This window comes from Neobacillus niacini, from assembly GCF_019749295.1.
Lineage (GTDB): Bacteria > Bacillota > Bacilli > Bacillales > Cytobacillaceae > Neobacillus > Neobacillus niacini_D.
The window spans coordinates 1-57,671 of record NZ_JACWFG010000007.1; the positions used below are offsets into that span (position 1 = coordinate 1).

Annotated in this window: 50 protein-coding genes and 2 pseudogenes (1 of these 52 running past the window's edge); 42 read left to right on the forward strand and 10 right to left on the reverse strand. The window is 39.4% G+C overall.

Going from position 1 to position 57,671, the window contains the following annotated elements:
- Positions 1-245: 245 nt before the first annotated feature.
- Complete coding sequence (locus H0184_RS11090) at positions 246-1,208, reverse strand: LacI family DNA-binding transcriptional regulator (RefSeq protein WP_221824578.1); 963 nt, start codon at positions 1,206-1,208, stop codon at positions 246-248.
- Between the two features lie 115 nt (positions 1,209-1,323).
- On the opposite strand from H0184_RS11090, the gene H0184_RS11095 reads away from it, so the two are divergent.
- Positions 1,324-2,082 carry an NRDE family protein gene (locus H0184_RS11095; protein WP_221824446.1) on the forward strand — a complete coding sequence of 253 codons (759 nt, stop codon included), beginning with the start codon at positions 1,324-1,326 and terminating at the stop codon, positions 2,080-2,082.
- A gap of 84 nt (positions 2,083-2,166) precedes the next feature.
- On the opposite strand, the gene H0184_RS11100 is transcribed toward H0184_RS11095, so the two are convergent.
- Together H0184_RS11100 and H0184_RS11105 are read right to left on the reverse strand one after the other, a co-directional pair.
- The gene (locus tag H0184_RS11100) at positions 2,167-2,346 is read right to left on the reverse strand and encodes a DUF3934 domain-containing protein (protein ID WP_221824448.1); all 180 of its coding nucleotides are present in this window, start codon (positions 2,344-2,346) and stop codon (positions 2,167-2,169) included.
- 46 nt (positions 2,347-2,392) lie between these two features.
- Positions 2,393-2,635 (reverse strand): hypothetical protein, encoded by a 243-nt coding sequence (locus H0184_RS11105; RefSeq protein WP_221824450.1) that lies wholly within the window; start codon positions 2,633-2,635, stop codon positions 2,393-2,395.
- A 227-nt stretch (positions 2,636-2,862) separates the two neighbouring features.
- Between H0184_RS11105 and H0184_RS11110 the strand changes: the two genes are divergently transcribed.
- Positions 2,863-4,092, forward strand: coding sequence for a Zn-dependent hydrolase (locus H0184_RS11110; protein WP_221824452.1), 1,230 nt, complete (start codon positions 2,863-2,865; stop codon positions 4,090-4,092).
- Between the two features lie 131 nt (positions 4,093-4,223).
- On the opposite strand, the gene H0184_RS11115 is transcribed toward H0184_RS11110, so the two are convergent.
- Entirely contained in the window at positions 4,224-4,508 is a 285-nt protein-coding gene (locus H0184_RS11115; RefSeq protein WP_221824454.1) for a hypothetical protein, read from the reverse strand.
- A gap of 84 nt (positions 4,509-4,592) precedes the next feature.
- The gene (locus tag H0184_RS11120; RefSeq protein WP_221824456.1) at positions 4,593-6,053 is read right to left on the reverse strand and encodes a M20 family peptidase; all 1,461 of its coding nucleotides are present in this window, start codon (positions 6,051-6,053) and stop codon (positions 4,593-4,595) included.
- A gap of 370 nt (positions 6,054-6,423) precedes the next feature.
- Between H0184_RS11120 and brnQ the strand changes: the two genes are divergently transcribed.
- The 10 genes from brnQ (at position 6,424) to H0184_RS11170 (ending at position 16,653) form a co-directional block, all read left to right on the forward strand.
- Positions 6,424-7,734: a branched-chain amino acid transport system II carrier protein gene (gene brnQ / locus H0184_RS11125; protein ID WP_221824457.1), complete on the forward strand. Its 1,311-nt coding sequence runs from the start codon at positions 6,424-6,426 to the stop codon at positions 7,732-7,734.
- Between the two features lie 526 nt (positions 7,735-8,260).
- On the forward strand, positions 8,261-9,640 hold the full coding sequence (locus tag H0184_RS11130; RefSeq protein ID WP_221824459.1) for an amino acid permease: 1,380 nt from the start codon (positions 8,261-8,263) through the stop codon (positions 9,638-9,640).
- 502 nt (positions 9,641-10,142) lie between these two features.
- Complete coding sequence (locus H0184_RS11135) at positions 10,143-11,138, forward strand: SIS domain-containing protein (RefSeq protein ID WP_313771751.1); 996 nt, start codon at positions 10,143-10,145, stop codon at positions 11,136-11,138.
- A gap of 160 nt (positions 11,139-11,298) precedes the next feature.
- Positions 11,299-12,108: a fructoselysine 6-kinase gene (gene frlD, locus H0184_RS11140; protein ID WP_221824464.1), complete on the forward strand. Its 810-nt coding sequence runs from the start codon at positions 11,299-11,301 to the stop codon at positions 12,106-12,108.
- 13 nt (positions 12,109-12,121) lie between these two features.
- Positions 12,122-12,940 (forward strand): fructoselysine 3-epimerase, encoded by an 819-nt coding sequence (gene frlC, locus H0184_RS11145; RefSeq protein ID WP_221824466.1) that lies wholly within the window; start codon positions 12,122-12,124, stop codon positions 12,938-12,940.
- Positions 12,941-12,971: 31 nt separating this feature from the next.
- Positions 12,972-13,823: an amidohydrolase family protein gene (locus tag H0184_RS11150; RefSeq protein WP_221824468.1), complete on the forward strand. Its 852-nt coding sequence runs from the start codon at positions 12,972-12,974 to the stop codon at positions 13,821-13,823.
- Positions 13,824-13,838: 15 nt separating this feature from the next.
- The gene (locus H0184_RS11155; protein ID WP_221824470.1) at positions 13,839-14,264 is read left to right on the forward strand and encodes a secondary thiamine-phosphate synthase enzyme YjbQ; all 426 of its coding nucleotides are present in this window, start codon (positions 13,839-13,841) and stop codon (positions 14,262-14,264) included.
- A 101-nt stretch (positions 14,265-14,365) separates the two neighbouring features.
- On the forward strand, positions 14,366-15,091 hold the full coding sequence (locus H0184_RS11160) for a GntR family transcriptional regulator (RefSeq protein WP_221824472.1): 726 nt from the start codon (positions 14,366-14,368) through the stop codon (positions 15,089-15,091).
- An 18-nt stretch (positions 15,092-15,109) separates the two neighbouring features.
- Positions 15,110-15,895: a fructoselysine 6-kinase gene (gene frlD, locus H0184_RS11165; RefSeq protein ID WP_221824474.1), complete on the forward strand. Its 786-nt coding sequence runs from the start codon at positions 15,110-15,112 to the stop codon at positions 15,893-15,895.
- 20 nt (positions 15,896-15,915) lie between these two features.
- Positions 15,916-16,653: a GntR family transcriptional regulator gene (locus H0184_RS11170; protein WP_313771752.1), complete on the forward strand. Its 738-nt coding sequence runs from the start codon at positions 15,916-15,918 to the stop codon at positions 16,651-16,653.
- 58 nt (positions 16,654-16,711) lie between these two features.
- On the opposite strand, the pseudogene H0184_RS11175 reads toward H0184_RS11170, so the two are convergent.
- Positions 16,712-17,597 (reverse strand): annotated as a pseudogene (locus tag H0184_RS11175) (SDR family oxidoreductase).
- 646 nt (positions 17,598-18,243) lie between these two features.
- On the opposite strand from H0184_RS11175, the pseudogene H0184_RS11180 reads away from it, so the two are divergent.
- The 12 genes and pseudogenes from H0184_RS11180 to H0184_RS11235 form a co-directional block, all read left to right on the forward strand.
- Positions 18,244-18,690 (forward strand): annotated as a pseudogene (locus H0184_RS11180) (DUF4230 domain-containing protein); the annotation flags it as partial.
- A 408-nt stretch (positions 18,691-19,098) separates the two neighbouring features.
- Positions 19,099-20,556 (forward strand): PstS family phosphate ABC transporter substrate-binding protein, encoded by a 1,458-nt coding sequence (locus H0184_RS11185; RefSeq protein WP_221824476.1) that lies wholly within the window; start codon positions 19,099-19,101, stop codon positions 20,554-20,556.
- Between the two features lie 3 nt (positions 20,557-20,559).
- Positions 20,560-21,552 (forward strand): Gfo/Idh/MocA family protein, encoded by a 993-nt coding sequence (locus H0184_RS11190; RefSeq protein ID WP_221824479.1) that lies wholly within the window; start codon positions 20,560-20,562, stop codon positions 21,550-21,552.
- Positions 21,553-21,738: 186 nt separating this feature from the next.
- Positions 21,739-23,241, forward strand: coding sequence for a sugar ABC transporter ATP-binding protein (locus H0184_RS11195; protein ID WP_221824480.1), 1,503 nt, complete (start codon positions 21,739-21,741; stop codon positions 23,239-23,241).
- Between the two features lies 1 nt (position 23,242).
- Positions 23,243-24,247 (forward strand): ABC transporter permease, encoded by a 1,005-nt coding sequence (locus H0184_RS11200; protein WP_221824482.1) that lies wholly within the window; start codon positions 23,243-23,245, stop codon positions 24,245-24,247.
- A gap of 15 nt (positions 24,248-24,262) precedes the next feature.
- Positions 24,263-25,495: an S-methyl-5-thioribose kinase gene (gene mtnK / locus H0184_RS11205; protein ID WP_221824484.1), complete on the forward strand. Its 1,233-nt coding sequence runs from the start codon at positions 24,263-24,265 to the stop codon at positions 25,493-25,495.
- Between the two features lie 5 nt (positions 25,496-25,500).
- A complete protein-coding gene (mtnA, locus tag H0184_RS11210; protein ID WP_221824486.1) occupies positions 25,501-26,565 on the forward strand; it encodes an S-methyl-5-thioribose-1-phosphate isomerase in 1,065 nt (354 codons plus the stop codon).
- Between the two features lie 300 nt (positions 26,566-26,865).
- Positions 26,866-27,594, forward strand: coding sequence for an amino acid ABC transporter ATP-binding protein (locus tag H0184_RS11215; RefSeq protein WP_221824488.1), 729 nt, complete (start codon positions 26,866-26,868; stop codon positions 27,592-27,594).
- 17 nt (positions 27,595-27,611) lie between these two features.
- Entirely contained in the window at positions 27,612-28,418 is an 807-nt protein-coding gene (locus tag H0184_RS11220) for a transporter substrate-binding domain-containing protein (RefSeq protein ID WP_221824490.1), read from the forward strand.
- A 91-nt stretch (positions 28,419-28,509) separates the two neighbouring features.
- Positions 28,510-29,148, forward strand: coding sequence for an amino acid ABC transporter permease (locus tag H0184_RS11225; RefSeq protein ID WP_221824492.1), 639 nt, complete (start codon positions 28,510-28,512; stop codon positions 29,146-29,148).
- 12 nt (positions 29,149-29,160) lie between these two features.
- Positions 29,161-29,823 carry an amino acid ABC transporter permease gene (locus H0184_RS11230; protein ID WP_221824494.1) on the forward strand — a complete coding sequence of 221 codons (663 nt, stop codon included), beginning with the start codon at positions 29,161-29,163 and terminating at the stop codon, positions 29,821-29,823.
- A gap of 206 nt (positions 29,824-30,029) precedes the next feature.
- The gene (locus H0184_RS11235; RefSeq protein ID WP_221824496.1) at positions 30,030-30,743 is read left to right on the forward strand and encodes a class II aldolase/adducin family protein; all 714 of its coding nucleotides are present in this window, start codon (positions 30,030-30,032) and stop codon (positions 30,741-30,743) included.
- Between the two features lie 64 nt (positions 30,744-30,807).
- Here H0184_RS11235 and H0184_RS11240 read toward each other — a convergent pair whose 3' ends face one another.
- Positions 30,808-31,521, reverse strand: a complete 714-nt coding sequence (locus H0184_RS11240; protein ID WP_221824497.1) for an MBL fold metallo-hydrolase — start codon at positions 31,519-31,521, stop codon at positions 30,808-30,810.
- A gap of 146 nt (positions 31,522-31,667) precedes the next feature.
- Between H0184_RS11240 and H0184_RS11245 the strand changes: the two genes are divergently transcribed.
- Positions 31,668-32,900: an MFS transporter gene (locus tag H0184_RS11245; protein ID WP_221824499.1), complete on the forward strand. Its 1,233-nt coding sequence runs from the start codon at positions 31,668-31,670 to the stop codon at positions 32,898-32,900.
- 4 nt (positions 32,901-32,904) lie between these two features.
- Here the strand turns inward: H0184_RS11245 and H0184_RS11250 are convergent, their stop codons facing one another.
- Positions 32,905-33,816, reverse strand: coding sequence for an AraC family transcriptional regulator (locus H0184_RS11250; RefSeq protein ID WP_313771753.1), 912 nt, complete (start codon positions 33,814-33,816; stop codon positions 32,905-32,907).
- Positions 33,817-33,959: 143 nt separating this feature from the next.
- Here H0184_RS11250 and H0184_RS11255 point away from each other — a divergent pair, with 143 nt between their 5' ends.
- The 5 genes from H0184_RS11255 (at position 33,960) to H0184_RS11275 (ending at position 39,793) form a co-directional block, all read left to right on the forward strand.
- Positions 33,960-35,126 carry a TraB/GumN family protein gene (locus H0184_RS11255; protein ID WP_221824501.1) on the forward strand — a complete coding sequence of 389 codons (1,167 nt, stop codon included), beginning with the start codon at positions 33,960-33,962 and terminating at the stop codon, positions 35,124-35,126.
- Positions 35,127-35,258: 132 nt separating this feature from the next.
- Entirely contained in the window at positions 35,259-35,882 is a 624-nt protein-coding gene (locus H0184_RS11260) for a histidine phosphatase family protein (RefSeq protein ID WP_221824503.1), read from the forward strand.
- Between the two features lie 260 nt (positions 35,883-36,142).
- A complete protein-coding gene (locus H0184_RS11265; RefSeq protein ID WP_221824505.1) occupies positions 36,143-37,345 on the forward strand; it encodes a hypothetical protein in 1,203 nt (400 codons plus the stop codon).
- Positions 37,346-37,361: 16 nt separating this feature from the next.
- Positions 37,362-38,615, forward strand: a complete 1,254-nt coding sequence (locus H0184_RS11270; RefSeq protein ID WP_221824507.1) for a Zn-dependent hydrolase — start codon at positions 37,362-37,364, stop codon at positions 38,613-38,615.
- A 2-nt stretch (positions 38,616-38,617) separates the two neighbouring features.
- Positions 38,618-39,793: an amidohydrolase gene (locus tag H0184_RS11275; RefSeq protein ID WP_221824509.1), complete on the forward strand. Its 1,176-nt coding sequence runs from the start codon at positions 38,618-38,620 to the stop codon at positions 39,791-39,793.
- Positions 39,794-39,936: 143 nt separating this feature from the next.
- Here the strand turns inward: H0184_RS11275 and H0184_RS11280 are convergent, their stop codons facing one another.
- A complete protein-coding gene (locus tag H0184_RS11280) occupies positions 39,937-40,530 on the reverse strand; it encodes a DUF624 domain-containing protein (RefSeq protein WP_221824511.1) in 594 nt (197 codons plus the stop codon).
- Positions 40,531-40,638: 108 nt separating this feature from the next.
- On the opposite strand from H0184_RS11280, the gene H0184_RS11285 reads away from it, so the two are divergent.
- Together H0184_RS11285 and H0184_RS11290 are read left to right on the forward strand one after the other, a co-directional pair.
- Complete coding sequence (locus H0184_RS11285) at positions 40,639-41,346, forward strand: HAD family hydrolase (protein WP_221824513.1); 708 nt, start codon at positions 40,639-40,641, stop codon at positions 41,344-41,346.
- Positions 41,347-41,465: 119 nt separating this feature from the next.
- A complete protein-coding gene (locus H0184_RS11290) occupies positions 41,466-42,746 on the forward strand; it encodes a glycoside hydrolase family 27 protein (protein WP_221824515.1) in 1,281 nt (426 codons plus the stop codon).
- Positions 42,747-42,849: 103 nt separating this feature from the next.
- On the opposite strand, the gene H0184_RS11295 is transcribed toward H0184_RS11290, so the two are convergent.
- Entirely contained in the window at positions 42,850-43,980 is a 1,131-nt protein-coding gene (locus H0184_RS11295) for a GntR family transcriptional regulator (RefSeq protein WP_221824517.1), read from the reverse strand.
- A gap of 476 nt (positions 43,981-44,456) precedes the next feature.
- Here H0184_RS11295 and H0184_RS11300 point away from each other — a divergent pair, with 476 nt between their 5' ends.
- The 10 genes from H0184_RS11300 to H0184_RS11345 all read left to right on the forward strand — a co-directional run.
- Positions 44,457-45,773: an ABC transporter substrate-binding protein gene (locus H0184_RS11300; RefSeq protein WP_221824586.1), complete on the forward strand. Its 1,317-nt coding sequence runs from the start codon at positions 44,457-44,459 to the stop codon at positions 45,771-45,773.
- A 154-nt stretch (positions 45,774-45,927) separates the two neighbouring features.
- Complete coding sequence (locus tag H0184_RS11305) at positions 45,928-46,818, forward strand: carbohydrate ABC transporter permease (RefSeq protein ID WP_221824519.1); 891 nt, start codon at positions 45,928-45,930, stop codon at positions 46,816-46,818.
- Between the two features lie 85 nt (positions 46,819-46,903).
- Positions 46,904-47,746, forward strand: coding sequence for a carbohydrate ABC transporter permease (locus tag H0184_RS11310; protein ID WP_221824588.1), 843 nt, complete (start codon positions 46,904-46,906; stop codon positions 47,744-47,746).
- A 139-nt stretch (positions 47,747-47,885) separates the two neighbouring features.
- Positions 47,886-49,349 (forward strand): arabinan endo-1,5-alpha-L-arabinosidase, encoded by a 1,464-nt coding sequence (locus H0184_RS11315; RefSeq protein WP_221824521.1) that lies wholly within the window; start codon positions 47,886-47,888, stop codon positions 49,347-49,349.
- Between the two features lie 49 nt (positions 49,350-49,398).
- Positions 49,399-51,648, forward strand: a complete 2,250-nt coding sequence (locus H0184_RS11320) for a glycoside hydrolase family 127 protein (RefSeq protein ID WP_221824590.1) — start codon at positions 49,399-49,401, stop codon at positions 51,646-51,648.
- A gap of 358 nt (positions 51,649-52,006) precedes the next feature.
- Positions 52,007-53,701: a ribulokinase gene (gene araB, locus H0184_RS11325; protein WP_221824523.1), complete on the forward strand. Its 1,695-nt coding sequence runs from the start codon at positions 52,007-52,009 to the stop codon at positions 53,699-53,701.
- A complete protein-coding gene (gene araD, locus H0184_RS11330) occupies positions 53,695-54,414 on the forward strand; it encodes an L-ribulose-5-phosphate 4-epimerase (RefSeq protein ID WP_221824525.1) in 720 nt (239 codons plus the stop codon). The genes araB and araD overlap by 7 nt, the downstream gene beginning before the upstream one ends.
- A gap of 78 nt (positions 54,415-54,492) precedes the next feature.
- On the forward strand, positions 54,493-55,977 hold the full coding sequence (araA, locus tag H0184_RS11335) for an L-arabinose isomerase (protein WP_221824527.1): 1,485 nt from the start codon (positions 54,493-54,495) through the stop codon (positions 55,975-55,977).
- Between the two features lie 85 nt (positions 55,978-56,062).
- Positions 56,063-57,550 (forward strand): alpha-N-arabinofuranosidase, encoded by a 1,488-nt coding sequence (locus H0184_RS11340; protein WP_221824529.1) that lies wholly within the window; start codon positions 56,063-56,065, stop codon positions 57,548-57,550.
- A 21-nt stretch (positions 57,551-57,571) separates the two neighbouring features.
- Positions 57,572-57,671 carry the 5' end (the start) of a DUF6171 family protein gene (locus H0184_RS11345; protein ID WP_313771754.1) on the forward strand. 173 nt of this gene lie beyond the right edge of the window, so 100 of the gene's 273 nt are visible here — the first part of the coding sequence; the start codon lies at positions 57,572-57,574; its stop codon lies beyond the right edge, outside the window.

Here is a 57,671-nt window from a genome sequence, read left to right on the forward strand (position 1 = left end):
GTCAAAAAAAATTGTAAGGGTATGGATAGAGAGTAAGCAAAGGTGAAGCTGAAAACAGGTACTTTTGAATTTACACAATTATCAGGACTTGACTGAGTTTGGCCTTTTTAGAGCAGTTAACCGGAATTTCTCCGCTTATATCTGCTCCTTTAGCCTCCCCTATAGACAATAGGCGGAGATTCTCCGCCTATTAATTCGCATACCATCACGAAACTCAACAAATGAATCATAACAGAGCCAAAAATCTAAACGGTCTGCCGTTCGATTAATCTAACCGTTACTTCATCCTGGGTATTTTTTGAGTTATCAAGGGCTTGAAGAAACAGCCGTTTTCCCACTTCAATTAATGGGATTTCAAGTGTGGTAATGTTCATTATTTTTGCTATTGGTTGATTATCGAAACCAATTATCGCAAGCTCCTCAGGTACGGCAATGTTTTGTTCCTTACAGCAGATTAATATTCCAGCCGCAACCTGGTCACTAGTTACCAATAGAGCGGAAGGTGGATTCTCCATTTTTATTAAACGTTGTACTACCCGTTCACCGTCTTCGAAATGATAACAGTCATAGAATATATAATTCGGGTCATATGGTTTATTGTTTTTTATAAGAAAATCTTTGTAAGCCAACTCTCTTTGCTGACTATTAGAACCTGAATTTCTTCCAATACAATAACCAATTTTTTGATAACCTTTAGCTTGTAAATACTCCAAAGCTTTTAAGAAGACTTTGTAATGGTCGATATAGGTAGATGAAATTTGTTTACCACGTGTGTCTTCGCATAAAATAATTGGACCAAAGGAGCTAAACTCATCTAGCTGGTCTAAACCGCAAATTCTTGAACATATTATTAATCCATCAATCTGCTTATGTTTTAACATCATTAATGCTTCGAGCTCTCTTTGTAACTCGTAATTCGTTTGGATTAGAACTAAATTGTAATTATTTTTTACAGCTTCATTAGCAATTCCTTCAACTAATAAGGCAAAATAGGGATGATTTGTAAAAGGGACTACAACACCGATAAGGAATGTTTTACCTTTACTTAAGTGAACAGCATTAATATTTTGCTGATAATTACTTTTTTCGATGGCGCTTTTAACTGCATTCTTTTTTTCCTCACTAACATAGGGATGATTATTTAATACACGAGAGACTGTTGCTACCGAAACTCCAGCCATCTTTGCTATATCCTTAATATTGGCCATCATCTCACCTCATCCAAAATAGTAGCATATTGTTCTTAACAATTGCTAAAGCTTCATTCTATAACGGGAATAAGATAAACTAGAAGAAACTGTCGTTTAAAGGGTTGTGATATAAATGTGTTTAATCTTGTTTGCTTATAAAGTACATCCAAAGTACAAGCTGATGGTTGCAGCAAATCGAGATGAGTTTTACCAAAGGCCGACTGCTCCTGCTCATTTTTGGGAAGATGATTCTGAAATCCTTGCTGGACGGGATTTAGAAAAAATGGGTACATGGATGGGTATCACGAAATCGGGGCGGTTTGCTGCTTTGACCAATTATCGTGATCCACAAGAAGCAACGGAAGGGAAACGCTCAAGAGGAGAACTTGTTGCGAATGCCTTACAATACAAAGGCGAAATAAAGGAGTATATGCAAAGTCTAGTTAATAACAAAGACTTGTATCCTGGATATAACCTGCTTGCCGGGGATGGTGATGAACTATACTATTATTCCAATGTCGGACAAGAATTAAAAAAGATAACACCTGGAATCTATGGGGTCAGCAATCATTTACTCAATACCGAATGGCCGAAAGTACAAGCTGGCAAGGAAGGGTTGGCTGTCATTTTAAAGTCTGAGCATGAAGATTATATAGAGCCCCTTTTAACACTGCTTCAAAAAGCAGACCAGGCTCCAGATGAAAAACTGCCTCAAACGGGGGTTTCTTTAGAATGGGAAAGAATGCTTTCACCGATGTTTATCAAGAGTGGAGATTATGGGACGAGGAGTTCAACGGTTTTATTAATGGAAGAAAAAGAAATTCACTATGTGGAACGTGTTTTTACTTCTAACGAAATAAATACACAAAAATATACAATTAAACTGACATAAAAAACTAATCAAACGTTTGATTAAATCGGTTGCTAAACTAATCAAACGTTTGATTAATAGTATTTCAAGAGCTATTTCAAAGGACTAGGAGGTACCTGAAGTATCACTTGTACCTTTATCATTGGCTTTTCCGGCCTCAGCATTTTTAACACCTTTGCTGACATACGGTTTCGCTTTTGCTTTTTTAGCACCGGCCTGCCAACGATTCCAGCCCTTCTTACCTGTTCCTCTGCCTATTCCACTTTTCGCTTTTGCCTTGGGCATCTAACCACTCCATCATGTTTGAAGAAAGGACATTCTTATAGAAAGGTTATTGAGTCTCGTTCCCAAAAAAACCTAACGCATATTTAATACCCTCTTCAATTTCATTTGTATCATAACCTTGTAAATCTTCGTGCGTAATCTCTAGGGTTGTTCTAGACAAGGAATAGCCGCTGTCTAAGTTAATATCAAGCAGGACCTCAAACCCATTTGCGGTGTTCTTAATATCAATAATATCATAATCAAGTATAGGTGCACCCGTTTGGTACTCTAATGGTTCTAATTCTGACATAAACACACCTCCATCATTACCTCAAGTTTATATTCGAACATAGGTTTTACAAAAAGGGTAACATTTATTTACACATCGTCACAAACTATAACACAAAGAAGTGGATTAAATTGATACTTTGTCTAATGACAGTCCTTTTTGAGAGAGTATAATTAATATTAACTGAAAATTTACATAATTATAATACAAGACTTCATGACTACACCATAAAAAAAGGAGAGATGTATATGCAGCGGCAAAAGCTTTTAATTAATGGAGAACGGTTAAAAAATGAGCATGAACGATTTGCTAACTTCGGGAGAACGGAAAATAATGGTGTAACCCGGCTATCGTTATCTGAAGAAGATCGGTTAGCCAGGGATTTTTTTCAATCATGCTGTGAGGAACTAGGCTTACGTGTAAAAGTGGATGATATGGGCTGCATGTATGCAACACTAGAAGGCGTGGAAAATAAACCGCCAATATTAATTGGTTCCCACCTCGATTCGGTTAAAAAAGGCGGCAGGTTCGATGGTGTGCTGGGGGTATTAGCTGGTTTAGAAGTCGTAAGAACACTGGTAGAAAATAATATTAAACCACGTGTTCCAGTCACAATTGTTAATTTTACAAATGAAGAAGGGGCAAGATTTGAACCTTCTATGATGGCTTCAGGTGTGCTGTCAAATAAATTTGATAAGAATGTGATGGTGAAAAAGAAAGACGCTGATGGAATCACTTTTGAGGAAGCACTCCAATCGATTGGTTATGAAGGGGAAGCATCAAACCGTTTAAAAGAGGGTACTGCTTTCTTAGAATTGCATATTGAACAAGGACCGATACTTGAAAAGGAAGCTCTTTCGATTGGTATTGTAGAATGTGTAGTCGGAATGGCATGCTATGATATTGAAATAACAGGGGAATCTGACCATGCTGGAACAACTCCGATGAATATGAGGAAGGATGCTCTATTCGCAGCCAATAACTTAATTAACGAAATTCGCAGGGTATTAGGAGCTTTAGATGAAGAGCTCGTCTATACGATTGGCAGGGTAAATGTATACCCAAGTATTCATACGGTAATTCCAAACAAGGTAGTCTTTTCTTTAGAAGCAAGACACAAAAATCCTGAGATTGTAAAAACCTTTAAAGATTTCGTTGAAAGTCTTCCAAACCTAGGTTTAAACGAGGGCTGTGAAGTAAAAACAACAAAGCTTTGGGAGCGGGATACTGTTTGGTTTGATGCAGAGATCGTAAACCAATTAGAAAAATCGGCACAGACACTGGGGTATAGCAATAAAAGGATGGTCTCTGGTGCAGGCCATGACGCTCAATTTATTGCCAGCCTTGTTCCTTCTGCGATGTTATTTGTCCCGAGCTTTAATGGAAAGAGCCATTGTGAGGAAGAATTGACCACGTGGGAAGAATGCGAAAAAGGCGTAAACGTCCTGCTAGACACTGTTTTAGCACTGTTATCTTAATAAAAGGTAGAGACACTAGTTAATAGTCTAGGCAAATAAAAAAATGGCATAACGGATATTGTTATGCCATTTTATGTTTTTACTGTTTTCAAACATCATATATTCGTAACGTTCAATACCAAGAAATATAATTATTGATGAGAATTCTTTTTTAAAATAAATACTTGTGCTGGTGCTCCGTATGGTGGATTAGTTACTGTTAGCTCATATTGTATTCCATCAATCAGTAAGGTCGAAATTTTATTGCTAGTAACGTTATCTGTAATGGATATAGTTTTGACTTCTATGCCCTCTTTTTGCAGCTTAGCTACAACTGCATCATTGCACACTTTAGGTTCTTTGTACCATTTATACCAATCATCTAATTCAATTCGAATATTTTCATTTTTAAACAAACCTTTTATTTTATCTAACATATAGTACCGCCCCATTAAACTGGATTTGTATATAACTTAATTACATTCTACTTCAAAATAAAGAAAAAATAAGAGAAAAATAACTTATTGGTTCGACTCTTTAATAATTTCAGCATAGAATTTAATTGCCTGTATAAAATTGTCTTTACTGATATGTTCATTTGTTCCGTGCATTCTGTTTAGGTCCTCCGAAGCAATTTGTACAGGTAAGAATCGATAGGTATTTTTTGAGATACTGTCATAATGCTTCGCGTCGGAACCAGCAAACATTAGGTATGGTGCGATAACAGCATCATGATATACATTTCTGGCAGCCTGCTGAATTGATTTAAATTCCCAACCGTTAATAGAAGAAACCTTTGAGGCTTCACTGCCGGTAATCGTAACTTTAATATTATCATCTTCAATTGTATCCTCAATAAAGGATTTGACTTCTTCTAAAGAATCTCCAGGCATAAGGCGATGATTAATATAAGCTGTTGCTTTCTCAGGCAAAGCATTATATTGCTCGCCAGCATTAAAAATGGTTGGGGCGATAGTGGTTCTAATTAGAGCGGCTGTTGCCGGCTGCTGTAATAGAATTTGTTCTATAATTGGCTCGAAAATCATTTTGTTTGCAAATACATATTTCATGGCAAAGCTCATTTCTGGTGCAACATATTCAAATAAGTCTTCACCAGGTCCACGTAAGTCTCCTTTAAATTGTGTATCCTCCAGTTTAGCAATGGCGCTGGCAATTCTTCCGATATTGGTTTGGTCTTTTGGCTGGGAGGAGTGACCTCCGCTGCCTTCAATGGTTAATTCAGACGTGGCAGATCCTTTTTCGGATATACCGACAACACCTACTGGCTGATTAACACCTGGAACCATGTTTTCAACAATCGCCCCACCTTCGTCTAATACAAAGTCAAACGTGACTCCTCTATCTTTAAGGGTATTTACGATTGCGAGGGCTCCTTCATCTCCGCCAATTTCTTCATCAAACCCAAACATGAGATAGACATCTCTAGCAGGTTTGAAACCGTCATTGATTAAAAACTCTACGGCTTCTAAAATTCCGATTACCCCAATTTTGTCATCCAATGTCCCGCGGCCCCATATTTTGCCGTTTTCCACGGTCCCGCTGAAAGGAGGTTGCTCCCAATTTCCTTCTGTTCCTTCTAAAACAGGAACAACATCGTAATGACTAGTTAACCCAATTGGGTTTTTACTGGAATCTGAACCTTTCCATTTATAAATGAGAGCATATTCATTTATTTTTTCTAACTCTAGCTGGTTGTGGACAACTGGGTAGCTCTCCTCTAGGAAAGAAATAAACTTCTCGAACTCTGTAAAGTCAAATTTACTTCGGTCCTGATAGGATACGGTTTTATACGTAATCGCTTTAGATAAATGCTCCACCGCTTTTCCCTCGTTAATAACCACATCAGATGGATTAGGGGAAGGTTGTTTAGATTTAACGATCAACGAGTTGAAAACGGTTACAATAATAAAAATTAAAACCAATCCGCCAATGATTCCAAACAATAGACTACTTTTTTTCATAATAAGCTGCCCTCCATTCATATTTCTATATTTCAATATTATGTAGAGCAATCCCTTTATTAGAATAGTAGATTTTCTATCATATTTGGCTAAAAAATTAATATCTGCATAAAATGAAATAGGTCAGAGCTAATTCGAATATATCTGTGAAAATTGAGATATATCGGCGTTATCTGCGTTCCTGCTCCAAATAGAAAAACTATTTTAAAAATTCTTTGCAGTTTGGCATGAAATTTTGTATATTAATATAGTTAATAATTTAGGAATTTACTTAAATAACACTTTTTTTTGCAATAAATTATTATTTATTTGATATTATTTGTAAAATTTGGATAAACATTTCCTTTTATACAATTAGTGGAGGGTTTTCATGGAACGGAAGTTACCATTTAAAGAAATTATTGCACTCGGCTTTTTTATGTTTGCCTTATTTTTAGGTGCTGGAAATATAATTTTTCCGCCTTTACTCGGGCAGCAGGCAGGGGAGTCCCTTTTGCCAGCTATTATTGGATTTTTAGTAACCGGAGTTGGATTACCGGTATTGGCTGTTTTTACAATTGCGAGGTCAGGCGGGGATTTAAATGACCTATCTAATAGAGTACATCCCGCATTTGCTAAGATTTTTCCCGTTATTATTTATCTAACAATTGGTCCATTTTTCGGGATACCCAGAACCGGTACTGTAACCTATGAGATTGGTGTTGCACCATTCTTAGAAAGTGAAAGCAGTATCGGGTTATTTATCTCAACTCTTGTATTTTTTCTAATTACGTATTGGCTGGCACTCAATCCAGCAAAGCTTGTAGATCGTGTAGGGAAAGTCCTTACTCCCTTACTTTTATTGTTAATCATCGTTATTTCAATTAGGGGATTTATTTCACCGATCGGTTCTATAAGCGAGGCGGCAGGTAAATACAGAGATGGAGCATTTTTCGGTGGTTTTGTTGAAGGATATTTAACAATGGATGCAATCGCGGCTCTAGTATTTGGAATCGTAGTAATTAATCGCGTTCATGAAATGGGAATAAAAAAGGCGTCAAACGTTCGCTCATATACGATTAAAGCAGGAATCATTGCAGGCTTAGGGTTATCCTTTGTCTATATATCACTATCTTATCTTGGTGCTGCGAGTGTTGAGGGGATTGGTCTGCAGGATAATGGCGGGGCGATTCTCTCGGCTGTTACATCACATTTATTTGGTCCATTCGGTTCCATCCTTCTTGCCTTGGTCATTACCGGAGCATGTTTAACCACTTCAGTTGGTTTGGTTGCCGCATGCAGTGAATATCTAAGCCAGCGATTTACTAGACTTTCCTACCCTGTGGTTGTTACCATTCTCTGCCTATTTAGTTTTACAATGGCAAATCTAGGATTAAGTCAATTGATTTCAGTTTCTATCCCACTCTTAATCACTATTTACCCGGTTGCGATTGTCCTAGTGATATTATCCTTATTGCATTCCTATATTTTGGTCTCAAGACCAGTTTATATAGGTGCAATAATCGGTGCCGGAATGGTAAGTATCTATGATGGGTTAACCACAGCAGGCTTTAAAATAGAACTTGTTTCGGCAGGATTCAAATTTATTCCACTCTATACGAATGGATTAGGCTGGCTGCTCCCAAGTATTATCGGCGGACTAATTGGCTTACTTTTTTACTATGCAAAACGCTTAAATTGAGTTCCTTCAGCTTTCCGCTAACAATTTCGATTGAAAAGGTCTTCGTTCTATCGCAAACATTAAATCGGGTTTAGCGAAAAGTTCCTACCCATAAAAAATATTAAAGGCCCGACTAGCTTCTTCCGCTAGTCGGGCCTTTTCACTTATAAAACTTTTGATTGGCCACTAAAGATAGTAATAAAATGTATGAAATTGGATTTACTTTCATGAGTTGTTATCTGCTTAATTGAAATTTCTAAGACTATTACTATTATTAAAAGAATTAAATCGTACATTTAGGCGGGTTTTTGCAAAACAGGAGTTAAAGCGCATACATTTTTGCTAGATTGCTATTGATTTAATTATTGGCATGTGCTATTTTGTTGTAAAGTGGTATTAAAAAACAAATAACTTGGTTAATGGTTATTAAATGAATGGGCAGCCGCACCCAGCATTTTTTGTTTTTCATTATTGGTATCGCTTACTTATTATATAATACCTTTTTGTTTCCCATGTCGAGTAGAACTAGAAAAGGAGAATGGGACCTATGGCGAGTGAGGTTGCAAAAGTCATACAGGATGATGGAGATCAAAGTTCAAGTGCTGGGGGTCTTCAGCGTAAATTAGGTTTAAGTGCTGCTATTGCTATTAGTGTTGGTACGACTATTGGTTCGGGTATCTTCTCTTCATTGGGAGAGGTTGCTGCAGCGAGTGGAACTGCTTTGTTTGTTATTCTGGCCTTTTTAATTGGCGGATTAGTTAATATACCTGCCAACCTATGCTATGCAGAATTGGCGACAGCCTATCCGGAGAATGGCGGTCAATACATTTATTTTCGTGAAGCGGGTTCCCGTCCCATGGCCTTTTTAACCGGATGGATTAGCTTCTGGGCCACTGACCCGCCATCGATTTCGATTATGGCTATAGCAATTACGAATTATTTAGCTTATTTTGTTGGTTTTTCACCCTTGACTATGAAATTTATCGCGGTTGCACTTATTCTTGTATTTATGTTCATGCACCTTCGCAGTGTTGAGGGCGGGGGCAAATTCCAAACGTATATTACCGCATTTAAGATTATCATGTTTGCTGTATTAATTGGTGTTGGCTTCTTCTACTTCAGTCCGGGTTTAATGAGCGCCACCCCGGCAGGGCCAGAAGTACCAGTTGGAATATTGGCTTTAGTAGCAGGGATTTCAGCCACGACTTGGTCATTTGATGGAATGGCTTCCGTTTGTTATATGACAGGGGAAATTAAAAACCCTAAGAAAACAATGCCAAGAGCTCTTATTATCAGCGGTGTGCTTATCACCGTGTTGTATGTCCTGTTAAGTGTTGTTGTAACCGGTTTACTGCCAATGGATGTATTAGCAACAAGTAGTGCACCTGTTTCTGATGCAATGGCACAAATTCCTGGAATTGGGGCTACTGCCGGTTCCTTAACGGCAATCATGGCAATTATCGTTATCATTGGCTCTCTATCAAGCTGTATTATGTTCCAACCACGTATGCCATATGCGATGGCAAAGGACGGTTTATTCTTTAAATCTTTTGGAAAGGTGCATCCAAGCTGGGGAACTCCATATATTTCAATCATCGTTCAATGTGCGATTGCCATTGTGCTTGTATTCGCTTCTTCACTAAGTGATTTATTAGGTTATTTCACGATTGTTGCCTTACTGAAAAACTTTCTTACATTTGGGACTGTTTTTGTTCTCCGCCGTAAAAAGTCCGGCTACAATCCAATGTGGAGAATGCCGATGGGATATGTGATGGCGGCAATCGCCATGGTGGTAACCGGTACTTTAATTGCCTCTACCTTTATGTGGGCACCTATCCCTGGTATCATTTCTGCCGTAATTGCAGTGGGAACAGGTCTTCCTGCCTACTATTACTGGGAAAGAAAAAATAGAAAATCAACTGTATAAAGTGTAAGCTAATAGACATGGGGCAGCACCCCGTGTCTATTTTTCTATAAAAATGCCCAAAAAAAAAGACCTGCTCAATTCCCGCTTTTCTCAGGGATGTAGAGCAGGTCTTATATTATTTTGTATAGGCGATTTTTCCGTTTGGCTATGTCGTGACTATAGAATGGTTTCTGTATACTTCATTTATTGTTCTTCCTTATATTTCTTATAAATGACTATTAAGAATTTTAATACCAATTATCAAACTCGTTTTCTACACATCTTATTAGAACGTAAAAACCGTTAACAATCCCAGTAAAACAATAAGTCATTAACTATTCAAATAATAAGATTGACGTTCATTTTGACCAGATGCTATAATCCAACTATCGACATAAACAAATTGGTATTAAATAATCTTAATAACATCTAGCAGCTGGAGAGGTGGATGCGGCACATCTTAATAAACCTCAAGGCTGTTTAGGGTGACTGAAGAGAACATTAGGGAAGGCGGATGAATAGGGTGTTAAAATTTAACGAAACCAAACAAATCGATAGTGTGAATGGGGCACTTCAATTACGTGGTGAAATTGAGAAGATAATAGACGAGATTTATTTTGAGGGTTTTGACAATATATTTTATATGGGAATTGGCGGTACGTATGCTTCAAGTATGCAGGCTGTGACTTATATTACTGGAAAGAGCGCATTGCCAGTATACGTAGAGAATGCGGCTGAATACTTGACTACCGGAAACCTTAAGTTAACCAGTAAATCGGTTGTCATTATTTCATCAGTAACAGGAAGTACGGAGGAGATGGTGAGAGCTGTTTCACGAGTAAAAGAAATTGGAGCCCGCATTGTCGGTTTCATTGATGTAAAAGAAGCTCCGCTTGCTCAAAGTGTTGATTACTTAGTCTCTTATCCGGCAAATGAACAGATCAAGTTCTTTATGGCTGCGGACCGTTTCATGTTTAACAATGGTGATTTCCCGCAATATGAGCAATTCTATACAGAGCTGGATGAACATTTAGCTAAAGCCTTGGTTGAAGTGGAGAAGGCCGCTGATGCCTTTGGGGAAAAATTTGCACATGAACATAAAGATGATTCGATGCACTATTTTGTCGGTGCTGGAAATCATTGGGGTGCAGTCTACTCCTATGCGATGTGCTATTGGGAAGAACAGCACTGGCTTCGTTCAAAATCGATTCATTCTTCCGAGTTTCTCCATGGAACATTGGAAGTGATTGACAGGGATACAGCCGTTACTGTTTTTGTGGGTGAAGATGAACAACGCCCGTTATCCGAAAGAGTAGCGAAGTTTTTACCGAGAATTTGTTCAAGATATACGATCATTGATACGAAGGATTACGAGTTAGAAGGAATCAGCCCTGAATATAGAGGACGAATCTCGCATCTGTTATTGCGTGCAATCACTCAGCGGATTGATGCACATCTTGAAAAGATAAATTGTCATCCAATGGAAATTAGACGCTACTACCGTCAGCTAGATTACTAATAACGAATAAAGGAACCTAGTATGTAATCAAAGATGACTGCTATTCATCTTTGATTACATGTATTTACGGGAATGGGTTTCTATTTTTTGAGTAGTAATGAAAACGCTTTAACAGACGGAGTCTACTCTTACCATAAAAAGAATATTAGGAGGATTCTATATGAGGTTTGCTGCCTTGGGGGATAATTGCATCGATGTTTATGAGCGACTTGGTAAAAGGTATCCAACCGGAAATGTCGTGGATACAGGTGTGAATATGCAATTACTCGGAATCCCGACTTCGATTATTACCACAACGGGTAATGATCAAAATGGAGAATGGATGATTCAGACGTTAACAGAAGAAGGGATTGATATTAGTCATTTAAAAGTGGGGAATGGACCTACAGCTGTGACCTATATGGATATAGAGGGACTTGAGCGTGTTCATGGTGACTATGAAGAGGGTGTCCTTGAGCATATGGTTTTTGATGAGGAGAATCTATGTTTTGCGGCACGGCATGATTTAGTCCATACCGCCTTATGGGGCAAGGCAGAGGATGCACTTCCCAAGTTGAAGGAAAAAGGAGCCGTCATTAGTTTTGACTACGCAGACCGGTTAGACCATCCCTTTGTCGAAAAAACACTGCCTTATGTGGATTATGGATTTTTCTCTTATAAGAAAAGTCGGGACAGCTATATTGATCAGTATCTTAAAGATAAAACAGACCGCGGAATGAAACTGGCGGTTGCCACTTTTGGGGAGAAAGGAAGTCTGGCCTTTGATGGTCAGCATTTTTTTGAGGGAAGGGTTTATCCTGCCAAGGTAGTTAATACAGTGGGTGCAGGAGATAGTTTTATAGCTGGCTTCCTATACGGAATCTTAACAGGCAAGTCCATCCCGGAGGCATTGGATAAAGGGGCGAAAGTGGCGGCAGAGGTCGTTTCTGTTTTTGAACCTTGGGTGAAACGAAAATCAATTCATATTTAATGGGGGGTTAATCATGAAGATTGGATTATTTACATCGGGCTACCAGAGAAATCCTTTGGAACATGCTTTTGAGGATGCAAAAAGATTTGGTTATGACTACATAGAACTATGGGGAGGCAGGCCGCATGCGTTTGCACCTGATTTGAAAAATGGCGACATTGATATGGTCAAGAGCTTGATTGACCAGTATGAGGTTCCAGTAAGGATCTATACTCCCGAGCATAATGCTTATCCATATAATTTTATGATAGGCACGGAACAAATGAGAAAGGATGCCATCAACTATTTGAAGCTATCGATGGAAATGGGGAAGGAAATGGGTGCTGAATTTACCTTAATGTCCCCAGCACATGCTGGATATCTAACTTCCGAAAAGGAAATTTGGCATAGATTGATAGAGTCCATGAAGGAATTGACTAACTACGCGGAAAAAATTAATCATAAAATTATACTGGAAGCACTGACGCCAATGGAATCAAATGTTTGTACCACAGCCAATGATTTAGCGAGGGTATTTGGACAGATTGAATCCGATCATCTAGTGGGAATGTGCGATATCGTTCCACCGTTCGTTCAACATGAAAGTATCATGGCTTATTTTGATAAATTGCAAGATAAGATGCAGCATCTCCATATTATTGACAGTGATGGAACAACTGATACGCATGTGACTCCGGGGGAAGGTGTGCTGCCGCTGAAGGAATACTTGATGGAATTAAAGCATATTGGCTACGAAGGCACTGCAACGATAGAATTAGTCACCGCCTATATAAACGAACCGCGATTCTATGCGCGTCGGGCAATCAACAACTTAAAAGCATTGATGGAATAGATGTATTCAATAGAAGAAAAGAGTGATTATTATGTTTATAGATATGCACGTTCATCCAGACTTTTATCTTTCAATCAATGAGGACGAGGAAAGGTTGAATTTCAGGCATCGAGTGATGAATATTCACAAGAACGGAACCCCGCCTCTAAAGCATATTTTTAATCAAATGAATTGTGCTGGACTCGACAAGCTCTGTTTATTACCGCAGGACTATACAACGGTGGAAGGCGGGGCAACGGTAACAAATGAAGAAATTAAAAAAATTGTGGATCAGGCTCCTGATCGGTTTATTGGTTTTGCGAGTGTGGACCCATTCGATCCTGAGGCGGTGGAAAGACTGGAGATGGCCTTCACGGATTTGGGGCTGCTAGGTTTAAAATTAAACCCGGGCAAACAAAAATACTATCCGACAGATGGGGTGTTAAATCCAATCTATGACCTGTGTGAGAAGTATGATAAGCCGATTATTTTTCATAGTGGTTTATCATGGGAACCTGGAACATTATCGAAATATTGCAGGCCGGTTGAATTTGAAGAACTGGCGGACGGAAGACCGAAGCTTCGAATTTGCCTGGCACACTTTGGCTGGCCATGGGTGCAGGAAACAGCGATGTTGATGGTGAAATATCCAAACGTGTATGCAGATACGGCAATTTTATATTTTGATAATGCTAAAGAATTTTATACACAGGTTTTTACGAAAGATATTCCTTCCACGTGGATTGACCGCAGTTTACGGCATCAAGTCATGTTTGGCAGTGATAATCCGCGTTTTGAGCAAATTAGAATGGCCGAGGCATTAACCCAGTTAGGATTCCGTGAATCGACTTTAGAATTAATCCGCGGGAAGAATGCGTTAGAGTTTCTAGGCTGCTCATTATGAGAGGAGGACAAAATCATGTATATAAGAAGTTTGTCTATCTTTACAGATCAGTATAATCAATATCAGGTGATTACAGGTGAGATAGAGCGAATTGTCACCGATAGCGGAATCAAGAATGGGGTGGTAACGGTCCAAACCAAGCACACAACAACAGGTGTTACGGTTAATGAGTCGCTAGAGTGTCTCGAAAGTGATATCGATGACTTTTTAAAAAGATTGGTACCGGAAGACCATCCCTATGCTCACGCCCGGATGTTAAAGGATTATGGTTCCACAGCCGGTAATCCCACAGGGCACATCAAGGCATTAATAACAGGGAATCACTGCCACTTTCCTATCATCGATGGGGAGGTCGTTCGAGGAGGGGCTCAGGAAGTGTATTTCTGCGAATTTGATGGCCCGTCTGAAAGAATGGTTTTGGTTTATATACAAGAGGGCTAAGTTTTCCACCATAATTCTGCATTGTATTTCCTTCCACTCTTTGTGATATATTTTAAGTAATTCATACAATGTAAGATTTATGGTGGAGGCGTACTATTTTTATGGACAACAATCAGCTTAAACCACGCGAAGAAGTGGTTGAAAAAATAGAATATTATATTGATAAGAATCAATTGCGCCCACATGATAAACTTCCCTCGGAACGTCAGCTTTGTGAAGTATTAGGGACAAGCAGAACGACCTTGCGCAGTGCAATCAAGCGACTCATAATGGAAGGCGTCGTCTATAGCAAGCGGGGTGCCGGAACTTTTGTTGCTCCGCAAAAATTGGTGCGCAACTTGCAGGATATGGAATCCTTATCAAAAAGTGCAGAGGAAGCCAATAAAGTATTATCAACTAAGGTTTTATTTGCAGATATTATCGAATGTAATAAAGAGTTATCCAAGAGAATGAAATTAACGCTCGGAAGCAAAATATACTGTTTGCAGCGACTAAGATTAATAGATGGGATTCCGTCGATGATGGAACTGGCCTATATTGACTATTCATTATGTAATGGCATTGAACAGTATGACTTTTCAAATGAGTCCCTATATCGCATTTTGGGAGACGTCTATAACGTAAAAATTGACCACGGCTCGGAATCACTAAGCGTTACTTACGTAAGTGAACAGGAAAGTGAATTATTGGATGTTGAGAGTGGGACACCTGTTTTCTATATTAGGGGTAATGTATATACCGAAGACGAAAAGATGGTTGAGTTTTATAAATCTATCGTAAGAGCAGATCAAATCCGTTTTTCTTCCGTTCTCAAACACTACCATTAAGCCTAGGAGGAAAAGGAAATGAAAATCGGGGCAGTCGGCGATAATTGTATCGATGTATATAAGCAGTCAGGGGAAGCGTACCCTGGAGGCAACCCTGTCAATGTTGCGGTGTATTGTGTAAGACTGGGGGAAACCGCATCCTATACCGGTGTGGTTGGAAATGATGATTATGGAAAGTTATTAAAAGATGCCCTGAAGGCAAAAAATGTCAATGTATCACATGTAAGCGAACTGCCTGGACAAACCGCGATTACAGAGGTCGAAATCGTTGATAATGACCGGGTTTTTGGCAATTACTATGAAGGTGTTTTAGAAGAATTTGCATTGACAGATGAAGATATTGATTTTCTCGCCTCGCATGATATAGTGGTGTCAGGAATTTGGGGGAAAATAGAAAAAAGTCTGGGTACCCTAAAAAATAAGGGGGTCCCAATTGCATTTGACTTTGCCACAAAGCTCGATGATCCCCTTGTGGAAGAAATTATTGCTCATGTTGATTATGCTTTCTTTTCCTACGATGATGGGGAAGATGAGTTTATTAAAGATTACATCAAGACTATGCATGCAAAAGGTCCCCAATTGATTGTTGTGACAATGGGTGAAAAAGGGAGCATTGTGTATGATGGCGCTTCTTTTTACCGATTTGGTATTGTTCCGTGTGAGGTAGTAGATACGATGGGTGCGGGAGATAGTTATATTGCGGCCTTTATTTGTGGGATTCTACAGAAAAAGTCGATTGAAGAATGCATGGAGATGGGAGCGAAAAACAGCAGTATCACGATTCAATATAAGGGTGCATGGTAATGAATTTAAGTGGAAAGTGAGTGAGCAAGCCTTTGTCCAATATAGACTATCAATCTCCGATGTATTTACAATTGCGGGAGATTATCAGAACCAAGATTGAGGATGGTGAATTTCCACCCGGAACGGCTATCCCTACTGAGAATGAATTGGCAAAAACCTATGGAATTAATAGATTGACAGTTCGCAACGGAATTACCGCTCTTGTGAATGAGGGTTTGCTCAAAAGAATACAAGGGAAAGGCGTTTACGTTCTTGGGGAGAAGAGAGAGCAGGATTTGGAAACCCTGGAAGGTTTCTCGGAAATGGTTAGGAAGAAAAATGCTGATCCCTCTTCTCATATACTGACTAAGTCTTTACGAACCGCCGGGCATAAGTATGGCAGGATTTTCAACATTAATCCAGCTGATCAGATTTTTTATATTAAGCGGGTCAATTATATTGATAAAGAGCCATACTCACTTGAAGAAATCTATATACCGCAATATGTTGTCCCCGAATTGGAGGATATTGATTTAACAGTGTTTTCTATCTATGAAATTTATGACTTTTATAATATTGGGATTTCCTATTCCCAGCAAACTCTCGACCTGACGCAGTTGGACCAATCGGATGCCCGCTTCTTGGATGTAGATTCCTCTACTCCATTGCTTTTATTTACGAACATAAGCTATAGCAAAACGGAAGAGGTTATTGAATACTCAAGAAGTTGTACCAGGCCGGATAAGGCAAACTATAAGGTGAATTTCAGGAATCCATGAATGTGAGTGCAACAAAAATAAAAGACTAGGGATGCTCCCTAGTCTTTTTCATAAGGATTTAAGAAGAAGTGATTTGTCCGCCGTTAACATGTATCGTTTGGCCAGTCATAAACCGGGAATCATCGGAAGCAAGGTATACATAAGCAGGAGCCAATTCAAAAGGCTGGCCTTGACGCTGCATCGGATTTCCCGCAAGAGGTATTTGGTCGGCAGAGAAGCTTGATGGAATGAGCGGGGTCCATACACGTCCAGGTGCGACCGCATTTACCCGAATCCCTTTGTCGACTAAATTATTTGCCAATGCTCGTGTAAATCCTACATTAGCAGCTTTTGTCGCGGAATAATCGATCAATTGTTCATTTCCGTAATAAGCTACAACCGAAGCTGTATTAATAATAGAACTGCCTGCTTTTAAGTGGCGAAGTGCTGCTCGGGTGGTGTAGAAATGAGAGTAAACATTGACCTTGAAGGTATCATCAAACTGCTCATCGGTTATGTCCAACAAGCTTAATTGCTGAAACTGAATTCCCACATGATTGCAAAGAATATCAAGTTTCCCAATGCTAAGAACAGTTTTTTCCACGATATCAATACATTGCTGTTTACTTCGGAAGTCCCCTGGTAATAGTAAACACCTCTGCCCCAGCTCTTCAATACGAGTCTTCGTCCTGTGTGCATCTTCATGTTCATCTAAATAGGAAATCGCTACGTCCGCACCTTCTTTTTGCAAAAGCAATCGCTGCGGCGGCGCCTATCCCGCTGTCACCACCTGTGATGAGTGCGGCCTTTCCTAACAGTTTTCCGCTTCCTTTATAATTCGGATTTTCAATAATGGGTCTTGGCACCATCAATTTTTCCACGCCAGGCTGTCGAAGCTGACGCTGTTCAGGAACAGTGAGCGGAATATCTTCGTAGCGTGTAATCTTTCCATAATGGGGATACATAGGGTAATCCTGATTGGACGGCTTATTCTGGTTATCTTGTGACACGCAGAAACCTCCTAAAAAAACCATTTTGGGTTTAATGTATGTCACATAGGCAAATGCCGTGCATGGTCTATCACATTCCTTTGGAGGAATGAATAGAGTGGAGGAAAACCTTAAGGGGGAAAAGAGTTTGTACTATTATAGGGTAAATCGGGAAGTAAAACTATTAGTATTGAATCATTCGAATGAAAAGGAAGAGATCCAGTATAACTCCAATTCTAAACCTTTTAAAATGCCAAAAATAGGCCCTAGACCGCCGTATTATACAAATCCAAGATATGAACCCTATTATCCTAAAATCTAAAAAGACTAGGCTCAGCCTAGTCTTTCACTAATCTCTTATAGCGCCACTCGATAGGGGAACAGTGATGTTTCTATGCTTAATCCTACAATTTTTTACCGATACGATAGTGACCTTTACCTGGCTGGCAGCCTAAACCTTTATTTAGTTTTTGCCTAGGAGTATTGCCCGCCTCGGTATAAGTGATCATTGTATGAGCCCCTTCGTTAATAGCTGTTTGCATAGAGGAGTTTTAAGGCTTTTGCAATTCCGCGTCCACGATAGTTTGATTTCACCCCGGTATAATCTGTCCTAGCTACAGCAGAAGCTCATGTGAAGGTCATCATGGAACAAGAGGATAATAAATTATTTGGCAAGGATATTTCAATCGATGTTCCTGGTACAAAACGCGAGTTATTACTGGTTGTTCCAGCTTCCGTTATTGCGGGAGTTGATCTCAAAGCAGTTAACTCGGATGATGTGAAGATAGATGAAAAAGAGAGACGAATGGAAATCATCCTTCCTCATGCCGAATTTATTCAAAATCCGGCTATTCAGATGAATCAGGTAAAAACCTTCTCAGATGAAGGATTATTCCGCAGTGAAACCAAGTGGGATGAAGGATTTAACCTTGCAGCCGAGGCGCAAGACGAAATCCTGGCAGAATCTAAATCCATTGGTCTCCTTCAAACAGCGGAAAAAAATGCAGAAAAGGTTCTTAAAGAATTTTTCGGCAACCTCGGATATACGGTGGAAATTACATTTAAATAACACTTTTGAGAGTTCAATTCGGGGAAAAATGAATTGGACTCTTTTTTTGGCTTTTCATTCTGGAGGTAGTTTTCTTTGGTTCCCGCTATCATGATTTTTCAGGTGTATCGGTCACCAAGGACCCTCTTTGGTTCCCGCTATCATAATTTTTCAGGCGTATTGGTCACCAAGGGTGCTCTTTGCTTCCCGCTATCATGATTTTTCAAGCGTAACGGTCACCAAAAGCACTATTTGGTTCCCGCCATCTTGATTTTCCAAGCATTACGGTCATCAAGGACACTCCTTACTCTGGATCATTCACGCATTGAGGATTTCACCCTGCTATTAAACTTCCATTTAACGGAGATATTGTAAAATGTTGTACCAAGGTGTAAAATTACACTATAAAGGTTTTTAGGAGTGTTATTTATGGGGAAAAATATACTTACAATGTTTATGTATTTTGGTGTAGTTCCACTAGGTATTTCATTCATCACACTGTTTATTACAACAGAAAACTTTCTGATTTCAACCATTCTTCCTCTTATCATTGGCGGTTTGATTGCTGGGGGAATTGCCAGTAGAACGCTGATTAAAGGCGATGATAGAAAAGGGCTTCCGTTCATGTTCTTCATCCCGCTTGGTTATACTGCAGTCGCCTGGGTAGTTTTTATGCTGATTAGCGGCGGGTTTTTCGGGGCAGATTCATGGTTGGGTTATGGCATTTTACATATAGCGATGGTGCCAATCTTCTTTATGACGATGTTAATGGGTGAGGGAAGGCTGTTTCTTTGGGCACCATTGGCTTATGAACTAGCATTTGTGTTTGGTATTTTCTTATTACTCCTCATCAAAAGGGTTCGTCTCTCTTTTAACAAGAAACATGTTGTGACGCTACTTACAGTGTTCATCTTGGCAATGAGTACGGGGGCTGCTGTTCAGTGGCACCGAAGTAAGACGGTCCTGCCATCTTATGGCTTTGAGTATGGCGGCGGCTATTCATCTACAGATTTAACACCTTATGATGTGACAAATCCTAGTAATATCCTGCCTAAACTAGAATCTCCTCCTGCTTTTACAATAAAGAATTCTAACGAGATGCCTATATTAGATGGTGCAGAGGCGGCATATCCTGTCTATTCTGCATTTGCTGACACAGTCTACGAAAATATAAGCAATATACAGAGAACTTTGGATATCGTTAGTTTCACAAATACGATTTATGCCTATGAACGGCTTATCTCTGGCGATGTCGACATCTACTTTGGTGCAGAGCCGTCAAAGGAGCAGCAGGAAATGGCCAAAAGGCAGGGAAAGGAACTGGTGATGACGCCCATTGGCAAGGAGGCATTTGTCTTTTTTGTTAACCCAGATAATGAAGTAGATAGTTTAGATGTTTCGGAGATTCAGAGCATTTACTCTGGAAAAGTAAAAAATTGGTCCGAACTCGGAGGGAAGAACGAAAGAATCATTGCCTTTCAACGGCCCGAAAATTCAGGAAGCCAAACGCTGCTACAAAAGATTATGGGTGACATACCAATCATGGAGCCTTTGAAGGAAGATGTTCCTGAAGGAATGGGCGGGATTATTGAACAAGTGGCGGATTATCGGAATTACGATAATTCAGTTGGATTCTCATTTCGTTTTTTTGCAACTGGAATGAGAGACAATTCCAATATTAAACTACTTGCAATAGATGGTGTCGAGCCAACACCTGAAAATATTGCGAGCGGAAAATATCCTTTTACTGCAAACCTTTATGCGATATCCTTAAAGAATAACACCAAGAGCACTATTGAACCCTTTTTGGAGTGGATGAAGGGTCCTCAAGGACAAGAAATTATCGAAAAAATAGGTTATATAAAAACGGAGTTGAAGGAGGAATAGTAGATGAAAAAAGTAAGATGGGGAATTTTAAGCACTGCAAGTATTGCTCAACAGGCATTAATTCCAGCATTTGAACGTGCAAATAATGCAGTGGTCACAGGAATTGCTTCAAGCAGCGGAAAAGCTGAAGAGGTAGCAGCACAATTTAATATAGCAAAGACATACAGCAGTTATGAGGCAATGCTGCAGGATCCAGAGATTAACGCAGTCTATATCCCGCTGCCAAACCATTTACATAAAAAGTGGACACTTGAAGCGGCGAAACATGGAAAACATATTCTATGTGAAAAGCCAGCTTCCTTAACAGCGGAGGAAACGAAAGAGATGGTTGAGTTCTGCACCGAAAGCAATGTTAAATTTATGGAAGCTTTTATGTACCAATTTCACCCGCAGCATGAACGAGTGAGAGAAATCATCAAAAGTGGCGAGATTGGTGAAGTTAAATTCATGCGGGCCAGCTTTTCATTTTTCCTTGCGCAGCCAGAAGGCAATGTCAGAATGGATTCAGAGAAAGGCGGCGGAAGCCTCTATGATGTAGGCTGTTATGGTATACATTCCATACGGAGTATTTTGGGTACCGAGCCCGTAGAAGTACAGGTTCATGCCAATGTAGATTCAGATTATCAGGTGGATATATCTGCCTTCGGACATATGAAAATGGAAAATGGTGTTCATGCTCATTTTGATTGCAGCTTTGATATGGTGTTCAGAGAAGAGTATGAAGTGATAGGAACACAGGGGCAAATAAAGGTTCCGAGAGCATTCCGCCCAGATAATTATGGGGGAGAAGGTCTTGTAATCGTTCAAAAAGAAGGAGTCACAAGAGAAGAGAAAATAGTTGCAGATATTTATCGAGAAGAGGTTGAGCATATCTCACAAGTAATCTTAGAGGATGGCGAACCAGCATATACAGGTGAAAATGCCATACAAAATATGCGTGTCATCGAGGCTTGTTATCAATCTATTAAAACAGGAAATATTATTAAGTTAGTATAATAAAAAAACGGCATAATCCCTAAATATCAATAGGGGTTGTGCCGTTTTTTGTTTGTATTTATTATACTATGAAACCTACTTGTATTAATTTCCAATACAAACTTAGTGTTTTACCACTTTAACGAGAAATAGTATTATAGGGAGAGGCTGAATTTTCAGGCATATTAATGAAAGGGGGAACTGAGCATGACAACGGTATTAGAAATGAAAAATATTTCAATAGAATTTCCAGGTGTAAAAGCGTTAAACGATGTTTCTTTTTCAACAGCAACAGGTAGTACTCATGCCCTTATCGGTGCGAATGGGGCAGGGAAATCAACGTTAATGAAGGTTCTCTCAGGTGCTTATCACCATTATACTGGTGAAATATATATAGATGGAAAACAGGTTAGTATTCGTTCACCGAAGGATGCTCAAAATCTTGGTATTCAAATTGTCTACCAAGAAGTCGATACAGCACTCATTCCGTATCTAACGGTCGGTGAAAACATCATGCTAAATGAAACCGTTAATGATATGGGCAAAAAACAATTCATCAGCTGGAAGCATATACACGAAAAAGCAACGGCCATATTAGAGAGTATTCATGTAAATATCTCATCAAAGAAGTTGGTAAGTGAATTAACACTAGCAGAGAAGCAAATGGTCATCATCGCGCGATCATTGGTCAAGCAATGTAAATTTCTCATATTGGATGAGCCGACTGCGCCATTAAGTCACTCGGAAACGAATGAGTTATTTAGAATTGTTAGGGATTTAAAAGAAAGAAATGTCGGAATTATTTTTATTTCACATCGTCTTCCAGAGCTATTTGAGATTTGTGACGATATCACCGTAATGAAAAATGGTGAATTCGTATGTAAAGAAAAGATTGCTGAAACTTCTCAAAATAGAGTAGTTGAATATATGCTCGGAGAAAAATTAGAGGAACAATTTCCTAAAAATCAGGTGGAAATTGGAAGTACTGTTCTAGAGGTAAAAGGACTTTATGATACAGGGATGATCAAGAACTTTGACATGCATGCAGGTGCAGGTGAAATTGTCGGAATAGCCGGACTAGTAGGCGCAGGGAAATCGGAACTCTGTAAAGCGCTATTCGGAGCTGCGAAGGTTAAAGCCGGTGAAATTAAAATTCATGGAAAAAAGGTAAAAATTAAGGATCCCAGCCAGGCGGTAAAACAAGGCTTGGCATTTGTTCCGGAGGAGAGAAGAAAGGAAGGCATTTTGGTACAGGAGTCGGTAGCTGCAAATCTAACTGCTGCCAGCTTAGGAAAGTTTTCTAAGGCTTTGAGCTTCCTAGATTTCAAGAGAGAAAAGGAAGTTTCTAGTCAGATGATTAGCAGTCTGGGAATTAAGACACCTTCCCAGGAGACGAGGGTTCAAAATCTATCTGGTGGTAATCAGCAAAAAGTAGCCATAGGTAAATGGCTGATTGCAGACGCAGAAGTTTACATTTTTGACGAACCAACAAAAGGTGTAGATGTTGGAGCGAAAAAGGATATATTTGAACTGATTTCACAATTAGCAAAAAGAGGCAAATCGATCATATATGCATCATGCGAATTCTCGGAAATTTTAGGAATCACTGACCGTGTTTATGTTGTTTATGATGGACAAGTTGCCAAAGAGCTGGATACCAATACAACAAATGAAGAAGAACTATTATTTTATTCAACAGGGGGTAAATAGAATGAGCAGTGCGAACCCAGAAGTTCAACAAAAAATGCCCTCGAAAAAGGGTTTTGAATTATTTGATTTTTTATACAAATACGGTACGATAATTACAATCCTAGCGTTAATAGTAATTTTTTCGATTACAAACCCAGCCTTTATGGATGGGGCAAATATCGTTAATATTCTTAGGTCTATTTCTATTGTCACTATTATTGCGGTTGGAATTACCATTTCCTTATCCGTTGATGGATTTGATTTATCAGTTGGTTCAACGGTTTCGTTAACAAATGCAGTTGTAATTTCAATGTTTGTGTGGTTTTCGCAAAATATCTTCGTGGCATTATTAGTTGCGATTGGTGCCGCGCTCGTAGTAGGTGCATTCAATTCCTTTATGATCGTAAAGGTAAGAATCCCTGATATGTTAATGACATTAGCAACGATGTTTATCATTCAAGGAATTGCTTTGACGTATACAAAAGGTGCAACTGTGTCCCAAAACATGGTTATGCCAGACGGAACCTTCTCAACGGGCAGTATTCCGGAAGTTTTTTCAAAAATAGGTCAAGTACCTTGGATTATTATCATCATGATTGTAGTGGTACTTATCGTCCATATTTTTCTGAATTATACAAAACATGGCCGTTATATGTATGTGATTGGCGGGAACAAAGAAGCCGCTAGATTATCTGGAATTCCAGTGAATAAATATAAAGTAACGGCCTATCTTATGTCTGCAGCATTTGCCGCTATCGGCGGGATTGTGCTTGCTTCACGTGTCATGACAGCAGAAATTAACTCAGGTGCTCCGTATTTAATGGATGCCGTAGCAGCAGCATTTATTGGATCCTCTGTATTGGGCGCCGGCAAACCGAATGCTTTCGGTACCTTTGTTGGAGCTGTGTTAATTGGGATTCTGCAAAATGGTCTTGTCATGATGTCTGTTCCGTACTATGCAATGGATATTGTGAAAGGTACGGTTTTGGCTCTCGCGCTTGCATTAACCTATTATAAAAAGAAATAATTTGGAGGGGTTATAATGAAGGATTTCACAGTTGGATATTTCACCATGACGGAGCAAGACGCGATTGATTATGCAAAAGCAATCAAACTTTTTCTAGAAGAAGCAGAATTGACTTGTAAGGAAATTGGCGATGGTAACTTAAATTATGTTTTTAAATTAGTAGATGTTAAAAACAATCAGTCTATCATTATAAAGCAAGCTGGACCCATCGCACGAATCTCTGACGAATTTAAACTATCACCTGACCGCAATCGGATTGAAAGTGAAATTCTAGGACTCCAATACAAACTTGCACCTGGATTTGTACCAAAGGTATATAATTATGATCCCATTATGAACTGCACAGTGATGGATGATTTATCAGATCATGAAATAATGAGGACAGCTCTAATCAAGCACAAAAAGTTCCCGCTGTTTGCTGATCATATTTCTACTTTTCTAGTAAATACTTTATTATTAACGTCTGATGTAGTGGTTGAGCATAAGGAAAAGAAAGAATTAGTTAAGCAATTTATCAACCCAGAGCTTTGTGAAATAACTGAAGATTTGGTTTACACAGAACCTTTTTATGATTGCCCGCGTAATGAGGTGTTTGAAGGAACACTGGACTTCGTAAAAGAAAACATCTGGAATGATAAAAAACTAGTACTTGAGAGTGCAAAGTTAAAATTTGAGTTTATGACCAATGCTCAATCGCTGTTGCATGGCGACCTTCATACGGGTTCTATTTTTATAAAAGAAGATTCTACCAAAGTAATAGATCCAGAATTCGCTTTTTATGGACCAGCCGGTTATGATATCGGAAATGTTATTGCGAATCTCATCTTTGCCTATGCAAACGGCAAGTTTACAATCGAAGATGAAGAAACACGGGATGACTATTTAAATTATCTTGTAACAACGATTAAAGATGTTGTAAACTTATTTACTGATAAATTCAACAAAGCTTGGGACGAAAGTGCAACAGAACGAGTGGCAGGCTATGAAGGATTTAAGGAATATTATTTAGATACTATTTTAAGAGATACTGGAGCTGTGGCGGGACTTGAACTTTTAAGAAGAATTATCGGACTTGCGAAGGTGAAGGATTTAACGAGCATTGAAGATCGTGAAGCAAGAATCCGGGCAGAAAAAATTTGTCTAACCGCTGGAAAAACATTTATCTTAAATCGCGAATCTATCAGAACGGGAGCAGACTTCATCAACGTGATTCAATCTGCAGAACTATCATCTGTGAAAGGGGCATAAATCTAGTGCAAAACCCAGTTACGGTTATACAATCTGTACGGCTGGATGATGAGAATGATACGTTAGTATTATTAGATCAAACAGTTTTACCAAATGAAACGAATTTCCTAGAATTAAAGGAAATGGAAGATATATGGGATGCAATCTATCAATTAAAGGTTCGTGGAGCACCGGCAATCGGGATTGCTGCAGCATATGGCGTCTATTTAGGGACAAAGAAATCTACTGCAGAAACCTATGAAGCTCTTTTTGAGGACTTTAAAAAGGTGAAGGATTACCTGGCAACTTCAAGGCCAACCGCTGTAAACCTGTTCTGGGCTTTAAATAGAATGGAAGATCGATTTAAACAAGAAGCAGGGAAAAGTGTGGCAGAAGTAAAGGCGGCACTGAAAGAGGAATCTGAAAACATTCGTGCGGAGGATGAAAAAATCTGTGAAGCGATTGGGGAGCATGCGCTATCCTTGCTTGAGCCAGGTTGGGGATTACTAACGCATTGTAATGCTGGTACCATCGCAACGGCCAAATATGGTACGGCATTAGCTCCGATTTACTTAGGGCAAGAAAAAGGCTATGACTTCAAAGTCTACGCAGATGAAACAAGACCATTACTTCAAGGTGCCCGCTTAACGGCGTGGGAACTGCAGCAGGCTGGAGTAGATGTGACGTTAATTTGTGATAATATGGCATCTATCGTGATGAAGGAAGGCAAAATTCAGGCTGTACTGGTTGGCTGTGACCGTGTTGCGGCAAATGGCGATTCAGCAAATAAGATAGGAACTTCAGGTGTTGCGATACTTGCAAAACACTACAATATTCCATTCTATGTTTGTGCACCATTATCTACCATTGATCTAGAGTGTAAAACAGGGGATGACATTGAAATCGAATTGCGTCCTTCTGAGGAAATTACAAGTAAATGGTATGAAAAGTCGATGGCACCAGATGGCGTTCAAACCTATAATCCTGCCTTTGATGTAACCGACCATTCCTTAATTACGGGGATCGTTACGGAAAATGGGATTGTGTATGCGCCATATACCGAAACCCTTCCGAAGATGTTTAAAAAATAATATTTTAAAAGCTGAGTCTAACTGATAAATTATGAAGTGCTTTTCAAAATTTGAAAGCCAGGATAACATTCAGTTTGATTTACTAATTGGTATATTAAAAATGCAAAACCTCGCCGCAATCTTGGCGAGGTTTCTTTTTGTTTCCATTATAGAAGATAGTATTAAATTCCTATAGAAAAAACAGGTATTTTGTCATGATTTGACAGTTTTGACAAAACATGACTATAATTTACTTAATTCTGAAAATTTTTAAAAGTAGAAACTCGATATTTGATAGGTTTTGTAATCAGGAGGTCAAGCATGATTGTATTTAATCAAGTAAATAAGTTTTATGGAGATTTTCAAGTCTTAAAAGATATTAATCTTACAATCAAACAAGGTGAAGTAGTTGTCGTAATAGGTCCATCCGGTTCAGGGAAAAGTACTCTGCTGCGCTGTATCAATCACCTGGAAACAATCTCTGACGGGACACTCACCGTAAATGGGATATCTGTAGGAGATAAAAAAACAGATATCAATAAGCTAAGGCGCAATATTGGAATGGTTTTTCAGCATTTTTATTTATATCCCCACAAAACTGTGCTTGAAAATATCACTCTTGCTCCTATGAAAGCATTGGGACAATCCGAAAAAGAGGCTAAGGAAACAGCCCGACTTTATCTAGACAAAGTAGGGATATTAGATAAGGCCGAATCTTACCCTTCTCAGCTTTCCGGAGGCCAGCAACAGCGTGTAGCAATTGCCCGCGGCCTTGCAATGAAACCAGAAATCATGCTTTTCGATGAACCCACCTCTGCGCTTGATCCCGAAATGATCGGGGAGGTTCTGGATGTAATGAAAACCCTAGCCAGGGAAGGTATGACAATGGTCGTAGTAACTCACGAAATGGGCTTTGCCAGAGAGGTTGCCGACCGAATTGTATTTATGGATGCAGGAAAAATTTTAGAAGAAGCAGTTCCGGCTGAATTTTATGAGAATCCGCGAGAAGAACGGGCTCGCTTATTTCTCAGCCGTATATTAAATCATTAACCAAGGGGGAAAATGGAATGTTCAAAACAAAAAAATTCGTAAAAATGGCGTTAGTATCTGCAATGGCTGCCATATTTCTTGCCGGTTGCGGCGGGGACAAGACGTCTACTGATAGCAGCAAGGATGTACTAGCCCAGATCAAGGAAGACAAAAAAGTTGTATTTGGCGTAAAGCATGACACGCGTTTGTTTGGATTGAAAAATCCATCGACAGGTGAAGTGGAAGGGTTCGATATCGATCTTTCCAAAGCATTAGCAGAAGAAATATTTGGCAAGGATGTTAAGTCTGAGTTCGTTGAGGTTACTTCGAAAACGAGGGTAGGTCTCTTAAATAATGGTAAGGTGGATGCGGTTGTCGCTACGATGACGATCACGGAAGAACGCAAAAAAGAAGTTGATTTTACTGATGTATATTTTGATGCCGGGCAATCATTGCTTGTGAAAAAAGGCAGTAAGATTCAAAGTATTGATGACTTGAAAAAAGACACGAAGGTACTTGCTGTTAAAGGCTCGACATCTTCAATCAATATCCGTGAGAAAGCTCCTGAAACAACAGTACTTGAATTCGAAAACTATGCTGAAGCCTTTACAGCACTAAAGGCAGGTAAGGGTGATGCCCTGACTACAGATGATTCCATCCTTTATGGTATGGCAGAAGAAGATCCGTCATTTGAATTGGTCGGAGGAACGTTTACTGAAGAACCATACGGGATAGCTGTTAAAAAAGGTAATACAGAGCTTGTTGATGAGTTGAATAAGGCATTAAAAAGCCTGAAGGATTCAGGAAAGTACGATGAGATTAAGGATAAATGGATTAAAAATTAACTATTAATAACAGGTTTCTCATCAGGATGGGCTGTAATCCGTATGCAATCTTTTCGGGCGGCTCATCCTGATTATTTAGGAGGAGATCGTTTTGTTGGATTTCTCGATACTAACAACTAATATGGATTCATTTTTAGAAGGATTAAAAATAACCATCATCGCTAGTTTAATAGCTTTATTAGGAAGCTTTATTTTGGGGACACTTCTTGCTGTTATGCGAATCGCCCCGTTTAAACCTCTTAACTGGCTGGGGACGGCATATGTTGAATTTATTCGTAATATACCTGTACTGGTTATTGTGTTTTTCGCTTATTTGGCTGGTAACTTTGGCGGGATGACTGCAGGAACAATCGGGTTGACCATCTATACAGCCGCTTTCATCGCCGAAGCTATCCGTGCGGGAATTATGTCTGTACCAAGAGGGCAAATGGAAGCTGCCCGCTCGACAGGATTAACTTACGGTCAGGCAATGAGAATGGTTATACTCCCTCAGGCTATAAAGATCGTTATCCCCCCTCTTGGCAACCAATTTATCAATTTAGTTAAAAATTCATCCTTGTTAGCAGTTGTTGCAGGAGGGGATTTAATGTATCAGGGGGATTTAATATCTGCAAAAACGTATGTAACCTTTGATACCTATGTTTTCGTTGCCTTATTCTATTTAATTTTAACTATACCTTTAAGTCTTGGCGTTGGATATTTAGAAAAACGCTTGGCAAGAAGTCATTAAGGAGGTGCGAAGATGGATTTTCTAGCACCGTTCATTGAAGTATATACACCTGAACATTTTAAATTTTTGTTAGAGGGATTTGGGGTAACTCTAAAGGTTGCAGCCATTTCAATCGTCCTCAGCTTCATTATTGGAGGTCTTATTGGAACTCTCAGATATGCACGGATTCCTGTTGTATCTCAATTATTAGCCGTGATTGTCGAGACGATTCGGAACCTTCCTTTGCTGCTCATCATTTTCTTCACCTATTTTGCATTGCCCGAAATTGGGATTGAAATGGAAATAACCACTGCGGCAATCGCAGCATTGACGGTATTTGAATCTGCGATGCTGTCAGAAATCATTAGAAGCGGTTTAAACTCGATCGAAAAAGGACAAATTGAGGCAGGACGTGCGTCTGGCCTGAACTACATTCAGACATTACGCTATATCATCTTGCCCCAAGCTCTGAGAAGAATGGTTCCACCTATTGTCAGTCAATTTATTTCTCTGCTTAAAGATACATCATTAGCTGTTGTCATCGCATTGCCGGATTTATTGCACAACGGACAAATTATTTATGCGCAAAAGGGATCGTATGTGATACCTGTTTTTGTGATTGTGGCGTTGATGTACTTTATCGTGAATTATGCTTTGTCACTAGTTGCGCGTAGATTAGAATTAAAGCAGTCTTAAGAATCTGGCTCATTCATTGGGCCGGATTTTTTTACGTCAAATAGGTTGCTTCGTTTTATTCTTTTTTGTTTTTAAAAAGTTCATAGTTTATCATTAAATACAGAATAATGATTACTAACAAATTTACTTCATAACCATAAAATAAGAATATTATTAATGGATGATTAAAGTTGAAAAAACTCTGCTGGAAAAGGAGTTCAATACTTATGCAGGATAATAAACAATACTATTCCGATCTCGAAGCAAGAGAAATGATCTGCGACATTGGAAGAAGGGTATACAACAGAAATTATGTAGCGGCCAATGATGGAAATATCTCCGTGAAAGTGGGGTCTAATGAAATTTGGACCACACCTACGGGAGTAAGTAAAGGCTATATGACACCCGATATGATGGTGAAAATGGACCTTTCTGGTATTGTTCTTTCAGGTAATATGAAACCATCTTCTGAAGTGAAAATGCATTTAAGGGTTTACAATGAAAATCCAGAAGTGAGTGCTGTCGTTCATGCTCATCCTCCAGTAGCAACATCCTATTCGATAGCTGGGATTCCTCTTGATAAGCCAGTGTTACCAGAGGCGATCGTATTGTTAGGTAATGTACCAGTTGCGCCTTATGCTTTACCAGGTACACAAGAAGTACCAGATTCCATTGCTCCATATTGTCAAACACATAATGCGGTGCTATTGGCCAATCATGGAGCTTTGACATGGGGAAGAGATTTAATGGAGGCATATTTCCGAATGGAATCCCTCGAACATTATGCCACTATTCTAATGTACTCCAATAATGTTTTGAAAAAAGCAAAAGAATTAAATTATTCACAAATCACTGATTTGATAAAGATTCGAGAATCAATGGGAATAAAAGCAGGCGGTGTACCGATAAGCGAAGAAGAAAAAATGGCTGAAGAAGAATAGTTGAAGTACAAGGAAGCAGCATAAAACCCAAACATCTGGTTTCCAGTCTAATGCTGCTTCTAACTTATTTTATCACTTGTTCATCCTGTAATTTGTTACCTACAGTAAGCAATTCAGAGATAAAGGATTTAATATCCCCAACGAGCACCCCGCCATGCCCAGTACACATAAATTCGGCATCGAAAGCATTCATGGCTATAAGTCCATTAAGAAACCCATTTAGCGTTTCTTTTGCAACTCCTCCATTCCGTAAAAACTCCAGCCACTCATGCCTAAGGTCATTTCCGGCTGAGACTAATCCATCTTTTGAAAGAGGATCACCGAAAAAGCAGAGGAAATCACCTGTGAAAAGGACTTTAGAAGGCTTAAGGTAGAAAGCAAGTGAGCCAGGAGTATGGTTGCCAACCCATACGTATTCAAATTGTTGAATGACTCCATGATTTAACAAATCAAAATTGAACTCATCTGGTTCTTGATACTCAATAAAGCTGCGTTCCAGATGATGAATATATTTCTTAGCATTTTTAAAAATAGATGTGCCTTGTACATGATCTTCATGACCATGGGTGGCTAACACGAGTTTAACGTCTTCTGGTGACTTACCCAGCTGTTGAAGAGCTTGTACTAAAAAGGCAGAATGCATTTCTTTGCTGGAATCTATTAAAGTAATGCCGTCTTCTTGTACAATAAAATAGCAGTTATTATAAGAATTCCAAGTAGAATCCCAAATGGCTAAAACGTAAACATTTTCTTTTACGGATTCAAATAAATAATCCAAATTTATACCCCCATGATAACAACGTCTTTACATAATTAAGTATATAAAATTTTGAATAGTTGGACAAATTAGCGTGAGATAAATAGCAAATTTGGATAAGAAATTCGCGGCCTCTCGCTTTATGATGGTGGTGAGGGGGAAAGAAGATGAACTTATTAAAGAAAAAGGATCCATATCAGGTTTATATCTATACCTGTTTCTTATCACAATTACTTTTTACCTTTGTTTTTACCGTGAATTTGTTATATCAAGTTGAAATGGTGCAGCTTGATCCATTGCAGTTAGTTTTAGTGGGGACGGTTTTGGAGGCGACTGTTTTCATTTTTGAAATTCCAACTGGAATCCTGTCTGATTTAAAAAGCAGAAAGCTATCTGTCGTTATTGGCTTTTTCTTAATAGGAATAGGTTTTATTATCGAAGGGATGTTTCCGGTTTTTACGGCGGTTATACTTTCTCAAGTCATTTGGGGGATTGGATATACCTTTACGAGTGGTTCTCATCAAGCTTGGATTGCAGATGAAGTTGGGGAGGAACGTGCTTCATCAGCCTTTGTCAAAGGTGCCAAGGCGGGTAATCTCGGAAAAGTCCTTGCCATTCCATTAAGTATGCTGGCAGGATATTATCTGCTTAATTTGCCAATCGTCCTAGGCGGTATTGGGTTAGTAGTGCTGTCCATCCTCTTAGTTTTCTTTATGAAAGAAGAGAATTTTAAACCTGCCGCAAAAGTAGAGAGAATACCAGTTTGGAAGAATATCAAGGAAAATATGAGTCAAATTCTTTATTATTCTAGAGTAAACTATCTAATGAGAATACTTTTTCTTATTGCGTTGTTTTTTGGCTTTTATAGTGAGGGCTTTGACCGCTTGTGGATTCCCCACTTCATTGAACAATCTGGTCTATCTAATTTATCAGACAATCAGTTAGTTTTGCTAATGGGCGGGGTTCAATTTATTGTTGTTCTTTTGACATTTGCTGCTCTCCATTTTATTGATAATAGCTTCATCCACCAGCGTCTTAACCATATTTACATTGCCCTTTTTATAGGGAGCATTCTTATTATAAGTTCTCTAATTGGTTTTGCTTATACCACATTCGCTGTTGGTTTGTTAACATTTTATATCATCATCCAAATTTCAAGAAGTATTATGTATCCGTTAGAGAGTGTTTGGCTGAATAAAATCATTCCGGATTCATCCACACGTGCTACCTTTTTCTCCGTCAAAGGACAGGTAGACGCCATTGGACAAATTGGCGGCGGCCCTGTGATTGGCGCTGTTGCTTCAAACTTTTCGATTAGAACAGCCATATTTGTTAGTGCAATTATTTTAATGCCTGTCCTATTTTTATATAACTCTATTATGAGGAAAGAAAGAGGGTGATTGGTTACCCTCTTTCTTTTATAGGGATATGAATCTCCATATAGACTTTCTCGTAATCCCAGTAGTGGCAATGTTCATCATAATATTCAAAGTCATAAGCTGTTTCATCCATTTCATATGAGGATTGTGGAAACCAGTCCTCTACAATATAATTCCATGTTCCTTTAATCGCTGAGGCAAACTTCTCAACTTCAACCAACGGAGTTCTGAACACAGCATAAGTAGCTTCTGGCAGTTGTAAAGGTGTCAGCCCATCTGGAAGCAAGGTGTCTTCGTCTAGTTCTACAGCAAATAAATAAGTAAATTTATCTTCTGCTGCACAAGGACTTAGGTTTATACAGTACTCCCCATGTTTATTAGGAGCAACCGTTTTATATAGCATTCTTTCAATGGAACCGTCTGCCAGCCCTTCTTGATCCCAAATCGCAGGTGCATCTCTTGTATAAGATACATTACCCATCTTTATTTCAAATGTTTTTCCGGCAACAGTGAAAGGCGGCCTTTTTACAATCATGGGCTGCATTACAATCCCGCCTGTGTTCTTTTGATGAATACTAATTAGATCTAACTTTTGCGGTAATGATTTGGGACAATGGATTTTATATAGACTAGGAGGGATTCCAAAGCATTTTTTAAAGGCTTTGGTAAAACCAGCATGAGTTTCAAATCCGTAATCCATCGCAATTTGGATCACTTTCTTACCATGAACCAGTTCATGTAATGCATACTGAAGTCGCCTTTTTACCACATAGTCCATTAGTGTATATCCTATATGCTTCTGGAAAACTCGATAAAAATGATAAGGGGAATATCCCGCCATTTTTGCTACGTACTCTGGATCAATATCGTCCTTTATATGTTCTTCGACATAATCAATTACCTGCTGAAGCATGCGTAACTGTTGAATAAGGATCACCTCGGTATTACCATAATCTATTTAAATTATAATTTATTTTGATTTTGTGTGTCGCCATTGTTTCTGTTGAAATTATGCTGGTTGTCCTTCATTATAAGGATAGAGACTTTTGTTTACGTATTCTTTTATGAAGGAAGTAGATTATGACGGAAGAAAATATAACTCGAATTGATTTGGATGGCAAAGAAATTATATTAATTGGTACCGCTCATGTTTCCAAACAAAGTGTTGAACAAGTTAAAGAGGTCATAGACCGCGAACAGCCTGATTCTGTTTGTATTGAACTGGATGACCAACGCTACAAGTCGATTATGGAAGGCAGCAAATGGAGAGAAACGGATATCTTTAAGGTTATTAAAGAAAAGAAGGCCACACTCCTATTAATGAATCTTGCCATTTCGTCATTTCAAAACCGATTAGCGAAGCAATTTGATACCAAGCCGGGACAGGAAATGATTCAAGGTATTGAATCGGCAAAAGAAATAGGGGCTGAGCTTGTGTTAGCCGACCGTAATATCCAAATTACCTTTTCGCGTATTTGGAGCAATGTTAGCTTTTGGGGAAAAGGACAGCTGCTAACTTCTATTTTCTATAGTATTTTCAATAAAGAGTCTATTTCTGAAGAAGAACTTGAGAAAATGAAAACACAGGATACATTGAATGCCTCTCTTGCCGAAATTTCGGAAGCGTTCCCTCGGTTAAAGAAGCCTTTAATTGATGAGCGGGATCAATATTTAGCTCAAAAAATTAAAGAAGCACCTGGGAAAAAGGTGGTAGCCGTCTTAGGGGCTGCGCACGTTCCAGGAATTACAAAAGAGATTCATAATGACCAGGATTTGCAAGCACTCACACAAACAAAACCAAAATCCAAGACACCTCAAATCATAGGTTGGGCAATCCCTGCTCTGATTGTTGCTCTTATTGCGGTTACCTTTTTTCTCAACCCTACCGCTGGTATGGATCAAGCAATAAGTTGGATACTATGGACCGGTACCACAGCGGCAATTGGTGCCGCTGCTGCGATGGGACACCCTCTGGCTATTGTGTCAGCCTTTTTGGCAGCACCGATTACCACGTTACATCCATTGTTGGCGGCAGGCTGGGTATCGGGGATTGTACAAGCTTATTTCAAACGCCCTAGTGTCGCCGATTTTGAAACATTATCAGAGGATGTGTTCTCGATAAAAGGCTTTTGGCGTAATAAATTTACAAGGGTCCTGCTGGTGATCATCCTTACCAACATTGGAGGTTCGTTCGGAACCTTTATCGGGGGAGCGGACGTAATCCGTACTTTCCTTAATAATTTGTAAAAGCGGTACCTTCCAGAAGGAAGGTGCCGTTTTTCGTACAGTTGTAAAATGTTGTCGAACGTTTACTAGGTAATGGAGCAGTATGCTGAAGTAGAATAGAAGTAATAGACTAGTAGAAGGGGTTGGAAATGGTTGAATATTTATCTCATCCGTCATGGTGAAGCAGAGCACAATGTGGATAAAACAGTGATGGCGCACACTCATGACTCACAGCATAGTTTAACAAAGCTAGGGCATAAACAAGCACAGATAACGGCTGAATTTTTCAAAACAATTGTTTCGCCAAAGACCATTTTATATAGTTCTCCCTATCTGCGAACCATGCAAACAGCTCAAGCGATTCATTCCGAACTGCCAGAAGGTGTTCCATTTTTTGAGAATCCATTAATAAGAGAGTGGGAGCTCGGGAATCTTTATGACTTTGCTGATCGCACACCTGAAAAGAAAAAGGAATTCAAGGCAGCAGGTCAATTTTACTTTCGCTTTCAGAACGGGGAATCCTTAGCAGATGTGTATTTAAGAGCAACAATGTTCATGAATACCGTGGTTGAGCGTGTGAAACAGCAGCAGCGATATGATAATGTTGTTATTGTAACGCATGCAGCGTTTATTCATATGCTGCTGACCTTTCTGATGAATTGGCCAATCGAGGATTTAAAAAATTTCAAACCAGTTGAAAATGCCTCCGTTATTAAAATAAATGAAGTGGATGGAGACTATCAGTACGAGAAGATCTTTGTTCCAATCGTCAATTAAGACTCCATAAATCAGGAGCCCTCAATTATCTAATTGGGGGTCTTTTTTTTTTTTTTTTTTTGTGTAGAATAATATTCTTTTTTTTCTAATATAGGAAAATAAAAATTTTATTACTTATAAACCTAGTGAAAACGATTGCAAGAAAGTTTTTAATAATTTAAATTGACTGAAAAGTATAATTATATTATTATTCTAATAATAACTAAAATCTTTCGTAAGACGAAGGATTAGTAAATTCATCCAAGAAGGAAGGGACTCTTATGTCACAGATGTTAGCTTTAGTCATTCTTATGGCCATTTTATTTATCGGGGATTTAGTTGCAGTACGTACCAAGGCATGGGTACCTTCTATATTCGTTTGCGCGGTCTTGTTCCTTTTAGGTTATTGGACATTCTTCCCACAGGACATCGTTGCACTTGCAGGTGTACCACCGGTTGTTGCTACGATGATGATGTACTTATTGATTACGAATATGGGAACTTTATTATCGCTTCAGGAATTGAAAAATCAATGGAAAACAATCGTAATTGCGCTTTCAGGTATTTTAGGAATTATTGCAATATTATTTGGAATTGGAACATTACTATTCGGTTATCAGACAGTGGTTGTGGCTATACCTCCTTTGGTTGGCGGTGTCGTATCAGCCCTGATTATGTCAGAAGGAGCTAAGGAAGCAGGACTTGCCACTTTATCTGTTTTTGCCATCGTTATTTATGTCATGCAAGGATTTGCTGGATATCCAATCACTTCGATTGTTTTGAAAAAAGAAGGAAAGAGATTGCTTCAGCAATATCGCAGTGGAAAACTTTCGGCAGAGGCACAAGGAGCAGCGGCAGCCGAAGTGGCAGCTACAGCGGCTGCTAAACCTGAGTTGAAACTTTTTAAGAATATGCCAGAAAAGTATAATACTGACTTTTTTAAGTTTCTAAGGCTTTCATTGGTCGCTTATCTAGCTTACCTAACTTCAACTCTATTAGCACCAGTGGTCGCGGTCAGCCCGTTTGTTCTCTGCTTACTATTCGGGGTGATCGCAACAAGTGTTGGATTCCTTGAGAAGCAAGTATTACAAAAAGCAAATGGTTTCGGATTCGCACTCATGGCATTAATGCTCTTTATTTTTGACGGTTTAAAACAAGCGACTCCAGGCATGATGCTTGAGATTATTTATCCGCTTGTCGGCACAATTATATTAGCTGTTATCGGAATGTATATCTTCTCCTTCATTGCAGGAAAGATCTTAAAAGTGAGTAAAGAAATGGCGTTCGCTGTTTCACTAACGGCTTTATATGGATTTCCAGCCGATTACATTATTACTAACGAAGTAATTAAATCATTAACAGAAGATGAAAAAGAAAGAGAGATACTGACTAGCCATATGCTGCCGCCAATGCTGGTTGGAGGCTTCATAACAGTAACCATGGTGTCAGTCGTACTAGCAGGTATTTTTGTAGGATTCCTGTAAGAGAGGATTGAAGGAAATGGAAGCAAGAGTAGAAACAAATTTTAAAGTGGTGCAGGCACGAGTCGAAAGTCATATTGACACATTGAGTACCTTTACTGCTACACCGGGTCAGGGTACTACCCGTCTTACTTATAGTTCTGAGGATTTACAGGCCCGTCAGTATATAAAAGAGAAAATGAAGGAATACGGTCTGACTGTTCGTGAAGATGGGTTAGGTAATATTTTTGGAAAGCTTGAAGGAACGATGAAAGATGCACCAAGCGTTCTGATCGGTTCTCACTTCGATTCTGTGCCGAATGGCGGTTCCTATGATGGACCTGCAGGAGTGGTGGCAGGTCTTGAGGTAGCGGCGCTTTTCGCTGAGAACCAATTACAGCCAAAATATCCGTTAGAAGTAATCGCGTTAGTAGAAGAAGAAGGTGCGCGTTTTGGCGGAGGGTTAATGGGATCCCGCGGAATTGTTGGATTATTAAATGAGGAAGATTTTAATAGTTTAAAAGATAAAGATGGTATTTTCGCAGTAGACGCGATGAAGAAAATTGGTCTTGATCCTGCCCTTCCTAAAAAGAGGGACCCAAAGACGATGAAGGCATACCTTGAATTGCATATTGAACAAGGTCCAATCCTTGAAGAAAAGGATATTCCAATTGGGGTGGTTGAGGCTATAGTTGGCTTAACTCAATTAGAAGTAACCGTCAAGGGGCAGGCTGGCCATGCAGGGACAACGCCGATGAACCGCAGGGCGGACGCATTAGTCACCGCTGCTCAGATGATTGCACAATTCCCTGGGCTTGCTGAATCGGAAGGCAATGGTACAGTTGTCACGACTGGAAGATTGAATGTTTTTCCGAATGGAGCAAATGTCATTCCTGATAAAACGGTGTTTACGGTGGATATCCGTTCAGGCAAGGAAGAAAACGTTTTGAATGTAATACAAAATGTGAAAGAATTAGCTCATTTCTATAGTGGTAAAGGGATTGAAGTGAGTGTTGAGCAGCTTCTATATATACAGCCAAAAGAAATGAATAAGGATATTGTCTCTCTGCTAAAGAAAAAAACAAGTGAGCTAAATATCCCTAAGTGCTCAATTAACAGCGGTGCAGGTCATGACGCGATGGTTTTCTCTGATTTTACCGATGTAGGAATGCTCTTTATTCCGAGTAAAAATGGGTTAAGTCATTGTCCGGAGGAATGGTCCGATTCACGTCATATAACAAATGCTGTTCAGGTACTTTATGAGGCAGCTAAAAAGTTAACGGAGGCGGAATAGGTATGATTCATGCAAAAATAAAAGAGGCCATTCAAACATATAGTGAAGAACTAACACAATTACGAAGAAAGCTTCACTCTGAACCCGAAGTGTCCTGGGAGGAATTCAAAACAACTCAATTTGTCTGCGATTATCTTGATCAATTAAGAATCTCTTATCGAAAAACGGAACCAACGGGTGTGATTGCGGAAATTCGTGGGGGGAAGCCTGGTAAAACGGTTGCCTTGAGAGGTGACATGGATGCATTGCAGGTAGAGGAACTCAATAGAGATTTGGAATATGCCTCCAAAGAGGATGGGAAAATGCATGCTTGCGGGCACGATGCACACACTGCCATGTTATTGATTGCGGCTAAAGCGCTCAATGAAATAAAGGATGAGCTGCCGGGTATTGTACGACTATTGTTCCAGCCGGCAGAAGAAGTAGCAGAGGGAGCAAAAGCGTTGGTAGCACAAGGTGCAATGGAAGGTGTGGATAACGTCTTTGGAATCCACATTTGGTCACAAATGCCAACGCACAAAGTATCGTGCACCCCTGGACCATCCTTTGCTTCAGCCGATTTATTTAAAGTTACGTTCAAAGGCAGAGGCGGACATGGAGCCATGCCTCATGCATGTATTGATGCTGCGATTGTAGCCTCATCCTTCGTCATGAATGTACAAACAGTTGTATCTAGAACCATTGATGCTCAGCATCCGGCTGTTCTAACGATTGGAAAAATGGTTGTCGGTACAAGGTTCAATGTAATAGCTGAAAATGCAGTAATAGAAGGAACCGTCCGCTGTTTCCACCCTGAAACGAGAGATCATATCGAAACCCAGCTCCAGCATTACGCTGACCAGGTTGCAGCGATGTATGGTGCAACCGCAAAAGTAGAATATATTCACGGAACCAAAGCGGTACTTAACGATGAATACAGTGCAAACTTAGTTCAAAAAGTTGCCGCAGAAGCATTTGGGGATGATGTGGTTTATAACGAAAAGCCAACCATGGGCGGCGAAGACTTCAGTGAATATCTCGGCCATGCACCAGGAAGCTTTGCTTTAGTTGGCAGTGGAAACCGGGAAAAAGACACAGAATGGGCTCATCACCACGGCAAATTCAACATCGACGAAGACGCCCTCACAACAGGCGCAGAACTCTATGCCCAATATGCATGGGCATACCTAAATGAATAATAAAACAGCGGTGCCTGTCACCTAGGGTGACAGGCACCGTTCGTGGACACTGTCCACCTCAGGCGGACAGTCGCTAAATATATGGGTAAAGGTTACAAATAAAAATGGATACTGCCGTTGGCGGTATCCATTTTATGCTGCCTTTACTGTTGCGTTGTTTGTTGTCGTTGGATCTTTTGGAATACGAGGTTACATAAATGGTAGTTACAATAAGCGTAAACACAGAAAATAAACATGAAGGTTATCTTCCAGGTGAATAGGATTAATATCGTTAGGACTAGTAAGACGATAAGAGACAGTGTAACGAGTATATATCTGAACGAAAAGAAAAGGGAGTTCTTGATTGCAGTCGTCCAATTAACGTTGTAATTTGCAATGGCTGGAAAGATAAAAATGGTGATGAACAGCATTACTAAACCAATTAAAGTTAAAACAGGTAAGAGTACATATTGGAATGAAGCAAAGTTTTTCAATAACATAAAATTAAGGAAAAATAGTCCAGTGAAAACAATCCAGATAATTCCTAAGACAAAACTCTGTTTAAAGTTTTCTTTGAAGTATTGGAAAAAGGCACGAAAAACACTATAGTCTTTATGTAATACCCACTGACGGATTACGCAGAACATTGCCACAGTCGCGGGGAAAATTGTAATGACCGGCAGGCAAAACAAAAGCCAAAGGAGATTTAATTGGAAAAAGGCAGTTACAAATTCAAGTATTCTGAATAATTGTTTCATGTTAGCTCCCCATATTTCATATTTTCTAGTAGTACTACTAAAATACCATACAACTTTTTAAAAAAGAAGTACAAGTATATGGGTGAAATTGTTTGTAAGGAGGACAGAATGGCAATTAAAGCAGTTTTTTTTGACTTAGATGATACATTACATGACCATTTATATCCTTTTTCAAAGGCGTTTAAAGACTCATTTCCTAATCTTTATGAACAAGTGGATGTTGTGTCATTGTATAAAAAATTTAGGGACTTTAGCGATTTGTTATGGAAGAAATATAGTTATCAAGAGTTGACGTTAGAAGAACTCCGAATAGCTAGAATTGTAATGGCATCAGAATATTTTCAAACAGGCATTACGAATGAACAAGCAAGTAAATTTCAAGCCCAATATGCGTTGAATTTGGAAAACCTTCAGTTATTTGCTGAGGTTCCAGAACTAATAGATAGTATGAAAGCTAAGGGAAAACTAGTTGGTATCATTACAAATGGGCCAGTACAACATCAGTTTAATAAAATAAACTCACTTGGCCTGACAAGTTACGTATCTAGAGAACACATCTTCATTTCTGATGAAGTGGGAGTGGCAAAACCAAACAAACAAATCTTTCATCATGCAGCACAAAAAGTCAATATAATTCCAAGTGAGATCGTGTATATTGGGGACTCCTGGCCCAACGATGTAGTGGCACCGATGGAAGCAGGATGGAAGGCGATTTGGTATAACCACCGAAAAAGGCTGCCAGGTACCGACCATAAACCCCTAGCAGTAATTGATCATCTTCTATCTATTATCGATATTATAGATAAAGACATTTAATATCATTCATACTAGTAAACAAATTATTTGAACATTTAGAAAATGTTGTTGTTAACACTGTGCTTAATCCGTATTATTAGGACATAGAGTTAAATAATTTGAAGGGTGGAATAACAAATATGAAACACCACACTTTTGCTAAAACCCCGCCAATGGGCTGGAATAGTTGGGATTGCTATGGAGCAACTGTCACGGAAGACGAAGTTAAAGGCAATGCTGACTATATTGCTGAGCATCTTAAGCCTTTTGGCTGGGAATACGTTGTTGTTGATATCCAATGGTACGAAGCAGGAGCTGTTTCCTCAGCGTATCGTCCCTTTGTACCCCTGGAGATGGATGAATATTCAAGGTTAATACCAGCCGTAAATCGCTTTCCATCAGCAGCAAATGGAAAAGGATTTAAACCCTTAGCGGATTATGTACATAACCTTGGGTTAAAGTTTGGTATCCACATCATGCGCGGAATCCCGCGGCAGGCTGTTCATAACAATACCCCTTTATTGGGAACGAATATAAGGGCTAGAGATATTGCACATCCAAATTCTATTTGCCCTTGGAATACCGATATGTATGGAATTGATCCCGAAAAAGAAGGCGCGCAGGAGTACTACAATTCCCTGTTTCAACTGTATGCGGAATGGGGTGTTGACTTTGTCAAAGTCGATGACATTGCGGCATCAAGGCTTTATTATTTTCATAAAGCTGAAATTGAGCTTATTCGAAACGCAATGGACCGGTGCGGAAGAAATATGGTGCTGAGTCTGTCTCCAGGTCCTGCCCCCTTGGAATACAGTGAAGATTTAAAGGAAAATGCCAATATGTGGAGAATGACTGACGATTTTTGGGACCATTGGAGTCTTTTATATGGCATGTTTGAAAGATGTGAGAAGTGGTACGAACATGTTGGACCTGGGCATTGGCCAGATTGTGATATGCTGCCACTAGGCCATATCGGTCTTCGCTCTGTTGATGGAGGCGGTGGGGACCGGTGGACTAGATTTACGAAAGATGAGCAGGTTACGATGATGACGTTGTGGGCGATATTCCGATCTCCGCTTATGTTTGGCGGTGAACTCCGTGATAATGATGAATGGACGTTATCTTTGCTAACGAATAAAGAGGTACTTGAGGTAAATCAAACTAGTCACAGTAATCGCCTGATTGAACGAAATGGGGATAAAATTGTTTGGGCTGCAACGAATGACAAAGGTCAAACTTATATTGCTCTTTTCAATGCTGGAGAGGAAAAGGCTGATATAAAAGTAACGCTTGATCAGCTGGGGCTATCAAAAGGGCTTCAAGCTAGAGATTTGTGGAAACATGAAGAAATGGGTTTGGTAACAGACGGAATTCAACAAACGTTAGCCCCTCACTCTTCGATTTTGCTAAAGTTGTATTGATGGGAACAAAAAAACACACCATTTGAGTGTGTTTTTTTGTCGATATAGAAGCTTACTCTATTAGTGAAATTCATAACAAAATCAGAAAGTCTTATCACTATTATTATTCTTGACTGATAACAATATCTTTACTTTTTATTGGAGCTGTAGAATTTCGCACTACCAACTCAGGTTCATAGATAATAGACTGAGGATTATTGTCTTTTCCTTCTACGGCTGAAACAATCCTCTTCGCTGCTTCAATCCCCATTTCCATTTTAGGATGGGCGACTGATGTTAGTTTCACTTCAAAGGTCTCAGCTAGAAATGAGTCATCGTAACCAACGACTGACACATCTTCAGGGACACTTATTTGGTGATTTCTTAAAACATCTAAAACCATCAGAGCTAATTGATCATTGTAACAAACAATGGCTGTCGGCCTATCATCTGACGAATAAAATTTGTTTAATCGATCATTAACCTTTTCGTTCATATCCTCGGTTGAATAGGAGATAACCATGTCTGGGAAGAACGTAATCCCGTGCTCTCGGAATGCGCGGATGAAGCCCTGCATACGGTTAACTCCTTGAAGATCGTCGGTTTTAAATAATCCGATAATCTTGCGATGACCAAGCTTAATTAAATGTTCAGTAGCAATATAGCCTCCATGTTCATCATTGACAACAATATGTGGAGGGGCTAGCTGTGGATAGAACTGATTAATCATTAAATATGGAATGTTATGCTGTTCTAGTTCTAAATAGTAATGAATGTTAGGGTTATAGATACTACTTTTTGTTGGTTCAACGATAAGACCATCGATATTTCTGCTTAACATGGTTTGTAAGCATTGTTTTTCTTTTTCGATGTCGTTATCTGTACATGCAAACGTTAACGAATACCCTTGGGCTGTTAGGTAGGATTCAATTCCTCTAATAATAGAAGGGAAAATATAGTCGGAAATATAGGTTGTTATTACCCCGATATTTTTTCCGTTCGTTTGAGCTGGAAGAACAGTTTGCTCATTTTCTTCCTGTCTAAATGAACAAAAGGTTCCAGCTCCTTGCTCCCTATAAAGCCATCCCTCGTGTACTAAGTCTCCGACCGCTTGGCGAACTGTATGTCTGCTGACACCGAACATTTTAACAAGTTCATTTTCTGAGTGAATTTTTTCACCTGGCTTAACTTTACCGCTGGTGATCCAATCCGTTATCTTTTCTTTCACCATATTGTACTTGGTTTTTTGCGCCATTGTATCACCACTTTCTGTATTACATATGCGTATATTTTAAATAAAGGATATAGAGTAAAAAGAATTGTGCTATATTTTTATTATACAACAATTATTATACTTTAAAAACACGTACGTACATAAGTAAAAAAATTATTAAAACATGATTGACATGTACGAACAGGTATATTAGTATTTTACTTGTAGGGAATACGCTTTCATAGATTTACAACGTTTACAACGAAACGAGAAGAACGTAATTATAATGCCTTCAGTTAAGTGCAAAAGGTTACGGCGAAAGAATATTCAGGAGGGATTATTATGTAGTCGCCTAACATGTACGTACAATGCACGAACAAATCTACTATATTATTTTATTAGATTATGGTTACGTTTTCAAAGTTTTCACGAAATTGTTTTACTATTAAAATAGTTTTGGAGGGATTACCTTGTCGAAATCAACAAAAAAGTTAGGCTCATTAATTCTACTTACTATTATGATTATCGGTTCTATCTTAGCTGGTTGTTCTAATAGCCAGGAAACCACAGGAAAAACGAAAGATGGAAAAACAGCACTTACATTTATGTTTAGAGGCCAGCCTCAAGAATTAAAAGCTTATGAAGCAACTGTAAAACGCTATGAAGCGTCACATCCTGATGTGAAAGTGACATTGGTTCAAGTTGCTCCAGATCAATATGATACAAAGTTAAAAGCAGCGATTGCTGGTAAGAAGATTCCTGATGTATTCTTCTATAACCCAGCTCAAGTAAAAGCATATGTAAACTCTGGTGTATTAAAAGATATTACTGAGTTCGTAGAAGGCTCAGAAAATGTAAACATGGAAGATATTTGGGAAAAGGGTATTGCGAAGTATCGTTTTGATGGCGAAACTCTTGGAGAAGGTGCAATTTACGGATTGCCGAAAGATTTAGGGCCATTCGCTTTAGGTTACAATAAAACAATGTTTGATGAAGCAGGAATTCCTCTTCCTGACAAAGACAAACCATATACTTGGGATGAATTCATTGATGTTGCACAAAAGTTAACAATTGATAAAAATGGCGACGGCAAAATGGATCAGTATGGAACAGGATTCAATGTTAACTGGGCATTACAGCCGTTTGTATGGAGTAATGGCGGAGACTGGATCGATGAAACTGGCACAAAGGTAACAATCGATACTCCTGAATTTGTTGAAGCATTACAATGGTTTGCAGATCAGCAAAACAAGTACAAAATCACTCCTTCTATCGCAGACGCACAAACACTTGATACGTACCAAAGATGGATGAAAGGCGAGTTAGCATTCTTCCCTGTTGGACCATGGGATATGGGTGCGTTTAAAGAACAATTAAAGTTTGAATATGATTTACTTCCTTGGCCTGCAGGTTCAACTGGTAAATCAGCTGCATGGGTTGGTTCTCTAGGTATTGGTGTAGGAGCTACAACTAAGAACGCAGAAGCGGCAGCAGAGTTAGCATTATACCTATCTGCTGACCAAGAAGGTAACCAGGCATTAGTAGATGCTCAAGTTCAATTACCAAACAGCGTTACTGTTGCTGAACAATGGGCAGCAGATGCATCAATTAAGCCAGAAAACAAGAAAGAATTCTTAGATATTATCAATGATTACGGACGTGGATTCCCAGCTGAAAAAACTTACACAGCTGAATGGTATGATGAATTCTTCAAAAACATCCAGCCGGTTATTGATGGTAAGATGTCAGCAGAAGATTATGTGAAAGAAGCGCAGCCTAAGATGCAAAAATTATTAGATGCTGCAATTGCACAAGAAAAACAAGCTAAGAAATAAAACGCAAACTGAACTTTGACACAGTGTAAATGGTGCTAGTTTTCTTATAGACTACTAGCGCCATTTATTCCTTTTATCTAAATTTTTTTTGCTTAAAGAAATTTAGAAATAGGGAAATGTGTCATTATTATAGCTTTTGAAAGGGTGAGAGAAGATGAAAACGACATCCAAACTGTATCGCACAGAGCAAAGATATGCCTATTTATTTATTGCTGCACCTGTCATAGGATTCCTCATATTTGCAATGGTTCCTCTCATTTACTCCATTTACGGTGCATTTACAAACTGGGACGGCCTAGGATCAATGACCTTTATTGGGCTGGAGAATTTCAAAAATGTTTTCCAAGACGAGTACTTCTATAAGTCGATGTTTAACACGATTTATATGATGCTTGGTATTCCAATCGGTATTGTTTTGGCATTATTACTTGCTTTAGCTTTAAATCGCGGGATTCCTGGAACCAATACATTTAGGGTTTTATACTATATTCCGGTTATCTCTTCTATCGCTGCGATCTCTATTCTTTGGCAATGGGCTTATAACGGGGATTATGGATTAGTCAATCAGTTCTTAGCTATTTTTGGAATAGAAGGACCAAATTGGCTGCAAAATACTTCTACGGTAAAACCGGCATTGATCATCATGGCGGTATGGAAGGGATTAGGATACACAATGCTGCTCTACTTAGCTGCACTTCAAAGTGTACCTACATCATTTTATGAAGCAGCAAAACTGGATGGAGCTAACGCTGTCAAAACATTTTGGTACATCACTCTTCCAATGGTAAAACCAGTAACCTTCTTTATCATCGTAACCAATATTATTGGCGGAGCTCAGATTTTCACTGAAATTAACGTTATGACTCCAACGGGCGGTCCTGAATATAGTTCAGCATCCGTGGTGTTTTATATTTGGCAAAAAGCATTTGGTAACTTCCAATTAGGTTATGCATCTGCAATGGCGTTAGTATTAGGACTTTTCATCTTCATTATTACTTTAATCCAATTTAAGATAAACGAGAAAAATTCCTATGAACTGGATTAATAACCGTAAAGTAAGAGAGTGATAGAGAGGAGCGTATAAAATGGAAGTTGCAGTTGCAAATAAAAAGTCAGTTAAAGCAGAACCTATGTCTGAAAAGAAGAAAAATAGAATTACCGATGCCGTTGTATTTGTTTTCCTAAGCATTGGAGCAATCTTCATGGTAGCCCCTTTGTTATGGATGTTCTCGACTTCAATTAAGTCACGGGAGGATGTATTTGCTTTACCTCCGGTGTGGATTCCAGAAACGATTTCTTTTGCTAAGTATTCCGAAATCTGGACGATGGGGCCGCTGCTTTCAGGTATTAGCAATAGCTTAATCGTCGCTGTTTCAGTAACGGTGATTGGTACATTCACCTCAAGTTTGGCAGCATTTGCATTTTCTAAGCTGCATTTTAAAGGTAAAAATAATATCTTCATCATGTTATTTGCATCGGTTATGATTCCTTATCCAGTGCTGATGATTCCACAGTTCATCATGTTTTCATCCGTAGGATGGGTGGATACCTTGCTGCCATTAATCGTCCCTGGATTTTTTGGAAATATTTTTATGATTTTCTTTTTACGTCAATACTTAACTAGTATTCCTACCTCAATCATTGAAGCTGCAAAGATTGATGGATGTTCATATTTCCAAATCTTTTACAAAATCATCTTCCCGTTAATTAAGCCTGCTGTGGCTGCTCAGTTAATTCTATGGTTTATGGGGATCTGGAATGATTACTTAGGACCAATCCTATATTTGAACTCACCTGAGAAGCAGACACTTCAGCTTGTAATTGCAAACTTTAATGCTTCCTATGCGATCCAAAGTGATTATCCACTCATCATGGCCGCGTCGGTTGTCGCGTTATTGCCAATGTTGATTGTTTTCATCGTCTTCCAAAAACAAATCATCGAATCGATTGCAATTTCAGGGGTTAAAGGTTAATAAAACTAAATCAAATGCATGTGCATTTTTGGCTCAACCATCAAGAAGTTAATAGAGAATTAAAAGAGCACTTATCAGAATTACTAGATGATAAGTGCTTTTTGTTTAAAAAATACTCACATACCATGGGAGTCTTTCAATGAAACTTACAACAAAAAGGTCTTTAGTTGGAATCGTCATTTTAATATTGTTTCTCATAGCAGCATTGCTAGTTATGAAATTTTCTATGCCTAAAACAGGCAATTTGTCTGGAGTTACCTTGCCAGCTGCACCTGCCGACAAGCGGGTACATAATGTCAACAGTGATATCCTTTATAAGGAAAAGGATTGGACCACCAACTTTACTCATGATGCTTCCGTTATAAAAGCAGATGGCTGGTATTATGCCTTTTCCACAGACTATATGGTAGGAGCCCCGCCAAAACCAGGAATCCAAATTAGAAAGTCTAAGGATTTAATTAACTGGGAGTTTGCTGGCCGTGTGTTTGAACAGGTATCTGCGGATGCGTGGGAATGGACGAAAGGAACAACTTTTTGGGCTCCGGATGTGGTGAAAATGGATGATAAATATTATTTATACTACTCTGTTTCCTCGGTTGGAACAAGGAACTCGTATATTGGTGTGGCAGTAAGTGACTCGGTTGAGGGTCCATGGACAGACAAAGGTGCTGTATTTAAAACCCAAGAGGGTGATGAACACAGTGTCAATGCAATCGATCCGGATATCATATTTGATGAACAGGGTCAGGCTTGGATGGTATATGGCTCCTATTTTGGCGGTATTTTTATCACAAAGGTCGATTCTAAGACTGGGAAATTAGTTGAACCAAATGATGAGGGCACGTTAGTGGCACAAAGGAAAAATATGAATTACGGCATTGAAGGACCTGAAATTATCCACAACCCTGATACGGGTTATTATTATTTAACTGTATCTTATGAGTGGCTGGAAGACACCTATAATGTCAGGACTGCCCGCTCGAAAAGTATCACCGGACCGTATGTAGACTATAATGGCAACGAAATGATTGATACAACGGATGAATCCTTTAATACTGGGAATAAATTAGTAGGAGCTTATCGATTTGAAAATAGCGATGGCTGGCTGGGGACTGGTCATAATGCCTTGTTTGAGGAAGATGGGGAATATTATCTAACCCATAATGCCAGAGCTGGCGAAGATGTTTTCTGGTCCCATTTACATGTCAGGAAAATGGTTTGGACTGATGACGGCTGGCCAGTGGTTTCGCCGGAAAGATTCGCAGGTGAAGCGGAACAAGAAATAAACGAAGAGAACATCATTGGCAGCTGGGAACAGGTTCATTTACCAAGATATGATGATAGTTTACAAGTATCCAAGAATATACGTTTAAAATCAAATGGGAAAATTGAAGATAAGGATAAGAGTTATTGGGAATTAACGGGGGATAACACATTAAAGCTCACCATCTATGACCCTGACACAGCTCCTGATGATTACTGGAGATATACGTTGAAAGTGATTCCTGCGTGGGACTGGGAAAATTGGGAAGGTACCCTGGTTTTCACAGGTATGGACCAAGAGGGAACAGGATTATGGGGTAAAAAGAAGGCTGAAAAATAAATAATATGGAGTGAGACTAATGCTATCCACCAACCAAGTAAATGTGAATATGAAACTAAAGGAATTTGATCTTAAATCTGTTCGTATTACAGGCGGTCCCTTAAAGCATGCAATGGAGTTAAATAAGGAATATCTATTAAAGCTGGAGCCTGATAGACTGCTTTCTAGATTCAGAGAGTTTGCGGGCCTGCAGCCAAAGGCACCTCACTACGAAGGTTGGGAAGCACAAGGTATTTCTGGACATTCACTAGGACATTATTTATCAGCAGCAGCGATGATGGCAGCGGCAAACGACGATGAGGTGTTCAAGCGAATAGTGAATTATATTGTGGATGAACTTGAAGTTTGTCAGAAAGCTCATGGGACAGGATATATATCTGGTATCCCTCGCGGTAAAGAAATTTTTGAAGAGGTGAAAGCAGGAGATATCCGCTCACAAGGCTTTGATTTGAATGGCGGCTGGGTGCCTCTGTATTCCATTCATAAATTATTTGCTGGTCTTCGTGATGCCTATAGGTACACTGATAATAAGTTGGCATTGTTGATAGAAGTACGGCTTGGTCTATGGCTGGTTGATGTGTTTGAAGATTTAAATGACCAGCAAATACAGGAAGTCTTGAAATGTGAATATGGCGGAATGTCAGAAGTGTTGGCAGACCTTGCTGAAGATACCGGCGATGAACGTTTTTGGAAGCTTTCACAATTATTTCATCACAAAGAATTATTAAGTTCGCTGGAGGCTGAAAATGATGTGCTGGCGGGAAGGCATGCTAATACACAAATACCGAAGATAATCGGGGCGGCACGTCAATATGAACTTTCCGGTAACGATTCCTACCGTCGTATGTCGGAATTCTTTTGGAAACAGGTTGTCCATCATCATTCCTACGTAATCGGTGGAAACAGCATGAATGAACATTTTGGAGAACCGGACAAATTAACTGACCGTCTTGGGGCTAATACGTGTGAAACTTGTAACTCCTATAACATGTTAAAGCTGACAAGACACCTATTTCAATGGGATGCGCTTGCTGAACAAGGAGATTTCTATGAAAGGGTTTTATACAATCATATTTTAGCGTCACAGCATCCGCAAGAAGGTACAGTCACTTACTTTGTATCCCTGGATATGGGCGGCCATAAGGTTTACAATACTCAGTTTAATGATTTTACTTGCTGCGTTGGTACAGGAATGGAGAATCATTCTAGTTATGGCAATGGGATTTACTTTTATAATAATCAATCTCTTGTGGTGAACCAATACATTCCATCCAAACTAAATTGGAGTGAGAAGGGGGTTGTTATTCATCAGACAACTGCGTACCCTGAGGAAGGTTCTATTATATTGTCAATAGAATCTACTGACTCAAAGCCATTCTCCCTATCTGTCCGCTATCCATATTGGGCGGAAAAAGGTATGAATGTAAAAGTAAATGGGGTGCCGTACAATCACGATAGCTCACCTTCTGCTTTTATCACGATTGATCGAGTTTGGGAAAACGGAGATACAATTGAATTGGAAATACCTATGACAGTAAGAGTTGAAAAAATGAACGATAACCCAAATCGGATAGCATTCATGAATGGTCCGCTTGTTCTAGCGGGTGATCTAGGACCGATTCGAAAGGATGAATCTTCAAAAGATATATTATTTACACCAGTATTAGTCACCGATGAGTCAACCGTCCTTAAGCGTATTTTTCCCGTACCTGAAAAGAATCATCACTTTGATATGAAAAAGCTGGGGCATCCTCGTGATGTAAGATTGTTCCCTTTCTATCAAATGCATGATCGCAGTACCTCTGTTTATTGGGACGTATTCACAGAAGAAGAGTGGAAAGAAGCGGAACTATCCTATAAAGCTTCGGTCGAAAAAGAGCGTGAGCTTCAGCTGCGAACTGTTGATTTTGTTCAGCCAGGAGAAATGCAGCCGGAGCGTGATCATCAGTTTGAAGGGGAACATGTGGGGTATGGTGTTCAGTCCAATCGGAAATATCGAGACACATGGCCAAGCGGACACTTCTCCTTTACATTAAAGGTTCAATCCCGACAACAAAATCATCTTGTGGTCATGTATACAAAAGAAATTGAGTCTATGAAATCCTTTGATATCACCATCGATGGAGTTAAATTAGAAAAAAGTCATGTTGAACTTGTCGAGCTGAACACGTTTGTACAAATAAAATATGAAATTCCGAATCAAGCAACTATGGGTAAGGAGCAAGTGAAGGTGACTTTCCGTGCTCATGAAGGTCAAAAAGTACCTAAGGTATTTGCAATTCGAGTGGTTAAAGACTAGAAATATAAATAAAAGAGTAGGAAAACGAACATGTTTTTCCTACTCTTTTAACTTGTATGTAAAAAGTTTTTAAATATGAGTAAAATACCTTGAAAAAATATGGATAGGTGGTACAATCAACTTAAAGGTTATACGTACAAGTTTTGGAAACGAGTACAACAACAGTAACTTGTAGGGTGTAAAAGAGAGTGATTTGTCGAATAATCACGAACCTTGTACGGATGACATACTTACGATTAAAGTAGAACGTTTAAAAGTAACCTGAGTGAGATAGTGAAGTAACGTTTCTATTCTTTTAAACTCAGAAATTTTTTATCAATTATGTAAACGTATTCTTTCTAAAAGGCAGGGTGGAAAAATGGCTAAATATACAATTGGTGTCGACTATGGAACACAGTCAGGAAGAGCTGTTTTAGTTGAGATTGGAACTGGTAAAGAGGTTGCAACAGCTGTAAAACCATACACACATGGAGTGATGGATGAGTTTTTGCCAGATGGAACCATAAAATTAGAACATGATTGGGCTTTACAGCATCCCACAGATTATTTAGAAGTTTTACAGATTACCATTCCAGAAGTATTAGATAAAGCACAAGTTTCCCCGGATGATGTCATCGGATTAGGAATCGACTTTACAGCTTGTACGGTCCTACCGATTGATCAGACTGGGACTCCTCTTTGCTGTAAACCTGAATATAGTAAAAACCCACACAGTTATGTAAAGCTTTGGAAGCACCATGCAGCACAAGACGAAGCAAACCGATTAAATGAAATTGCTGAACTCCGTGGTGAAAAGTTTTTACAAAGGTACGGCGGAAAGATTTCATCCGAGTGGATGATTCCGAAGGTATGGCAAATCTTAGATGAAGCACCTGAAATTTATGAAGCAGCAGATCAAATTTTAGAAGCAACGGATTGGGTTATTTCTCAATTGACTGGTCAAGTAAAACGCAACAGCTGTACTGCAGGCTATAAAGCAATGTGGCATAAGCAGGATGGCTACCCATCAAAAGAATTTTTTAAAGCGCTCGATCCTCGTTTAGAAAATGTTGTCGAAGATAAATTATCTGCAGATATCGTTCCAATTGGCTCTAAGGCTGGAGAAATTACAGCTGAAGGTGCTAAGTTAACAAGATTGAACCCTGGCACTGCAGTAGCAGTTGCAAATGTGGATGCACACGTTGCCGTCCCAGCAGTAGGGATTACAGAACCTGGTAAACTACTAATGATCATGGGAACCTCTACATGTCATATTTTACTAGGTGAAGAGGAAAAGATTGTACCTGGTATGTGTGGTGTGGTCGAAGATGGAGTCATTCCAGGATATATGGGATATGAGGCTGGACAATCATGTGTAGGGGACCATTTTGAATGGTTTACTGAAAACTGTGTACCAGCAAGCTACTATGAGGAAGCAAAAGAGAAAGGCGTAAATATCCATCATTTGTTAACTGAGAAGGCAAGTAAGTTAAATGTTGGTGAAAGCGGTCTCCTCGCCCTTGATTGGTGGAACGGCAATCGTTCAACACTGGTAGACGCTGATCTTACAGGCGTACTGCTAGGGCAGACACTATTAACAAAACCAGAGGAAATTTATCGTGCGCTCATTGAAGCTACTGCATACGGTACCCGAATGATCGTTGAAACGTTCCGTAATAATGGTGTTCCGGTTAATGAAGTGTATGCTGCAGGAGGAATTGCTGAGAAAAATGCAATGATGATGCAGATTTATGCAGATGTATTAAATATGAGTATTAAAATCTCTGCATCTTCTCAAACACCAGCGCTTGGTTCTGCTATGTTTGGTGCTGTTGCAGCAGGAAAAGAACGCGGCGGGTATGACAGCATTACAGAAGCAGCTAAGGATATGGGCAAAGTCAAAGATTATGTATATCAGCCAAAGGCTGAAAATAAGGTTGTCTACGACCAGCTTTATACGGAATATGCACGCCTATACGATTATTTTGGACGCGGAGAAAATAACGTAATGAAAACGTTGAAAAAAATTAAGAGTGCAAGCTCCTTAGAAAGAACGGAGGAGACCGTATGCTAGAAAGACTAAAAAAAGAGGTTTTGGAAGCTAATTTACAGCTGCCAAAACATAACTTGGTTACTTTTACTTGGGGAAATGTAAGTGGAATTGATCGTGAACAAAACCTTGTTGTCATCAAACCGAGCGGTGTGCCTTATGATGAGCTTACCATTGAGGACTTGGTAGTAGTAGATTTGGAAGGCCGGATTGTAGAAGGAAATCTGCGCCCTTCATCTGATACACCAACACATCTTGCGCTCTACCGTGCTTTTCCAGAGATTGGCGGCGTTGTTCATACCCATTCGCCATGGGCTACTAGCTGGGCGCAGGCAGGTCGTCCAATTCCTGCACTTGGAACTACACATGCAGACTATTATTATGGAGAGATTCCTTGTACTCGTGAGATGACTCAAGAGGAAATTGACACTGCTTATGAGCTTGAAACAGGAAATGTAATTATTGAAACGTTTGAAAAAGAAGGCTTAGATCCTGTGGCTATGCCAGGAGTTCTCGTGTTTAACCATGCACCATTCTGCTGGGGGAAAAACGCCAATCAGGCTGTCCATAACGCCGTTGTACTAGAAGAAGTAGCGAAAATGGCGCTGCATACCTTTCAGCTTAATCCTAGCGTAAACCCAATTCAACAATTCTTGTTAGATAAGCATTACTTGCGGAAGCATGGTAAAAATGCCTATTACGGCCAAACAAAACAACCAACAGAGCAAAAACTCTAGTAATAGTCTTATAAAATAACTTGTACGCATAAGGTGTTTGAATTTTACAAAATATTAACTACTTTAGGGGGATTTACCTTGTTAACGACAAAAGCCTATGAATTTTGGTTTGTAACTGGAAGTCAATTACTTTACGGAGAAGACGTACTTAGAGCAGTAGAAGAAAATTCAAAAATAATTGTAAGCGGTCTAGACAATGATTCAGCTGTTCCATATAAATTAGTTTTTAAATCAGTTGTCAAGGATTCCGACGCGATTCGCCGCTTGATTCTTGAAGCGAATGCTGATGAAAATTGCGCAGGTATCATTACGTGGATGCATACATTCTCACCTTCAAAAATGTGGATTGCTGGTCTTTCAGCTCTTCAAAAACCATATCTTCATCTAGCTACACAATTTAACCGTGATATCCCATGGAATTCGATCGATATGGATTTCATGAATCTTAACCAATCTGCACACGGAGACCGTGAACACGGTTTTATCGCCAGTCGTTTAAAGGTTAAGCGTAAGGTAGTTGTAGGACATTGGGAAAACGCAGATGTTAGAGAACGTGTTGGAAACTGGATGAGAACGGCAGCAGCTTTTGAAGAAAGTAAGAATTTAAAGGTTGCAAGATTTGGTGATAACATGCGCCAAGTAGCGGTTACTGAAGGTGATAAGGTAGAAGCGCAAATCAAATTTGGCTGGACAGTCAATGGTTACGGCGTTGGAGACCTCGTTCAACGTATGAACGATGTAAGTGAACAAGAACTTGATCAGTTAATGGCTGAATACGAAGAGAAATACGATATTACTCCAGAAGGTCTTACTGACGGACCGGTTAGAGACAGCATCCGTTATCAAGCAAGAATCGAACTTGGAATGAAAGCATTCTTGGCTGAAGGCGGTTATACAGCATTTACAACTACTTTTGAGGATTTACATGGTATGCGTCAGCTTCCTGGTCTAGCAGTGCAGCGTTTAATGGAACAAGGCTATGGCTTCGCAGGTGAAGGTGACTGGAAAACCGCTGCGCTAGTTCGTTTGATGAAAATCATTGCTGGCAATGAAGGTACTTCATTTATGGAAGACTACACCTATCATTTTGAACCAGGAAATGAAATGGTTCTTGGTGCACATATGCTTGAGGTTTGTCCAACGATTTCAGCTACCCGTCCTAAAATTGAGGTTCATCCTCTAGGAATTGGCGGTAAGGAAGACCCTGCAAGGATCGTATTTGATGGAAGAGGCGGTTCTGCTTTGAACGCATCCATTATCGACCTTGGACATCGTTTCCGTCTTCTTGTAAATGAAGTGGATGCGCTGCAACTTGAGCAGGATATGCCAAATCTTCCGGTTGCACGTGTACTCTGGAAGGCTCAGCCTTCTCTAAGTCAAGCTGTTGAAAACTGGATTGAAGCAGGCGGAGCTCACCATACTGGCTACTCTTATAAAGTAACAACAGAACAGTTAAGAGACTTTGCAGAATTAGCAGGAATTGAAATGGTTGTCATTAATAACGACACAAAAACTGAATCATTTATTAACGAATTACGCTGGAATGACGTTATCTACCGTTAATTTTTAAACAAGGGGCTATTAGCAATAATAGCCCTAAGGTTTACTAGGGAAGCTTTGATTACATAAACGACTGGAGGATTACTCTATGAAAAATAATGTCATTGTAAATGCGGATATTACAAAAGGAAAAATTAATAAAAATATCTATGGTCATTTTGCAGAGCATTTAGGCAGATGTATTTATGAAGGAATCTGGGTTGGCGAAGATTCTTCAATCCCTAATACGAAGGGGATTCGTAACGATGTATTAGCAGCATTAAAGAATATTAAAGTTCCTGTTCTTCGCTGGCCAGGCGGCTGTTTTGCGGATGAATATCATTGGAAGGACGGTGTCGGTCCTAGAGAAAACCGTAAGCGTATGGTCAATACTCACTGGGGCGGTGTGGTAGAAAACAACCACTTCGGAACACACGAATTCATGCTGTTGTGTGAGTTATTAGAGTGTGAGCCGTATATTTGCGGAAACGTGGGAAGCGGTACGGTTCAAGAAATGTCTGAATGGGTTGAATATATGACCTTTGAAGGTGAATCGCCAATGGCAAACTGGCGCCGGGAAAATGGGCACGAGGAGCCTTGGAAATTAAAGTATTTCGGTGTGGGGAACGAAAACTGGGGCTGCGGCGGCAACATGCGTCCTGAATATTATGCAGACCTTTATCGCCGCTATCAAACTTATGTACGTAACTATGGCGGCAATAAAATTTATAAAATTGCCGGCGGGGCAAATGTGGATGACTATAACTGGACAGAAGTGTTGATGAAGAACGCTCACTGGTTAATGGATGGTTTAAGTCTTCACTATTACACAATCCCTGGAGATTTCTGGCTTGGTAAAGGATCAGCGATTGATTTCCCTGAAGACGAATGGTTCATTACGATGAAGAAAGCTCTTCATATGGATGAGTTAATCACAAAGCATAGTACGATTATGGATAAATACGATCCAGATAAGCGAATTGGCATGATTATCGATGAGTGGGGAACATGGTTTGATGTTGAGCCTGGAACAAATCCAGGATTCTTATATCAGCAAAACACGATTCGTGATGCGCTGGTAGCTGGCCTGCATTTTAACATTTTTCACAATCACGCTGACCGTGTTCAAATGACGAATATTGCACAAACTGTCAACGTGCTGCAAGCGATGATTTTAACTGAAGGCGAGAAGATGATTCTTACTCCGACCTATCACGTATTTGATATGTACAAGGTTCACCAAGATGCTGAACTGCTTGCTGTTGATTCTACATTTGGCAGCTATGAAAATAACGGAGTAACGTTACCACAGGTAACCGTATCTGCTTCGAAAAATGCTGAAGGTATCGTTCATATCAGCTTATGTAACATTGACCATCAGAACGATGCAGTCCTAGATTTAGATCTTCGTGGTGTAATTGGTGTTGAAACAAAGGTGTCAGGAACCATCATTACAGCTGACTCTATGAATGCGCATAACACTTTCGAACAGCCAGAGGTTGTAAAACCTGCTGCGTTTACAGGTGTGAGTGTTGGAGAAAATAAATTATCTATTAAACTACCAGCAATGTCTGTTGTTACATTAGCGGTTGAATAATGAACGAGGGGGAACGGAGCAGTGAGTAAGCAAAATCTATGTAAAGGCTGCGTTGAAAGTGTGATGGTAACAGAGGAAGTTATCCAGGAGCTCGTTAAGGAAACGGAAGAAAATTTATCTG

Excerpts from the sequence above, each read along its gene's own strand:
- H0184_RS11090 (WP_221824578.1), bottom strand. The coding sequence starts at position 1,208 with ATGGCCAATATTAAGGATATAGCAAAGATGGCTGGAGTTTCGGTAGCA.
- H0184_RS11095 (WP_221824446.1), top strand. The coding sequence starts at position 1,324 with ATGTGTTTAATCTTGTTTGCTTATAAAGTACATCCAAAGTACAAGCTG.
- H0184_RS11100 (WP_221824448.1), bottom strand. The coding sequence starts at position 2,346 with ATGCCCAAGGCAAAAGCGAAAAGTGGAATAGGCAGAGGAACAGGTAAG.
- H0184_RS11105 (WP_221824450.1), bottom strand. The coding sequence starts at position 2,635 with ATGTCAGAATTAGAACCATTAGAGTACCAAACGGGTGCACCTATACTT.
- H0184_RS11110 (WP_221824452.1), top strand. The coding sequence starts at position 2,863 with ATGCAGCGGCAAAAGCTTTTAATTAATGGAGAACGGTTAAAAAATGAG.
- H0184_RS11115 (WP_221824454.1), bottom strand. The coding sequence starts at position 4,508 with ATGTTAGATAAAATAAAAGGTTTGTTTAAAAATGAAAATATTCGAATT.
- H0184_RS11120 (WP_221824456.1), bottom strand. The coding sequence starts at position 6,053 with ATGAAAAAAAGTAGTCTATTGTTTGGAATCATTGGCGGATTGGTTTTA.
- brnQ (WP_221824457.1), top strand. The coding sequence starts at position 6,424 with ATGGAACGGAAGTTACCATTTAAAGAAATTATTGCACTCGGCTTTTTT.
- H0184_RS11130 (WP_221824459.1), top strand. The coding sequence starts at position 8,261 with ATGGCGAGTGAGGTTGCAAAAGTCATACAGGATGATGGAGATCAAAGT.
- frlD (WP_221824464.1), top strand. The coding sequence starts at position 11,299 with ATGAGGTTTGCTGCCTTGGGGGATAATTGCATCGATGTTTATGAGCGA.
- frlC (WP_221824466.1), top strand. The coding sequence starts at position 12,122 with ATGAAGATTGGATTATTTACATCGGGCTACCAGAGAAATCCTTTGGAA.
- H0184_RS11150 (WP_221824468.1), top strand. The coding sequence starts at position 12,972 with ATGTTTATAGATATGCACGTTCATCCAGACTTTTATCTTTCAATCAAT.
- H0184_RS11155 (WP_221824470.1), top strand. The coding sequence starts at position 13,839 with ATGTATATAAGAAGTTTGTCTATCTTTACAGATCAGTATAATCAATAT.
- H0184_RS11160 (WP_221824472.1), top strand. The coding sequence starts at position 14,366 with ATGGACAACAATCAGCTTAAACCACGCGAAGAAGTGGTTGAAAAAATA.
- frlD (WP_221824474.1), top strand. The coding sequence starts at position 15,110 with ATGAAAATCGGGGCAGTCGGCGATAATTGTATCGATGTATATAAGCAG.
- H0184_RS11185 (WP_221824476.1), top strand. The coding sequence starts at position 19,099 with ATGGGGAAAAATATACTTACAATGTTTATGTATTTTGGTGTAGTTCCA.
- H0184_RS11190 (WP_221824479.1), top strand. The coding sequence starts at position 20,560 with ATGAAAAAAGTAAGATGGGGAATTTTAAGCACTGCAAGTATTGCTCAA.
- H0184_RS11195 (WP_221824480.1), top strand. The coding sequence starts at position 21,739 with ATGACAACGGTATTAGAAATGAAAAATATTTCAATAGAATTTCCAGGT.
- H0184_RS11200 (WP_221824482.1), top strand. The coding sequence starts at position 23,243 with ATGAGCAGTGCGAACCCAGAAGTTCAACAAAAAATGCCCTCGAAAAAG.
- mtnK (WP_221824484.1), top strand. The coding sequence starts at position 24,263 with ATGAAGGATTTCACAGTTGGATATTTCACCATGACGGAGCAAGACGCG.
- H0184_RS11215 (WP_221824488.1), top strand. The coding sequence starts at position 26,866 with ATGATTGTATTTAATCAAGTAAATAAGTTTTATGGAGATTTTCAAGTC.
- H0184_RS11220 (WP_221824490.1), top strand. The coding sequence starts at position 27,612 with ATGTTCAAAACAAAAAAATTCGTAAAAATGGCGTTAGTATCTGCAATG.
- H0184_RS11230 (WP_221824494.1), top strand. The coding sequence starts at position 29,161 with ATGGATTTTCTAGCACCGTTCATTGAAGTATATACACCTGAACATTTT.
- H0184_RS11235 (WP_221824496.1), top strand. The coding sequence starts at position 30,030 with ATGCAGGATAATAAACAATACTATTCCGATCTCGAAGCAAGAGAAATG.
- H0184_RS11245 (WP_221824499.1), top strand. The coding sequence starts at position 31,668 with ATGAACTTATTAAAGAAAAAGGATCCATATCAGGTTTATATCTATACC.
- H0184_RS11255 (WP_221824501.1), top strand. The coding sequence starts at position 33,960 with ATGACGGAAGAAAATATAACTCGAATTGATTTGGATGGCAAAGAAATT.
- H0184_RS11265 (WP_221824505.1), top strand. The coding sequence starts at position 36,143 with ATGTCACAGATGTTAGCTTTAGTCATTCTTATGGCCATTTTATTTATC.
- H0184_RS11270 (WP_221824507.1), top strand. The coding sequence starts at position 37,362 with ATGGAAGCAAGAGTAGAAACAAATTTTAAAGTGGTGCAGGCACGAGTC.
- H0184_RS11275 (WP_221824509.1), top strand. The coding sequence starts at position 38,618 with ATGATTCATGCAAAAATAAAAGAGGCCATTCAAACATATAGTGAAGAA.
- H0184_RS11280 (WP_221824511.1), bottom strand. The coding sequence starts at position 40,530 with ATGAAACAATTATTCAGAATACTTGAATTTGTAACTGCCTTTTTCCAA.
- H0184_RS11285 (WP_221824513.1), top strand. The coding sequence starts at position 40,639 with ATGGCAATTAAAGCAGTTTTTTTTGACTTAGATGATACATTACATGAC.
- H0184_RS11290 (WP_221824515.1), top strand. The coding sequence starts at position 41,466 with ATGAAACACCACACTTTTGCTAAAACCCCGCCAATGGGCTGGAATAGT.
- H0184_RS11295 (WP_221824517.1), bottom strand. The coding sequence starts at position 43,980 with ATGGCGCAAAAAACCAAGTACAATATGGTGAAAGAAAAGATAACGGAT.
- H0184_RS11300 (WP_221824586.1), top strand. The coding sequence starts at position 44,457 with ATGATTATCGGTTCTATCTTAGCTGGTTGTTCTAATAGCCAGGAAACC.
- H0184_RS11305 (WP_221824519.1), top strand. The coding sequence starts at position 45,928 with ATGAAAACGACATCCAAACTGTATCGCACAGAGCAAAGATATGCCTAT.
- H0184_RS11310 (WP_221824588.1), top strand. The coding sequence starts at position 46,904 with ATGTCTGAAAAGAAGAAAAATAGAATTACCGATGCCGTTGTATTTGTT.
- H0184_RS11315 (WP_221824521.1), top strand. The coding sequence starts at position 47,886 with ATGAAACTTACAACAAAAAGGTCTTTAGTTGGAATCGTCATTTTAATA.
- H0184_RS11320 (WP_221824590.1), top strand. The coding sequence starts at position 49,399 with ATGAAACTAAAGGAATTTGATCTTAAATCTGTTCGTATTACAGGCGGT.
- araB (WP_221824523.1), top strand. The coding sequence starts at position 52,007 with ATGGCTAAATATACAATTGGTGTCGACTATGGAACACAGTCAGGAAGA.
- araD (WP_221824525.1), top strand. The coding sequence starts at position 53,695 with ATGCTAGAAAGACTAAAAAAAGAGGTTTTGGAAGCTAATTTACAGCTG.
- H0184_RS11340 (WP_221824529.1), top strand. The coding sequence starts at position 56,063 with ATGAAAAATAATGTCATTGTAAATGCGGATATTACAAAAGGAAAAATT.